Source organism: Nocardiopsis chromatogenes YIM 90109 (genome assembly GCF_000341185.1).
Taxonomy (GTDB): domain Bacteria; phylum Actinomycetota; class Actinomycetes; order Streptosporangiales; family Streptosporangiaceae; genus Nocardiopsis_A; species Nocardiopsis_A chromatogenes.
The window spans coordinates 1-40,607 of the sequence record NZ_ANBH01000098.1 but is presented as its reverse complement, the minus strand read 5'-3'; the positions used below and the strand labels follow the sequence as shown (position 1 = coordinate 40,607).

Sequence of the window (40,607 nt, the reverse complement as noted above, 5' to 3'; positions counted from 1 at the left end):
CCCCCCCCCCCCGCCGACACCGCTGCTGGACCGCGTCGACTCCCCCGCCGACCTGCGCGCCCTTCCCGACGGGCTGCTGCCCGACCTGGCCGCCCAGATCCGCGCCTTCCTCATCGACAAGGTCTGCCGGACCGGCGGCCACCTGGGGCCCAACCTCGGGGTGGTGGAGCTGACCCTGGCCCTGCACCGCGTGTTCGACGTCCGCGAAGGCGGGGACGTGCTGCTCTTCGACACCGGCCACCAGTCCTACGTGCACAAGCTGCTCACCGGGCGGCGGGAGGGGTTCGACGGGCTGCGCTCGGAGGGCGGGCTGTCCGGCTACCCCAGCCGCGCCGAGTCGGGCACCGACGTCATCGAGAACTCGCACGCCTCGACCGCGCTGTCCTACGCCGACGGGCTGGCCAAGGCGCTGGCGCTGCGCGGCGAGCGGCGCCGCCGGGTGGTGGCGCTGGTCGGCGACGGGGCGCTCACCGGCGGGATGAGCCTGGAGGCGCTGAACAACCTGGGCGCCGCCCCCGACCGGCCGGTCGTGGTGGTGCTCAACGACAACGGGCGGTCCTACTCGCCCACCGCCGGCGGGCTGGCCGCCCACCTGGCCCGGCTTCGCGGGGCGGCCGACGCCGACGGCGCGGACGGCGCCCACGGTGCGGACGCGCCGTCCGCCACCGGCGACCGGGCCGACACGGACGCCGACACCGGGAACGGAGGGGTGTTCACCGACCTCGGCCTCGCCTACCTGGGCCCGGTCGACGGGCACGACACCCGGGCGGTGGAGGACGCGCTGCGCGAGGCCGCCGCCCTGGGGCGGCCGACGGTGGTGCACTGCGTCACCGGGAAGGGGCGCGGATACCCGCCGGCCGAGCGGGACCGGGCCGACCACCTGCACACCGTGGGGGTGGTCGACCCGCGCACCGGCCGCGCCCGGGCCCCGTCCGGACCGTCCTGGACCTCGGTGTTCGGCGAGGAGATCGCGGCGATCGGCGCCGAGCGCCCGGACGTGGTGTGCGTGACCGCGGCCATGGCCGGGCCGACCGGGCTGGATGCGTTCGCGCGCCGCTTCCCCGGCCGCGTCTACGACGTGGGCATCGCCGAGCAGCACGCGGTGGCCTCCGCCGCCGGGCTGGCGCTGGGCGGGGCCCGGCCGGTGGTGGCGGTCTACTCCGCCTTCCTCGGCCGCGCCTTCGACCAGGTGCTGATGGACGCGGCCCTGCACCGGCTGCCGGTGGTGCTGGTGCTGGACCGGGCGGGGGTCACCGGGCCGGACGGGCCCAGCCACCACGGCATGTGGGACGCGGCGCTGCTGCCGGTGGTGCCGGGGCTGCGGCTGGCCGCGCCCCGGGACTGCGCCGCGCTGCGGGAGCTGCTGCGCGAGGCGGTCGCCGAGGACGGCGGGCCGACCGCGCTGCGCTACCCCAAGGCCTCGGCCGGTCCGGACGTGCCCGCGCAGGCCCGGATCGGCCACTGCGACCTGCTGCGCGAGGACCCGGCCGCCGAGGTGCTGCTGCTGGGCGCGGGGCCGATGGCGGGGGCCTGCCTGGAGGCCTCCCGGATGCTGGCCGCGCGGGGGGTGCGCACCAGCGCGGCCGACCCGCGGTGGATCGCTCCGCTGGACAACGCCCTGGTGGAGCTGGCCGCCGCGCACCCGCTGGTGCTGACCGCCGAGGACGCCACGTCCGCCAACTCCCTGGGCGCCCGGCTCGGCCAGGAGCTGGCCCGGCGCGGGTCGGCCACCCGCACGGTCACCCTGGCGCTGCCGCCGCGGTTCCTTCCGCACGGGCCGCGCGCGGGGATCCTCGACGAGCACGGCCTCGACCCGGCGGGGATCGCCGCCGCCGTCCTCGACCACCTTCCACACGGCGGGTCCCGTCCAGGAGCCCCCGGGCACCCCGGGCACTCGGGGGTCCGCCGGGAGAGGAGCACGCCATGACCGCGACCGAACTGGGCTTCCCCCGGATGCCCTCCGACCCCCGGCCGTGGACGGGGCCGCGCGCGCCCGACCGCCGCCCCACCCGCCGCCTCGACGTGGGCGGTGTGCCGGTGGGCGGCGGCGCACCGGTGTCGGTGCAGTCGATGACGACCACCGTCACCGCCGACGTCGACGCCACCCTGCAGCAGATCGCGGAGCTGACCGCGGCCGGGTGCCAGATCGTGCGGGTGGCGGTGCCCAGCGCCGACGACGCCGGGGCGCTGCCGGTGATCGCCGCGCGGTCGCAGATCCCGGTGGTGGCCGACATCCACTTCCAGCCCAAGTACGTCTTCGCCGCGATCGAGGCCGGGTGCGCGGCGGTGCGGGTGAACCCGGGCAACATCAAGAGGTTCGACGACAGGGTCGGCGAGATCGCGCGGGCCGCCGCCGACGCGCAGGTGCCGATCCGCATCGGGGTCAACGCCGGGTCGCTGGACCGGCGGCTGCTGGACAAGCACGGCGGCGCGACGCCCGAGGCGCTGGTGGAGTCGGCGCTGTGGGAGTGCTCCCTTTTCGAGGAGCACGGGTTCGGCGACATCAAGATCTCGGTGAAGCACCACGACCCGGCGGTGGTGGTGCCCGCCTACGAGCTGCTGTCCGAGCGCTGCGACTACCCGCTGCACCTGGGGGTGACCGAGGCCGGGCCGCCGCCGCAGGGCATCGTGAAGTCGGCGGCGGCGTTCGGGGCGCTGCTGAGCCGGGGGATCGGCGACACGATCCGGGTGTCGCTGTCGGCGCCGCCGGTGGAGGAGGTCAAGGTCGGCATCCAGATCCTGGAGGCGTTCGCGCTCCGGGAGCGGGGCCTGGAGATCGTCTCCTGCCCGTCGTGCGGACGGGCGCAGGTGGACGTGCACACCCTGGCCCAGGAGGTGGCCGCCGCGTTCGAGGGGTTCCCGGCGGCGCTGCGGGTGGCGGTGATGGGGTGCGTGGTCAACGGCCCCGGGGAGGCGCGGGAGGCCGACATCGGTGTGTCCTGCGGCAACGGCAAGGGGCAGATCTTCGTGAAGGGCGAGGTGGTGGCGACCGTACCGGAGTCCAGGATCGTGGAGGCCCTGATCGAGAAGGCGATGGAGATCGCGGAGGCGGACACCGCGGACGCCGCGGACACCGACGGATGACAGCCCGGCCCCGGACGGAGGAGAGGACGCCCGGGGCCCCTGTCCGGCCGGGCCGACGTGAACGCGCCGGTTTCGGGGCGTTCCCGCCTCCGCATCGGTGCCCGACCGGCGGCCGACCGCCATGGCGATGACGGCGGCCGGAGATTCCCCTCCAGCAGACGCCATCCCGTCCCGCGGTCACGTCCCCGACCGCGGGACACGTTCCGTCCTCCGGCGAGGTGCGTCCGGTAGCCGGTGCTCGGGCCCCGGGTTCCGGCCGACGGACGCACCCCGGCACCGGCGCCCCGCATGCTGATACGACATGGCTCCGGCGCGGCGTGTCGTCCCGTCCCGGCCCCCGGGGTAGCCAGGGGACCGGGCAGGCAACCGAGGAGGCGCCATGGAGGAACGGTTCGACACCGTCGTCATCGGAATGGGACCGGGCGGGGAGACGGTCGCGTCCCGCCTGGCGGCCGCGGGCAGGCGGGTCGCGGTCGTGGAACGGGAGCTGATCGGGGGCGAGTGCGGGTACTACGCCTGCATCCCGTCCAAGACGCTCCTGCGCCCGCCCGAGGTGCGGTCCGAGGCGCGGGGGGCGGCAGGGACGCCGGAACCGCATCTGGACTGGCCGGGCATCCGGAACTACCGCGACACGATGGTGCGGCACTTCGACGACTCCCGGCAGGTGCAGGGCTACGAGGACCAGGGCGTCACGGTGGTCGAAGGGGCGGCCCGCGTGACCGGCCGCGGCCCGTGGCGGGTGGAGGCGGCGGGCCGCACCCTGGTCGCGCCCGACGTGGTAATCGCGACAGGCTCGTCGCCCGCGCTGCCGCCGCTCCCCGGGCTGGACGCGGTGGAGGTGTGGACCAACCGGGAGGCGACCGCCCTGGAGCGCATCCCGGCGTCCGTGGCCGTGATCGGAGGCGGTGCCGTGGCCGTGGAGATGGGCCAGTTCCTCGCGCGCATGGGCGCCGAGGTCGAGGTGCTGGAGCGCGGGGAGCACCTGCTGGGGCGGGAGGAGCCCGAGGTCGGCGCGGAGGTCGCCGCGGCGCTGGAGCGCGACGGGGCGCGGGTGCGCACGGGGACCGGGGTGGTCAAGGTGTTCCGCGGCGACCGCGGGCTCAGCGCGTTGGAGCTGGACGACGGCTCCAAGGTGGAGGCCGAGGTGGTGCTCGCGGCCACCGGCCGCACCCCGAACACGGCGGAGCTGGGCCTGGAGGAGCAGGGGGTCGACGTCGGCCGCAGGGGGCTGGAGGTGGACGACCGCTGCCGTGTCACGGAGGGCCTGTGGGCGGTCGGCGACGTGACCGGGGTCGCGGCGCTGACGCACGTCGCCAAGTACCAGGGGCGCGTCGTCGCCGACACCCTTCTGGGCAAGGACCGCAGGGCCGACTACACGGCGGTGCCCCGGGTGCTGTTCACCGACCCGGAGACGGCGGCGGTGGGGCTGACCGCGGAGCAGGCGGCCGAGCGCGGCATCGCGACCGCGTCGGCGGAGGTCGACCTGCCGACGGAGCTGGCGCGCCCCTGGACCTACTCGACCGACCCGCGGGGCCGCCTGGGTGTCCTGGCCGACACCGGGCGCCGGGTGCTGATCGGTGCGTGGGCGGTGGCGCCGATGGCGGGCGAGTGGATCCACACCGCGGCCCTGGCGGTACGCGCGGGGGTCCCATTGGACGTCCTGGCCGACGGGATCGCCCAGTTCCCGACCTTCAGCGAGGCCTACGTGAACGCCGTGGAGAAACTGGAGCCCTGACACGGGGACCGGCGACCAGAGGTCCTCCGCAGCCGGCCGGAACAGCCCCGCCCCGGCCCGAGGGGGCCCGCCCGGGCCAGGCCCTGTTCGGAGTCGCGCCCGTAGTAGTTCTTGCCCGCGATCAGCGTCTGCCCCGGGCATCGGGCGGCCAGGCCGGGGGCGTCGGCGAGCATGCCTGCCAGGGTGGTGCGCTCGTCGGCTTTGGCGCCGGTGAGTGCGAAGGCCACGGGCAGGCCGCTCGGGGTGCACACCAGGTGCAGGCGCAGTCCCCAGAAGTAGCGGGAGTGGGAGGCGCACTACCCGTATTGGGCCCATCCGGCCAGGTCGGAGCGTTTGACGGTCTCGCGTGAGCGGGTGCACTCCACAGGGGTGGAGTCCACCACCCACACGTCACCGGTCCAGGCGCCGGTGTCGGTGGCCAGGTGGCGGATGAGGTGGCCGATCAGCTCGGAGGCTTTGCGCAGGCGCTTGTTGTAGCCGCTTTGCTGGGGCAGGTAGGGGAATCGGTCGGACAGGTGGGGCGGGCATGGCGCAGCCACCGTGCCTCGCTGGTGTGGCCGAGCAGGGCCTGCATCAGGGCCAGGGTGACCAGGTCGGCGTCGGACAGGCGGGGTCGCAAGCCGGTCTCGGGTCGCCGGGGCCAGGTCCGGGCGGTGTTCCAGGAGGTGTTCGGTCCTGGCGTAGAGTGCACGGGCGAGGGAGTTCAGGTCTTGCGTCACAACATGACCGTGCACCCCTTGGAATTACTCATCTAGGGGCGTCCTCCGCTCTGACGAACGGGGAATCCGTCCCCAGCCCGTGGGCGGGCGGGACGGAAGCCGCCCCTTCGTCTGCCGGGGCTCACCTTCGGGGAACGCCCTCGTTCTGGACCGCCCAGGCGGGGTCGAAGTCCGGGTGGCCCGCGTAGGCCGACGCCAGGTGCTCCAGTGCCTTCCGCCATGCGTGCAGCGCGCCCCACGAGTCGTCGCTCGCGGGTGCGCCCCGGCCGCCGATGGCGTTCACGCCCGCCTGGTAGGCCCGCGCGTACTCGTTCACGATGCGCCGCTTGGCCGCCACGTCCGCACGGGCGCGCCCGGGGCCGCCGGTGGCGGGGGAAGCGGCGTGCGCGGCCCTCTCGTCCTCGTCCAACCGTGCATAGAGGAACTCGACGATGGTCACGCGACCATGCTCCCTTCACCTGCGGCTGCGCCCTCACGCGTCGTGATATCACCCGTGCGGGCGCCTAGGGAGGGCCTCGGCGCGGCCGGACACGGACATGCGTCATCACCCCCCATACCCGGACGAAACTCCGCACGCCCGGAAGGCGGTGGTTGAATCCTCCTGTGAGCAACGACGACGCCGCAACCGGATCCGCCGACGAGGCGCCCGGCCCGCCCGCCGCCCTCCTTCCCGGCTCTCCTGCCGTGCGCGTCCTGCGCGTGTTCACCGGGTCCGGCGGCGGGGGCAACCCCCTGGGCGTCGTCCTCGACGGGGCCGTGCTCCCGGACCGCCGGGCGCGCCGGGCCCTGGCGGCGCGGCTCGGGTTCAGCGAGACCGTGTTCGTCGACGACCCGGACACCGGGGCCGTCGACATCTACACGCCGAGCGTCCGCCTGCCCTTCGCCGGGCACCCGCTGGTGGGCACCGCGTGGCTGCTGCGGCGGTCCGGCCACCCGGTGGAGGCGCTGCGCCCCGAGGCGGGCACCGTGCCCGTGCGCGAGGACGCCGACGGCACCGTGTGGATCCGCGCCCGTCCGGAATGGGCCGCGGGCCGCCGTACCGAGCGCTACCCCTCCGCCGAGGCGGTGGAGGCGCTTCCCGGGCCGCCCGAAGGCCGGGGCTGGCTGTACGCCTGGGCGTGGATCGACGAGGAGGGGGGACGGGTCCGCGCCCGCGGCTTCCCCCGCCGGGGCGACGTGACCGAGGACGAGGCCACCGGCGCCGCCGCCCTGGTCCTCGCCGGTGAACTGAACCGCCCCCTGGACATCCGCCAGGGCAAGGCGTCCCTCATCCGCACCCGCCCGGCCCCGGACGGCACCGTCGACATCGGCGGGGGTGTGGCCGACGAGGGCGTCCTCTGACGTCTTCGCCGGAAGGCGCGTGCAGCGGCCGGGGTTACCCCCAGAGGCCGGGGCGGGTGAGGCCTTCGCGGGGAGCCGCACGGCGGTCGGAGTTCCGCCCAGGCGGCCGGAGCGGGGCGGACGCGAGCGGCCGATGCGGCGGGCCGAGGCTCTCCGCCCCTGGCGGCGACGCGTCCGCCCGAGCCGAAGACGACGAGGTCACATCGAGAGTCCGGCCCCGGGCCGCTCCGGTGCGTCCGAGGCCGCCCCCTGCGATCGTGCCGACGAGCACGGCATTCGGTCGGAGTCGATGGCGCCGAGCCCCACCAGCGGCCGACCGGCCGACCGGTCCGGAGAACCCGCGTTCCCTCCCCCACGGGCTTTGACGGGGTTCTGAGCGCGGCCCCCTTCGGACGGCCCCGGAACAGAGGCGCCCCGGCGGTGCGCCTCCGCACCGCCGGGGCCCTCGGCGACCTCCAGGGCGGGACGTCAGCCCCAGGCCAGGGCGACGCCCTCGGGGTCCTCCAGCATGGCGCCGATGTCCCGGAGGACCTTCGAGCCCAGCTCGCCGTCGACCAGGCGGTGGTCGAAGGACAGGGACAGCGTCGTCACCTTCCGCAGCTTCAGCTTCCCCTTGTGTGCCCAGGGCATGTCGCGGATCTGGCCGAACGCCAGGATCGCCGCCTCGCCGGGGTTGAGGATGGGCGTGCCCGCGTCGACGCCGAAGACGCCGACGTTGGTGATGGTGATCGTCCCGCCGGTCATGTCCGCCGGGGACGTCTTGCCCGTCCGCGCCGTCTCGGTCAGCGCCTGCAGGTCCCGCGCCAGGTCCGGCAGCGGCTTGGCGTGCGCGTCCTTGACGTTGGGGACCACCAGGCCGCGCTCGGTCGCCGCCGCGATGCCCAGGTTCACGTACTTCTTGAGCACGATCTCCTGGGCCTGCTCATCCCAGGAGGCGTTGATCTCCGGGTGCCGCCGGACCGCCGTCAGCAGCGCCCGCGCCACGAGCAGCAGCGGCGACACCTTGGTGCCGGCGAACTCCGGCCGCTCGCGCAGCCGCCGCACCGCCTTCATCGTCTTGGTGACGTCCACCTGCAGGAACTCGGTGACGTGCGGGGCGGTGAACGCGCTGCCCACCATCGCCGCGGCGGTGCGCTTGCGCACCCCCTTGACCGGGATCCGCTCCTCCAGCGCCGACCGGTCCGCCGCCGGGGCGGCGGCCGCCGGGGCCTCGGGAGCCGCCGGGGCGGCGGCCGGTGCCTCCGCGGGAGCGGCGGAAGCGCCCTCCGCGGCGCGCCGCACGTCATCGCGGGTGACGAGGCCGCCCTCGCCGGTGGGCTCCACCGTCCGCAGGTCCACGCCCAGGTCCTTGGCCAGCTTGCGTACGGGCGGCTTGGTCAGGACGGGGCCCTGCGCCGCCTTCTCCTCTGCGGGCCGTTCGCGCACCGGCGCAGGGTCTTCCTGCACCGGCGCGGCCGCTTCGGCCTGGGCCGGTGCGGGCCCGCTCCCGTTCGCGGCGGCCGCCGGGCGGCGCCGCGGGCGCCGCTTGGTGGAGCCGGCCTTCTCGCCGTAGCCGACGAGGGGCTTCTCCTTCTTCTCCTCGGTGTCCGAGGCGGGCTCCGGGGACGCCTGCGCCCCGGCGGCCCCGGCCGACCCGTCGCCGCCGCCCGCGCCGCTGCCGTCGTCCACCCGGATGATCGGGCTTCCGACCTCGACCGTGGCCCCCGCCTCGGCCAGCAGCTCGTGCACCGTGCCCGCGTACGGGCTGGGCAGCTCCACCGCGGCCTTGGCGGTCTCGATCTCGCAGATCATCTGGTTGACCTCGACCCGGTCACCCGGCTGGACGTACCACTGCAGGATCTCGGCGTCGACCAGGCCCTCGCCGACGTCGGGCAGCCGGAACTCCTGAATGCCACTGTGCGCCATGCTCTTCTCCGACTCCCCTTAGTACGCGAACGCCCGGTCGACCCCGTCCAGCACCCGGTCCAGGTCCGGCAGGTAGTGCTCCTCCAGCCGGGACTGCGGGTAGGGGGTGTCGAAGGCGGCGACCCGGACCACCGGGGACTCCAGGTGGTAGAAGCACTCCTCGGTGACGCGCGCGGCGATCTCGGCGCCGGGGCCGAGGCTGAGCGGCGCCTCGTGCGCGATGACCAGGCGGCCGGTGCGGCGCACCGACTCGGTCACCGTCGCGTAGTCGACCGGGCTGATCGAGCGCAGGTCGATGACCTCGATGGAGCGCTCCTCGTCGGCCTCCGCCGCCTGCAGGGCGGTCTTGACCATGGGGCCGTAGGCGAGCAGGGTGGCGTCGGTCCCCGGGCGGGCGATGCGGGCCCCGCCCATCGGCGCCGCGCTCTCCAGCGCCGCACCGGTGTCGACCTCGGCCTTCTCGTAGTAGCGGCGCTTGGGCTCCAGGAAGACGACGGGGTCGTCGCTCCGGATGGCCTGCTGGATCATCCAGTAGGCGTCCACCGCGTTGGCGACGGTGACCACCCTCAGCCCCGCGGTGTGCGCGAAGTAGGCCTCGGGGGACTCGCTGTGGTGCTCCACCGCGCCGATGCCGCCGCCGTAGGGGATGCGCAGCACGACCGGGACGCTCACCTTGCCCGCCGAGCGGCGGCGCAGCTTCGCGAGCTGGGTGAAGGTCTGGTTGGCGGCGGGGAAGAAGAACCCGTCGAACTGGATCTCGCACACCGGCCGGTAGCCGCGCAGGGCCAGGCCGATGGCGGTGCCGACGATGCCGGACTCGGCCAGCGGGGTGTCGATGACCCGGTCGGCGCCGAAGTCCTTGTGCAGCTGGTCGGTGACCCGGAAGACGCCGCCCAGGCGGCCCACGTCCTCACCCATGACCAGGACCTTGGGGTCGGTCTCCATGGCGCGGCGCAGCCCCGCGTTGATGGCCTTGCCGATGGTCAGGTTGGTGCTCATCGGTCAGCGACCCCCTTCGGCCCCGGCGTCCTCGAAGGACGCGAGGTAGTCGGCGAAGTCCGCCCGCTGGCGGTCGATGTGGACGTTGGGCTCGGCGTAGACCTCGTCGAAGATCTCCAGGGGGCCGGGGTCCGGCAGGGCGCGGCACTCGGCGCGCACCTGCTCGCCGATCCGGTCGGCCTCCTCGTCGACGCCCGCGAAGAACGCCTCGTCGGCCAGGCCCTGCTTCTCCAGGTAGGTCCGCAGCCGCAGGATGGGGTCCTTGCGCTTCCACTCCTCCAGCTCGGCGGAGGCCCGGTAGCGGGTGGGGTCGTCGTTGGTGGTGTGGGCGCCCATCCGGTAGGTGAACGCCTCGATCAGGGTGGGCCCGTTGCCCTCCCGGGCGTTGTGCAGCGCGGCCCGGGTCACCGCCAGGGTGGCCAGCACGTCGTTGCCGTCGACCCGCACGCCGGGGAAGCCGAAGCCGGAGGCGCGCCTGTAGATCGGCACCCGCGACTGGCGGTCCAGCGGCTCGGAGATGGCCCACTGGTTGTTCTGGCAGAAGAACACCACCGGGGCGTTGTTGACGGCGGCGAAGTTGAACGCCTCGTTGGTGTCGCCCTGGCTGGTGGCGCCGTCGCCGAAGTAGGCGATGACCGCCTCGCCGTCGTCGCCGACGGCGCCGTCCCGCTGGACGCCCATGGCGTAGCCGGTGGCGTGCAGCGCCTGGCTGCCGATGACGATGGTGTAGAGCTGGAAGCCGTGTTCGGCGGGGTCCCACCCGCCGTTGGTGACGCCCCGGAACATGCCGAGCAGTTCCTTGGGGGCGATGCCGCGGCACCAGGCGACGCCGTGCTCGCGGTAGGAGGGGAAGGCCATGTCGCCATCGCGCAGGGCGCGGCCGGAGCCGATCTGTGCGGCCTCCTGCCCCAGCAGCGACGCCCACAGGCCCAGTTCGCCCTGGCGCTGCAGGGCCACCGCCTCGGTGTCCACGCGGCGCACCAGCACCAGGTCGCGGTAGAGCGACCGGGCCTGGTCGGCGTCGACCTCCAGCGGGTAGTCGGGGTGCGTCACCAGCTCCCCGTCGGGTGTCAGGAGCTGGACGAGCTCCGGTTCGTCGTGCGCGGTGGTGTCCGACACCTGATCGCTCCTCGGGTACGTCGGGGCCGAGCCGCGTGGGTGGACGCCGCCGGCCGGTCCTCCGCCCGCTCACCCGGGGTAACGGGTCTGTCGGGCGGCCCTGGGCATATCGTGACAGACCTCACCATGCCCAGCGCAAGCCCCGGCGCCACCTTTTCGGCTGCGGGCCCATGATCCCCGAGACCGGGAAAACCGCAACTACCAGGACTTCCTAGGAAGCACAAGGCCGTCCGAAGAAAAATTCGGACCCCCGAGCACCCGCCACCCCCTCCCCCTGCACACGCGGGCGGCCGGCCCCCGGGGAGTGGGGACCGGCCACGAACGCCGCGGGTTCGACTACTCAGGGTGACTTATCTGGGTGGCGACGGTCACGGGTGTTCACCCGAAGTGAGCGTCGCGGGAGATGCGGGGGCGCGGGAAGGGCCCGAAGGGGCGCGGGGGCACCGGGGGCGCGGCGGTGCGCGCCCGGGGCGGGGTGCGGCGGCCGCTCAGGCGGCGGCGTTCCCCCCGCGCTCGCGGGCGTACTCCCCGAGCTGCTCGCGGAGCTGGCGGCGGGCGCGGTGCAGCCGCGACATCACCGTGCCGAGCGGCGTGCCCATGCGCGCGGCGACCTCCTTGTAGGAGAAGCCCTCCACGTCGACGAGGTAGACGACCAGGCGGAACTCCTCGGGGAGCGCGGCCAGGGCCGAGCGGATCCCGGAGTCGGGCATGTGGTCGAGCACCTCGGCCTCGGCGGACCGGGCGCCGGTGGAGGTGTGCGCCTCGGCGGCGGCCAGCTGCCAGTCCTTGATCTCGTCGGTGGAGTCCTGGCGCGGCTCGCGCTGCTTCTTGCGGTATCCGTTGATGAAGGTGTTGGTGAGGATGCGGTACAGCCAGGCCCGGAGGTTGGTGCCGGCCTTGAACTGGTGGAAGTTGGCGAAGGCCTTGGCGAAGGTCTCCTGCACCAGGTCCTCGGCGTCGGCGGCGTTGCGGGTCATCCGCAGCGCCGTCGGGTAGAGCTGGTCCGCGTACGGGGCCACGGCCTCCGCGAAGTCGAGGCCCTTGTCCTGCTCCTCGGCCTGCGGGGCGGTGCGCTCCAGTTCGATGGTCGTCAAAACTCCCCCTTGGGACGACCGGGTGTCCGGTACCGATCGGTACCGAACTGTTAGACGCGCAGACTAGCGCCGAATGATGACAGCTACCCGGGTGATGCGCATCACGGAACACGTATCGGCCCGCAAATCGGGAATTTCCGGCGCAGACCTTTACCTTCCCCGCCCGCCCAGGGGGGGCGCCCGGGGTCCCGCTACCCGGCCGACGCCGCAGGTACCGTACGCTTTCCCTGCTCCCTCGACTCCACTCCCAGACCAGCCGGAGGAACCGTGGCCCGCGTCATCGTCGACGTCATGCTCAAGCCCGAGATCCTGGACCCGCAGGGGCAGGCGATCGTGGGGGCCTGCGGCCGCCTCGGCTTCCCCGGGGTCGAGCAGGTGCGCCAGGGCAAGCGCTTCGAGGTGGAGGTCGACGGCGAGGCCGACGAGGCCCGCCTGGAGGAGGTCCGCCGCCTGGCCGAGACCCTGCTCGCCAACCCCGTGATCGAGGACTTCGAGCTCCGCGTCGCCGAGTAGGGGCCGGACGGCGGAGCGGCCGCCGGGCGGGGGCGCCGTCCGCGACGACCGCGCCACCCGCAGGTAACGAACGTATACCCCTCCCTGCGAGGCCGCTTCTCCCGAGGTGGACGCGGTCGGGGCCGGGGCGCGCGCCCGGAAGGCCCCGTTTCACGGACGCAGGGCCCGAAGTGCCCGTTTCATCGCCGGAGCCACGGGCAGCGGTGGTAGTAGCGCCACCGACAGCGGGGAACCGAGGACATCCAGCATGGACGTCGACATATCCTTCGCCCTCCCCAGACAGGCCTCCTCCGTTTCCGTGATGCGCGCGTGGGTCGGGTCCGCGCTGCACGCCGCCGGGCTCGACGACGAGCGGGTCTTCCGCCTGCTCACCGCCGCCTCCGAGGCGTGCGCCAACGCCGTCGAGCACGGCGACCCCGCCCACGCGTTCCGTGTCCACGTGCACACCGACGACGACCACTGCCGCATCGCCGTCAGCCACCGGGGGCGCGGCTTCGTCCCCGCGCCGCGCCCGCCCACCCCCGACCGGGAGTCCGGGCGCGGTCTGCTGCTCATGGACGGCCTGGTCTCCGATGTGCGGGTGAGCACCCCGCCGCCGGGGCGGCGGGGCCGCACCACCGTGCTGCTCACCGAGTTGCTCCGGCCCGGGGGGCGGGACGCGCCCGGGGCCCGGCTACCGGTAACCTCGTGACCAGGTCCCGCCCGCCGCGCGGGCACCGGCCGGTCCGTTCGCCGCGCCGCGAGCCGCGGCGCCTCCACCGACCCATCGGAGAGTGCCCATGACAGCCCGTGTGGGCGTCGTCACCTTCCCCGGATCCCTCGACGACCGGGACGCCGCGCGCGCCGTCCGGATCGCCGGCGCCGAACCCGTGCCGCTCTGGCACGCCGACGCCGACCTCAAGGGGGTGGACGCGGTGGTGCTGCCCGGCGGCTTCTCCTACGGCGACTACCTCCGCTGCGGCGCCATCGCCCGGTTCGCCCCGGTGATGGGCGAGCTGGTGCCCGCCGCCCGCTCCGGCGCGCTGCCCGTCCTGGGGATCTGCAACGGCTTCCAGGTCCTGTGCGAGAGCCACCTGCTGCCCGGGGCGCTCACCCGCAACCGGTCGCTGCACTTCATCAACCGCGAGCAGCGGCTGCGCGTGGAGTCCGCCGACACCGCCTGGACGGGCCGCTACACCACGGGCGAGGAGATCACGGTGGTGCTCAAGAGCGGCGAGGGCCGCTACACCGCCGACGCGGCCACCCTGGACGCGCTGGAGAGCGCGGGACGGGTGGTGGTGCGCTACGCCGGCCAGGCGCCCAACGGGTCCGACCGGGACATCGCCGGGGTCGCCAACGAGCACGGCAACGTGGTGGGACTGATGCCCCACCCCGAGCACGCCGTCGAGGCCCTGACCGGCCCCTCCGAGGACGGGCTGGGCTTCTTCACCTCCGTCCTGTCCCACCTCGCCGGGACCGTCCCGGCCGGGGCCCACCGGTCGGGCTGAGCAGGCTGACACGCGAACGCAGGGGGGCGGTCCTTCGATGATGGCGCTGATGCGGTCCCGGCGGACGATGGCCGTCATGGTCGGGCTGGTCATCGTCGCGATGGTGGCCACCGGCGCGGCGGGCCTGTTCAACGCGCTGAACACGCCGCCGCCGGAGGAGCAGGCGCCCCCCGAGGACGCCCCCGCGGTGGAGGCGCTCGGCGGCTCGCCCTCCACCGTCGGCTACGTCGACCTGGGCCAGCAGTGCCGGTCCGGCCAGGCCGGACGGCCCGGCGAGTGCTACCGCACCGTCGGGCTGCAGCCCGCCGAGGGCGAGGACGTCGGCACCGACGACGCCCTGGAGGCCGTGCGCGGGCACCTGCTCGACAACGGGTGGGAGCCGCTGGTGCCGCAGGGCACCGACCCCGAGGACGTGGCCGCCGACGAGTTCGTGCTCTCCGACGGGTCGGTGATGGCCATGGCGAGCCCCGTCCCCTCGGACGACGCGACCCCCGCGGCGGTGGTGCTCGCCCACTACTGACCGCGCCCCGGCCGGCCCGGGACGGACCGCGCCGGAACCGGCCCCTTCTCCCCGGGCGGCCCCGCCCGCACCGCAGCAGACCACCGCGCACCACGACCGCAGCGCACCGAACGGAAGATCTCCGCATGTCCCACACCCGTGCCATGGACACCGTGGCCAACGCCGAGACCACGCCGGACAGCCCTCAGCCCTACGCCGAGCTGGGCATGGCCGACGACGAGTACGCGCGCGTCCGGGAGATCCTCGGCCGCCGCCCGACAGCGGCCGAGCTGGCGATCTACTCGGTGATGTGGAGCGAGCACTGCTCCTACAAGAGCTCCCGGGTGCACCTGAAGAGGTTCGGCGAGATGGCCCCCGAGTCCGACGCCCTGCTGGTGGGCATGGGCGAGAACGCGGGCGTGGTGGACGTGGGCGAGGGCCGCGCGGTCACCTTCAAGATCGAGTCGCACAACCACCCCTCCTACGTGGAGCCGCACCAGGGCGCGGCCACCGGCGTCGGCGGCATCGTGCGCGACATCCTCACCATGGGCGCCCGCCCGGTGGCGGTGATGGACGCGCTGCGGTTCGGCCCGGCCGACGCCCCCGACACCCGCCGCGTGCTGCCCGGGGTGGTCTCCGGCATCTCCTTCTACGGCAACTGCCTGGGGCTGCCCAACATCGGCGGCGAGCTGGGCTTCGGCCCGGGCTACGCGGCAAACCCGCTGGTCAACGCCCTGTGCGTGGGCGTGATGCGGCACGAGGACATCAAGCTCGCCCAGGCGCCCGGCCCCGGCAACAAGGTGGTGCTGTTCGGCGCCACCACCGGCCCGGACGGCATCGGCGGCGCCTCGGTGCTGGCCAGCGCCACCTTCGACGACGAGAGCCAGGCCAAGCGGCCCAGCGTGCAGGTCGGCGACCCGTTCCTGGAGAAGCTGCTCATCGAGTGCAGCCTGGAGCTGTTCGCCGAGGACCTGGTCGTCGGCATCCAGGACCTGGGCGCGGCCGGGGTCTCGTGCGCCACGACCGAGCTGGCCGCGGGCGGCACCGGGGGCATGCGCATCGAACTGGACCGGGTGCCGCTGCGCGACTCCACGCTCACGCCCGAAGAGATCCTGATGAGCGAGTCCCAGGAGCGCATGATGGCGGTCGTGGAGCCCGCCCGGCTGGAGGCGTTCCTGGCCACCTGCGGCAAGTGGAACATCGAGGCCGCGGTGATCGGCGAGGTCACCGACGTGGCGCCGGAGGAGGCCGAGCGCGGCGGGCGCCTGGTGATGACCTGGCACGGCGAGACCATCGTCGACCTGCCGCCGCGCACCGCCGCCGACGAGGGGCCGGTCTACCACCGCCCCTACGCCCGCCCCGCCGAGCAGGACGCGCTGCAGGCCGACACCCCGGACCGGCTGGACCGCCCCAAGGACGCCGAGGGGCTGCGCGAGCAGGTCGTGTCGGTGCTGGCGGCGCCGGGGGTGTGCGACCCGACGTGGGTCACTCAGCAGTACGACTCCTACGTCATGGGGAACACGGTGCTGGGGGCGCCCGCCGACGGCGGCATGATCCGCATCGCCGACGACTCCGACCGCGGGATCGCGCTGTCCACCGACGGCAACGGCCGCTTCACCCGGCTCGACCCCTACACCGGCACCCGCGCCGCCTTCGCCGAGGCCTACCGGAACGTGGCCGCCACCGGGGCGCGCCCGATCGCGGTGACCAACTGCCTGAACTACGGCTCGCCGGAGGATCCGGGGGTGATGTGGCAGTTCGCCGAGTCCACCCGCGGGCTGGCCGAGGCCTGCCGGGACATGGGCACCCCGGTCACCGGCGGCAACGTCAGCTTCTACAACCAGACCGGGGACAGCGCCATCGACCCGACGCCGGTGATCGGGGTGCTCGGGGTGATCGGGGACGTGCACGACCGGCTCACCTCGGCGTTCCGCGCCGCCGACGACGGCGCCGCGCTGTACCTGCTCGGCGAGACCCGCGACGAGCTGGGCGGGTCGGCCTGGGCGGGCACGGTCCACGGCCACCTGGGCGGGCTGCCGCCGCGGGTGGACCTGGAGGCCGAGCGCGCCCTGGGCGAGGTGCTGGCCTCGGCCGCCGAGTACGGGGTGGCGGCGGCCGCGCACGACCTGTCCGACGGCGGGCTGGCGGTGGCGCTGGCCGAATCGTCGATGCGCGGCGGCGCGGGCTGCTCGGTGCGCCTGGAGGGCGGCGTGCAGGGCGCGTTCACCGCGCTGTTCAGCGAGTCGACGGCGCGGGCCGTGGTGGCGGTGCGCCCGGACGCCGAGGACGCCTTCGGGGAGCTGTGCTCGCGGCACGGGGTTCCGGCGGCGCGGATCGGCACGGTCGGCGGGGGGGCGCTGGCGGTGTCCTTCGACGGCGGCGGGTTCGAGATCCCCGTCGAGGAGCTGCGTACGGCGCACGCCTCCACGCTTCCGGAGATCTTCGACGCCGAGTAGCGCACAGCGGTCCCGCGGGCGGCCGGACCGGCCGCCCGCTGGGCCCTCGGCGCGTCGCCGGGCCGGGCGTAGCCTGGGAGGAGGACCGGGTCCGCCGCCCGGCGGCGCACGGCTCAGCCCCCTTCCCGGCCGAGGCCGGGCTTCGCTTCGGAGGTGCACGATGACCGACGCGGGCACGGCGCCCGGCGGGTTCGGGCGGCGCGGCCGTCCCGGTCGCCTCAAGGGTGCCCTGGGCAGCCACGAGCGCCCGGCGAGCGCGCTGGCGTTCCGGCTGGTCCTGGCCTGGTTCGGGGCGGCGGTGCTGCTCACCGCGACGGCGCTCGCGGCGGTGTGGGCCCACCACACGCCGCTGGCGGTGGTGTTCGGCGCCGGGTTCCTGGGGGCCTGCCTCAACGTCTACTGGGTCCGGCAGCGCCTGCGCCACGAGCGCTGACCCCGGGCCCCGACGCCCGAGCGCGACTTCCGGTCGCCGACACCGCACGGCCGTCGGCGGCCGTTTTCACGTCCGCAGGTGCGGACACGCCGACCCCTCCGCCATTCCCTGACTTTCCGCGATTGATTGCTTACTTTAAGTAGTGACCGAAAGGAGGTTCGGGTGCCGTCCCGAACCCGACCTCGGCCGCTGATCCGACCAAGGAGAACCGACGTGAAGAAGCTTCTCGCCGTGGCGGCGATCGCGGGGGCCGCGGGGGCCCTGGCCGCCGCCGCGCCCGCCGCCGCCGACGACTACGCGCTGGTCAACGGGGACGTCCTGCCCTGCACCGCGCTGCCCTGGAACTGGGAGGGCCCGGTCAACGTGCTCTCGCCCTCGGGCGAGTACAACGCCTGCCAGAAGATCGGCGTCACGCACGGCGGCTGACCCCGGACCCCGGGGCGACGGCGAGGCAGGGCGGTCCGGCCGCCCTGCCTCTTCCCGTGCTCTCCGCGCGCTCCCGGATGCCGCCGCGCGGAGCGGCGCTCACGAGCGGGTGGCCAGGCCCTTCCTCTTGGCCAGCGGGATGACGACGGCCAGGAAGACGAGCAGCTCCACGCCCGGCCCGAGCATGATCTCCCAGGAGACGGAGCCCTGGTCCAGCGGTCCGGCGGTCTCGCCCGCGGCGGCGGCGATCAGGAAGCCGCCGACGTTGTGCACCACGTGCAGCCCGATGGCCGCCTCCAGGCCGCCGGTGCGGATGGTCACGTAGGCCAGGCCCAGGCCGAACAGGAACACCCAGACCATGCCCCAGTCCCGGTAGCCGTGCAGGGACATGAAGATCAGGGAGCTGACGACCGCGCCGGGCCAGGGGGTGCGCATGAACGCGCCGAAGGCCTGCATCAGCCAGCCGCGGAAGACGTACTCCTCGGCGGCCGCCTGGAAGGGGATGAGGACCACGATCACGGCCGCCGCCGGGAGGAAGGCCCCCCACCCGGCCCAGTCGGTCTCGAACTCGCCCAGGCCCTGGCCGGAGAGCAGGTAGTAGGTGATCGAGACCGCCCAGCCCGCCAGCATGGCTCCGAGCGCGACCGCGGCGCACAGCCCCATCCAGCCCCACCGCAGCCGGCCGGTGACCGAGGAGGCCGAGCCCACGGGGCGCCGCTGGATGAACCGGACGGCGAACAGCACCAGCGGGAGGGTCAGCGCCAGGCCCAGCGCGGTGGTCACCAAGGTGAGGAGCGGCATCTCGGTGTACAGGGCCTCGGGGTCGGACATGTCCACGCCGGACGCGTAGGCCACGATGCCCAGCACCAGTCCCAGCCCGAGGGTGAACACCGCGCCGATGCCCAGCACGAACAGCGAGCCGACGACCGGCCGCCACCACCGGTTCCGGGCGGTGCGGGCGAGCAGGTGGTAGGGCTCCCCCTCGGGGACCGGATCCACCGCGGGCGGAGGGGGCGCGACGACGGCGGAGGCACCGTAGGCGTCCGGGTGGCCCCACTGGGCACCGCCTCCGGCGCCGTACGGAGGGTACCCGCCCGGCTGCGGGGCCCCGCCCGGGGGCGGGCCTCCTGCGGAAGGAACGTCCCCACCCGAGGACGGCGCCCCTCCCGGAGGAACGGGCCCGCCCGGCGGCGGACCCCCCGCCGGGGGAACGGCCTCACCGGAGAACGCCGGACCGTCCGCAGGTGGGACGGCCTGGTCAGGGTGCGGCGGGCCGCCCGGAGGCACGGCCCCGGGGCGGCCCCCGTCCGGCGGGACCGGCCCGCCGGGCGGCGTCCCGCCCCCGCCCGCTCCCTGCTCCGTCGGCTCGTTCATGTTCCGTCCTTCCTCGTCGCTCCGCCGCATCCAGGTTCCCGCCGTGTGGGGGTCGGCAGGTAGGCGCCACTGTCACCGGCCGGACGTGACGGACCGCTGTGCGGCGGGGATGACGGATGTCATCCCCTGTCGGACATGTTCCACCCCCACAGGACATGACGGACTCGCGACCCTCCGGGTTCCGCCCCAGGTCAGACCTGTGGCCTCAAGCGAATAGGAGGAAGATCACCGCACCCCGGAGCGGAGAAGGGCACCGGCACGACCGGGCGCACCCCGGCCATACGGGCCGAACGGAGGCCTCCTCGCGGTCCGGAAGGCACGACGCCGACGGACCCGGCAGGTACGCCGCTCAGGGGCCCCGGCCGTCCGCCCGGCCGGAGCCCGTGAGTGGGATACCTGCTGTGCCGCATTCCCCGACCGCGAGAGACCCGCCGCCCGGCAGGCAGGATCGGGGAACCGCCCCGCTCACTCCGTCACCGCCCTTGTTTCGTGCCGGGTGTGAGGGAGGCTCTCCGGCACGGGAAGGATGAAGGACCTGCCAGGGCCGGGGAAGTACCCCGATGGGCTGCGTGAACGCGCCGCGGGGACGGAGACCGGGTCCCGCCGACCGGGTTCGGAGCAGACTTCTCCCCGCAGGAAGAGGCCTCAGCCGAGGGCCGGGCGCTGCTTCCGAGCCTCCGATAAACCCGAAACGGGATACCCTCTCCCTCGCACCCCGGCGGACCGCCGCCCGGACGGGGCCTAAACGGGGCACCTGATCTTCCGTCGCCGCTTGCCCCGAACCCGTCCCCTGCGCGGGCATAAGCTGGCGGCCATGACCAACGCCCCCTTCGTCCGGGAGATCCCGGCCGGACGCACGCACCTCGCCCACCCCGCGCTCCTGGAGCTGCGCCCTTCCCTACCCGACGTGGACGCGTTCACCAAGACGGTCGACGAGGACATGCGCCCCGACGGCTACCGGCTGGCCGGGGTCTTCGACGCCCCGGACGACCCGGACGGCCAAGACGGCCCCGACCGGCCCGCGCGGGCCGTCGCCGGGTTCCGCACCGGAACCTCACTCGCGTGGGGCCGCTACCTCTACGTGGACGACCTGGTCACCATGGCCGACGCCCGCGGCACCGGCCTCGGCCGCCTGCTGATGGACTGGGTGCGCGCCGAGGCCCGCGCCCACGGCTGCACACAGCTCCACCTGGACTCGGGGACCGACCGCCACCCCGCGCACCGCTTCTACCTCTCCTCGGGGATGTTCATCCCCGCCTTCCACTTCACCGAGCTCCTGGACGGCTGACGGGCCCGCTCACGGAGCCCTCTGGGATCCTTACGCCATGGCCTCCTCCCCCGCCCGGGGCTCCGCACCCCGGATCGAGATCCGTGACGGCCGCGGCGGCCTCGTCGGCTTCACGGCGCTGACGGCGGCCGTCGCCGCGATCGTCTACGGCCTGTCCTCCGGCACGGCCGCCACGCTGCGCCTGCAGGGCGTCGCCGCCCTGTGGCAGGACGGGTACCTGTTCCACCGCGTCCTGGTCCTCACGGTGACCGCCGGGCTGGTCTACGCCGCCTATCGGGTGCCGTACCGGCACACCCGCCTGGAGGTCGAGGTCCTTCCCGCCGGGATCGCCGTCACCGAGCGGCGGCGCTGGTGGGCACGCGGCGGCCACGCCGTCCTGGCCTGGGACGACATCCGGGCGATCAGCGCGCGCACGGTGAACTACCGCAAGGGCGCGGAGGGCGGCACCGTGCGGCGCCCGGTGCTGGACGTCTACGTCCGCCATGGCGTCTCCGGGCTGCCGAACGCCGCGCGGCCCAAGCGCGTCCCCGACGACGAGATCGACGTGGACGAGGTGCCCGCCCCCGCGTACCGGGTGCGCTTCGGCGGCAACGGCGCGAAGTACGAGGAGGCGGTACGGGCGCTCGCCCCGATCCTGGGCTCGGCCCGCCCCGGCCTCTTCCCTCAGGGGCTCCGCGCCGAGCAGTGGTTCGTTCCCGAAGCCGTTCCCGGTTCCGTCCCCGAGTCCACCGGCACCGACGAGCCGTCGGAGCGGGCCACGAAGCGGGCCGCAGGCCAGCCCACGGAACCCGCCCCACCCCATGGCGGCCCCGGCCGTCCGGTGACCGGTCCCCCGGTCACCGTCGACTACCGGGCCCGCGTCCTGACGATGCTGGGCGTCATCGTGCTGGCGGCGGCCGTGGTCGCCGGGAGCGTCTCCCTGATGTCCAACCCGTTCGGGTGGGGGACCCTGCCCGCCGGGCTCCTCGCGCTCGTCCTGGTCGTCCCGTGCATCGGCTGCGCCCTCCTCCTCGGGGTATCGCTGTGGACGCTCCCCAGGTCCACCGCGCCCCTCGCCATCCGCGTCGGCGAGGGCGGGCTGGAGTTCGTCCGCAAGAAGCCGATGCACCTCCGGGCCACGGTGACGACCGCCGTCGAGTGGGAACGCGTCCAGGCGGTCGTCACGCGCGACCGCGCCGACCGGACCTCGGTCCGGGAGGACCTCAAGACCGAGGTCGTCGACGTCTTCCTGCACGGCGGCGACCCGCTGCACCCCTGGGGCGTGCCCGGGACCGGCCTCAAGCTGACCTGCGGGCTGCAGGAGGAACCGGACTCGGCCGCCATGGCGGAACGGGTCTCCTTCCCCGCGTACCGGCTGCGGATCCTCTCCCCGACCGGCCCTCCGGAGACCGGCCCGCCGCTGCGCGAAGCGCTTCTGGGCAGCGGCCCCCGACCGGCCCGGGTCCCGGCGACGCAGCTTCGCGCCGCGCTGCACGCCTTCCGCCCCGATCTGTGCCACGGCTTCGACGACCTGTGGGGCGGAGAGGGGCGTTCGACCCGGTAGAGCCCCTTTGCGACCGGGGGCCCGACGTCCCGCACCGCCGCCATGCTGTGCCTTTCGACGGTGGTCGAAAACCGTTGTCCAAACCTCCGACCATTGGGAACCTTCTGAGCGGAGCGCCCGGCCCTCGGCCCGGCCCTGCCCATGCCTCTGCCCGGCCGCTCCGCAGCCGAACACGACACCCGTAGGGACCCCATGCACGGCCACATGCCCCATCCCCCTCGCCACGCGCCTCCCCAAGCCGTGCCTTTCGGACGGGCCAAGGCGAGGCGGATCGGCATCGCCGTCGTGTTCATCTGGTTCGCGGTGGGAAATTCAGGCCTGCTCCTATCCGTCACGGAAGACGACCCCGGCGCCAGGGCCGCGCTGCTTGCGCCCTGGCAGGCACCGCTCCCCGCGATACTCGCGCTCGTCTGCCTGGCCCTCGTCGGTATCGGCCTGCTCGTGGGCTTCATGGCGGCCCTTCCCAGCGTGCTCGCGCGCTGCTCGGTCTCCGTCGGCCCCTCCGGCCTGGAGATCACCGAGCACACGAAGCTGTGGCGGCGGGGCCGCACCACCCGGGTGCCGTGGGAGGCGGTCCGCCTCGCCGTGTCCCGTGAAGGGCCCTTCCGCGCGGGCCGGTACACCACCGCCATGCGCCCCGTCCTCGAACTCTTCACCGACCGGCCCTTCGAGCACCTGCCCGACTTCGCCACCTGCCGAGAGGCGGGGGCCGGCGATTCGCGCGACGCCTACGGCCGCCCCGTGGCCCCCTACCTGCTGCGGATCGGATCCACCACGGTGAACCGGGAGAAGGACGTCCGGTACGTCGCCGACCTCGCGGCCCACTACCGGCGGGACCTGTTCCACCCGGCCCCGGGGACCACCGTGGGCGCACCGGACCTGTGGCTGCTCAAGGGGTGGATGGTCGAGGCGACGGCCCTGGTCGGCGCTCTGTTCCTCGGCATGGCCGCGACCTTCGTCTTCGCAGCGGCGGCGTGACGGCATCCGCCGAGGGCACACCGCCCCGCGCCGTCGTTCCGCTGCGCCGGGCCCGGCCCTGGCACTGGAACGCTTTCGCGCTGTACGTGGCCGGTGCCCCGGCCCCTCCCGTCGCCTTCGCGATGATCCTGCCCGCCAGGACCGGGCCCGAGGGGGGAAGGGATCGGCGTCGCCGCCATCGTCCTTTCCGCACAGGGCCACCCGGCCGACGCGCTCGCCCTCGTCGCCTCCGTCCTGTTCACCGTGGGCCTTCCGGTGGCCGCCCTGCTGATGCTCCCCGGCGCGCTCGCCCGCACCGAGGCCGTCGCCGCTCCCGACGGCTTGGAGATCACCGAGCGCGGCCTGCCGTGACGGGAGGAGCGCACGGGCTTCGTCCGGTGGGAGTCGGTCGCGTTGATCGTGCACCGGGAGGCGGAGTCCGACCTCGGACACAGGCGCGTCCGGCGCGGCGTGCTCGACCTGTTCGTGCACCGGCACGTCGGCGGCCTGCCCGACTTCGCCCCCTGCCAGAAGGCCGGACGCGGGGACGCGCACGGTCCCGACGGCCGCGCCCTCGCCCCTTATCTGGTGCGTGTCGGAGGAGTGAGCGTGCCGATGGAGGACGGCGTGCGGCGGGTCGCCGCCGCGGCCGCGGCCGGGCGGCCGGACCTGCTCCGTCCGGGGCCGGGTGTCGCGGTCGGCCCGCCCCGGGCTATGGCCCCCGCTCCGGGCACGCCGCCCTCCCGCTGATCGCCCACAGCCTGGCAGGGGTGGAGGCGTTGGCGGTCGCGCGCGTCATCGTCGCCGCGACGGGCCGGTAGCAACCGGGAACCGGATCACCGGACATTCAGTCACATAAAGGAAGAATCACCGCGGGTCCGGCACACGGCCCGCCCTCACGGAGGAGAACACCCGATGGTCACGGCCGCCCGCGTCATCCTGCACATCCTGCAAGGCATCTGCCTGGGATTCGCCGTCCTCGGCACCATCTCCCTCATCGTGGTCAGCGACGACCCGGGCCCCAACGACCACCTGATGATCGGGGGGTTCACCATGTTCGGCCTCCTCGCGATCGCGTTCTCCCCCACCCTGTGGTCGATCCCGCCCGTGGAACGGAAGCGGCGGCAGGACACCCCCGCCCGGCAGGCGCCGCCCCAGCGGCACTACAGCGCCCCCGTGCCGCCGCAGGGCCCCTACGGGGGCCAGGGGTGAACTCCGTCCCCGCCCGTTCGCCCGCCCTCCGGTAGGTTCCGGTCCATGAACGACCCGACCTCCGGCGGTGCGGCGGCCCCGGCACCGCTGGGCACGACCGCCACCGGGGACGGCCCGGCGCTGCCGCTCGCCGCCGACGTGCGCGGCGACCCGGCGTCGATCGGCGTCCCGGTGCCGGTGGTCGAGGCGCTCAAGGACCGGCCGGTGCCGCCGGAGGACTCCGACGGGCCCGCGGACGGATTCCGCGGCGCCCGCACCGCCGAGCCGGCCACCGACCACCTGATCCGGGAGGCGGACGCCCGTGGCCGGGAGCCCCCGGTGACCGGGTTCCTGGACGCGCCCTGAGACCGGCGCGGGCCGGGCCGCGCGCCCCCGTGCGGCCCCGTGCGGCCCTCGACCGCCGGTCTTCCTGGGCGTTTCCATGACCGTCGAAACACCTTGCAGCACCCCACGCGCCTGCGGGCATCATGGGGACCGCACCGAGGACGCCTCCGCCGTCCATCCCCTCCTCTCCGCACGGCGGAGGCGCCCCTCGGTTCCACCGCGCCGGCGTGCCGATCGGTCCCCCCAGATCCGGTGCGCTTCCGGACGGCCGGGGGCCGCTCGCCCCCGGCCGTCCCCAGAAACCTCCGGAGCCGTACTTCTCCCCATGGCCGACGATCGGATCAAACGCCGCGCACGCGAACGGCGGGCCGAGTTCCTCGCGCGGGAGGAACCGCCCGACGACCGTCCCCTGCGCCCGTATCCCCTCCACAAACCGCACTCCAAGCGGCGGATGCTGGGCGCCGGCGTCGTGCTCGCCCTGCTCGCCGTCGTCTATGGGGGCATCACCGCCGTGGACCGGATCGTCGACCCCGTCGTACCGCTCGAAGGCGCGGCGGACGCGCCCGGCCCCGCCTGGGACCACCGGGAGGCCGCCCCCGGCCCCGGCCCGGCGGACGACGGCAGAGGGGCGCCGAACGCCTCCGCGCTCTGGTCCGGCGGTGAGACGGCGGTGTTGGCGGCCCCCTCCGGAGTGACCGCCCTCCGCATCGCGGAAGGCGAGGAGGACTGGACGTTCACCCCCGAAGGGGGGCACCTGTGCGCCGCGGCCCAGGAGGCCGCCGGAAGCGGCGGCGGCACCGGCCTGGTGGTCGTCGGGCACGAGGAGGGGGCCGACGGGGACGGGGAAGGCGACGGGGACGGCTCCGGCACCCCCCGGATCGTCTGCGACACCGTCGTCGCCCTCGACCTGGAGAGCGGCGAGGAGCGGTGGCGCCTCACCCCGTCGCAGATCGACGGGGCCGAGGACCTGGCACCCGGGGCGGCGCACCTCTGGGCGGACGGCGCCCGCGCCGTCGCCGCCTGGGGGCCGCTCACCGTCGGCATCGACACCGGGGCCGGTGAGGAGCTGTGGAGCGCCCCCGAGCTCGACGTGTCCGAGGAGGCCTGCGCCTTCACCCCGTCCGCGTTCTCCGCCGACGGCCGGGGCGGGGCGGCGCTCCTGGGCGACTGCGGCCCCGACTCCTCCCGCGTGCTCTCGGCCGTGCTGGATACCGGCACCGGGGAGACCTCCCGGATCCGCGGCCTCCCCTCCGCCTCCGCGGCGGCGGGGGCGCGGTACACCCTCGTGTCGGCCGACCCGGTGGCCGTGCTCCGCACCCCCGGCCTCGAACGCCTCCTCTCCGAGGACGACGACGGCCCACAGGGCGAACTGCTCACCGCCGACGGAGCCGACGGGGCCGACGGAGACGGCTGGAAGAGCACGCGCCCCGCGGGGGAGTCCGGGTTCGGACCGGCGAAGTCGTCGTGGTCGCTGGCCTCCTCCGACACCACGTCCGCGACCCGCGACGGGGTCCTCTACGCCACGCCGGGCGGCTTGGGGGGATGGGCCCGCCTCGTCGCCCTGGACCTGGCCACGGGACGGCCCCTGTGGGACCGCCGCCTGGCCGTCCGCGACCTGCACGTCATCGGCTTCTCCCGGGACCGGCTGCTGGCCGCCGCCGCGACGGAGGACGACGACGCCGGGGTGACCACGCGGCTGGTCGACCTGCCCACCGACGGCGACGGCCCCGCCCGGGTGCTCGCCGCCGACCTGCCCGAGCTTCCCGCCCCCGCGCGGTCGGGCGGGCCGTGGGCGGTCGCCGTCGGCGACGGGTACGCCGTCGGCACCGCGCCCAGGGACCCTGACCGCGACGGCTCGGCGTTCCTGGTCGCCGCGCACTGACCCCGCACCCTCTGCCCCTCTCCGACCGGAACCGCCCGGCGCACGGCCGCGTCAGACCCCCGCAAGGGCGCCTCCCCGGCTCCCCCTCGAACCCCAGGAAGAACCCATCCCCATGGCCGACGAGGACCGGATCAGAAGGCTCGCACGCGAGGCGCGGCGCAAGGCCCGCCAGAGCGCCCACGGCGGCAACAGCGGCAGCGGTTCGGACGTCCCCCGCGACGAGTGGGGCGTCCCCCTCGACCCCGAGCACGTCCGCTCCGGTCTCTACGCGCGCGAATCGCGCCTGGCCCGGGTGGTCGAGGGGCCCAAGCGCAAGGACTTCAAGCGCCTCTTCACCCTCAAGCGCCTCCCCTTCCTCGCCGCAGGACTCGCGGCGTCGGTGTTCGCCTCGTACTACTGGGGGAGCCAGAACGTCACGGCGATCTTCGACCCGCCCATGAAGACCGAGGGGGAGTCCGAGGCCGCGGTCCCCGTCTGGGAGGCCCCGGTGGACGACGTCTACCGGCCGGGCGAGGCGACCACCGACTTCGACGAGGTCTTCGCCCTGTGGCCGGGCGGGGGCGGTGCCGTGCGGGCCGACCGGGCGGGCGTGACCGCCTACGGCGCCGAGGACGGATCGGCCTCCTGGCGCTTCACCGGGGGCGAAGGGCTGTGCGCCGCCGCCGAGGACCCCGCCGGGAAGGACGGGGACCTGGCGCTGGTGATCGTCGAGGCCGAGGGCGGCACCGGGGACGACGGCTCCCTGTGCGACACCCTGGTGGCACTCGACCTGGACACCGGCGAGGAGCGGTGGCGGTGGGAGGTACCGGAGCTGAACGAGGCCGAAGGGCTCTCCGGGCGGGATGTGCACGTGTGGGCCGACGGGCCGCGGGCGCTGGCCTCCTGGGGGCCGCTGCTGGTCGGGGTGGACGCCGCCGACGGGGAGACGCTGTGGGCCGAGACCGAGATCCGGGGGCCCGGAGAGGACTGCGTCTCGCTCCGCAACGACGTGATGACCGAGGGCGGGAGTGCGGCGGTGTCGGGGAGCTGCGAGACCTCCGACGGCACGGACGTGCCGTTCGCCGCCGAGCTGGACACGGCGACCGGGGAGGTGTCCGGGGTGCGGGCCTTCCCCACGGACATGTCCATCGACTTCCTGAGCTCGGTCACCGTCGTCAGCACGGACCCCTTGGCCGTGGTGCACTCCTCGCTGTCGTCGCTGCTGTCGGACGGCGATGACGAGTCGGCCATCGGCTCCGAGCTGCTGATCGCCGACGGCGAGGACGGCTGGAAGCGGATCGACGCGGAACAGGAGTCCGGGTACGGGGCGGCCAGCGAGGAGTGGAAGCTGGGCGATCCCGACACCGCGCTGGCGGCGCACGACGGGGTGCTGTACGCGACCCCCGGGAACTGGTCGGCCGACGAGCGCATGGTGGCGATCGACCTGGAGGCCGGGGAGATCCTGTGGAACCGGCGCGTCGACGACCACGCGGTGCAGGTGGTCGGCGCGGACGGGGACGGTGTGCTGGCGGTGGCCGAGTACGGCGACCCCGGGGAGAGGGAGACGCGCGTGCTTCGCCTGCCCCTGGACGGGGAGGACCGCGCCCAAGTGCTCGCGGTGGGCCTGCCCGAGCAGTCGTACAGCGCCGACGGGATCGTGCGGGCGGTGGCGATCGACGGCGGGTACGCCGTCGGCGCGCCGACCGACCCCTATACGGACGGGCCGCCGGTCCCCCTCACCGCGGCCCGGTGAGGCCGGAAGGGGAGCTGCTCCGCCCGTCAGAGGAGGTCGTGCCCGTCATGTGAACGGACGGCCGGAGCGCGGCTCCAGGGGTGAGCGCATCGAGGGGTCGGCAGGCGTCGGCAGGGGCCAGGCGCCTCCGCGGCCTCCTCGGAGGGCGATAGCCGCCTTCGCCATCGGCCTCCTCGGCCGACCCCGGGACGAGGACCCGCACCGTCAGCCCTCGGTGTCTCCTGTCGTACCGGCGCCCGTCTCCTCCGCCCACCGTCGGCTCCAGTCGCTCAATGGACTGAGCGCCTCCACGAGGTCCTCACCGAGCCGGGTGAGGCGGTAGGCGTCACCGTGCAGAGCGAGGAGGCGGACGCCGGTCAGTTCGCTGAGCCGCGTGCTGAGCACGCTGGAGGACATCCGCCCGCAACGGCGCTGCAGTTCACGAAAGCCCGCCGGGCCGTGGCTCAGTTCCCACAGGATGCGCAGCGTCCAGCGCCGTCCGAGCAGATCGAGTGCCGCCATGACCGGGCGGCCCGACTCCGACCCGCGTACCGGTACGCCCGGCCGAGGCGTTCTGGCGTCCATGCCCGCTCCTTGCGCTTCGATTTCCAAAGCATCATAGTGGTCCGAAAACCGAAGCAGGAGGTGCGGCATGCCGCGCATCGAACCGCTCACCCCGCCCTACCCCGCGCCCATCGACCAGGCGCTCCGCCGGTGGATGCCGCCCGACGTGCCGCACGAGCCGCTCATGCTGTTCCGGGTGCTGCACCGCAACCCGGAACTGGCCTCACGCATGTTCGCCCTGGGGTCCGGCCTGTTGGGACACGGGCTTCTCCCCGCCGCCGACCGCGAGATCGTCATCGCCCGAGCGACCGCGCGCGCCGGTTGCGGCTACGAATGGGGCGTCCACGCCGCGACGCTCGGCCGACAGGCCGGACTCACCCCGGAACGGCTCCAGGCCACCACCGACACCGACACGACGGCCGACGCCTCGTGGCCGCCCCACCACGCGGCACTGCTCAACGCGGTCGACGAACTGCACGACACGTCGCATCTCTCGCAACCCGCCTGGGACGCCCTGCGCGCCCACTACGACGACGCCCGGCTCCTGGAATTCCTCGTACTGGCCGGCTGGTACCGGACCATCAGCTACCTGGCCAACGGACTCCTCCTGGAAGAGGAGACCTGGGGCACCCCGTTCCCGACACGGTGACCGGGCTTGCGCCAACCGGGGGCGGGGTGGGCCCGCCACGCGAGCGGACGCACAGGCGACGGACGGCGGGGATGGAACCGGGAACACCGCCCCTCGCCCGGCGGGGGTGCCGACCGGCGCAGCGGCTACGAGCCCGCCCCTCGGGTCCGGCGCCGGTACGGCGACGGGGCGGCGCCGGTCAGGCGTCCTCGGGGATCCACTCCTGCCAGACGTCCGGGTTGTCCTCGACCCACTCGGCCGCCGCCTCTTCGGGGGCCATGCCCTCACCGGCGATCTTCTCGGCGACGTCGTTCTGGTCCTCGTTGGTCCACCGCCAGTTCTTCAGCAGCCGGTAGGCCGGGGAGTCGGCGTCGGCGAACGGCTTGGCGAAGACCTTGTTCAGCTCGTACTCGGGGTAGTCGCAGGCGACGTCGTCGGCGTCGATCTCGCACAGGTCGACGTACTCGGGGAACTCGACCTTGACCAGGTCCATCTCCTCGGTCATCCACTGCGGCTCGTAGAAGTAGAAGAGCACCGGCTCCTCCTTCTCGTAGGCCGCTCGGACCTCCTCCAGCTGCTCCTCCTCGGACCCGGCGTACTCGATCTCCAGGTCCAGGTCGAAGTGGTTGATCATCCCCTGGTCCTGGGTGACGAAGGTGGGGTCGGCGGCCAGGAACCGGCCGGGCCCCTCGCCCGCGCCGGTCCGGAACAGGCCGGTGTTCTCCGCGAGCCCCTCGTAGGTCGCCACCTCGGGGTGGGCGTCCACCACGTACTTCGGCACGTACCAGCCGATGCGCCCGTCGTTGCCGTTCGGGCCGCCGTCCACGACCAGCGGGCTCTCCTCGGCGCCGTAGAGGTCCATCAGGTCCTGGTGGCCCCAGTTCTCCAGGATCACGTCGACCTCCCCCTCGGCCAGCTTGTGCCAGGAGGTCTCCTCGTCGTCCTCGACCTTCTCGACCGTGCCGCCCAGCTCCTCCTCGATGAGGTAGGCCAAGACGGCGGCGGAGGCCTCGTAGCCCACCCAACCGTTGACCGCCATGCGCACGGGGGCGTTGCCGCCGCCGCTGCCGCCGGTGTCGCCGTCCGGGGCGCCGCACGAGGCGGCGAGCCCGGCCGCGAGGGTCAGGGCGAGGGCCTGCACGGCCCTGCGGGGGGTGCTCGGCGTGCTGGGGTTACCGGACATGGGGACTACCGCCTCGGGGATCGTCTCGGTGCTGCGGGGGAAGGGCAGGGGTCCACCCGGCGGGGGAACCGGACAGAAACATGCGGCGGCGGAAACACCGCCCGCCGCCGCATATACCAGACAATTCTAGGTGCCCGCGCGGATCAGGCGTCCGCGGGGATCCAGTCCTGCCACACGTCACCGTTGTCGGTGACCCACTTCTCAGCCGCCTCCTCGGGGTCCATCCCGTCGTCGGCGATCATCTTGGCGACCTCGTTCTGGTCCTCGTTGGTCCACTCCCAGTTCTTCAGCAGCTCGTAGGCGGGCGAGCCGGCGTCCGCGAACTCCTTGCTGAAGATCTTGTTCAGGTCGTACTGGGGGTAGCCGCAGGACACGTCCTCCTCGTCGTCCGCGCAGCCCTCCTCGTACTCCGGGAACTCCACGTGGACCAGGTCGATCTCGCTCTGCAGCCACTGCGGGTCGTAGAAGTAGGCCAGGAACGGCTCCTCCTTCTCGTACCGGCCCTGCATCTCGGTGATCTGCGCGGCCTCGGACCCGGCGTGGACGATCTTCAGGTCCATGTCGAAGTGGTTGATCATGCCCTGGTCCTGGGTGACGAAGGCCGGGTCGGCCGCCAGGAACTCGCCCTTGTCACCGCTCTCGGGGGTCGTGAACAGGTCGGTGTTGTCCCTGATCCCCTCCCAGGTGGCCAGCTCGGGCTTCTCGTCCACCAGGTACTTGGGCACGTACCAGCCCAGCGTCCCCGTGTTGCCGTTGGGGCCGCCGTCGACGACGGTGCCGTTGCCGTCGGGGCCGTACTGCTCCATCAGGTCCTCGTGGCCCCAGTTCTCCAGGATCACGTCGAGGTCGCCGTCGTTGAGGCCCTGCCAGGAGGGCTGCTCGTCGATCTTCTGCTGGTCGACCTTGACGCCCATCTCCTCTTCGAGGAGGTAGGACAGCACGGCGGCGGAGGCCTCGTAGCCCACCCAGCCGTTGACGGCGATGCGGACGGTCTCGTCATCGCCGGCCACATCCTGGGAGGTCGCGCCGCCGCAGGCGGACAGCACGGCCATCGCGGAGACGGCGGCCGCCCCCTTGACGGCGATCGAAGCGTTACGGGTAGCGGTCGTTCTACGCATTGTTCTTCCTGCCTTGGGTCATACGGTCGAGGAGGAGGCCCAGGCACACGATGGCCAGGCCCGCGGTGAGTCCCATTCCGAACTCGTTCTGCTTGAGGCCGAAGACGACGTCGTATCCGAGCGCGCCTCCGCCGACCAGGGCGCCGATCACGACCATCGAGAGGATGAGCATGATCGCCTGGTTCACCGCCAGCAGCATCGAAGAGCGCGCCAGCGGCAGCTGCACCTTGGCCAGGAGCTGCGAACGGGAGGAACCCAGCGAGCGGGCGGCCTCCACGGTGTTCGCCGGAACACCCCGGATCCCGTCGTTCACCAGCCGGATGACCGGCGGGAGCGCGAACACCACCGCGGCGACGAGCGCGGGGACGCGCCCCACGCTGAACAGCGCCACGGCCGGGATCAGGTACACGAAGGGGGGAAGGGTCTGCATGGCGTCCAGCACCGGGCGGATCACGGCCGCGGCCCGGTCGCTGCGCGACATGCCGATGCCGAGCACCACGCCCAGGGCCAGCACCAGCACGGTCGCCAGCAGCACCTGGGAGAGCGTGTTCATGCCGTTGCCCCACTGGCCCATCAGGCCCATGGCCAGCAGCGACAGCACGCCCACCACGGCGGCCCGGCGCCCGGCCAGCAGCCCGCCCAGCACCGCGGCGGCGATGACGACCAGCCACCACGGGGCACCGGCGAGCATCTGGTGCAGCGGCTCCAGGACCCAGACCACGGTCCAGTCGCCGATCGCGGAGGTGACGGGGCCGATGGTGTCCTTCATGGCCTCGTAGAAGGCCTGCGCCGGGGTGGCCAGGTCCAGCTCCCAGGCGCGCGGCCAGCCGTCCACCGCGCGCAGCGGGGTGGGCAGCAGGAACACCGCCAGCGCGGCGAGCAGGCCGCCGCCGAACGCCAGCCGCCGCCACCGCGGCGGCACCGGGCGGCCGTGGCCGATCGCGCCGGTGACCCGGTCCATCGAGATGGCGAGCATGACGATGGCCAGCCCGGCCTCCAGGGCCAGGCCGATGCGGTCCTTCTGCAGCGCCTGGTAGACGGCGTCGCCCAGGCCGCCCGCGCCGATGACCGACGCGATGACGACCATGGACACGCCCAGCATGATGGTCTGGTTGACGCCGAGCATGATGGTGCGCTTGGCCAGCGGCAGCCGCACCTTCAGCAGCATCTGCAGGTTGGTCGAGCCCAGGGACTCGGCGGCCTCCGCCGCCCCCTTGTCCACGCCGCGCAGCGCCATGGAGGTGATGCGCACGGCCGGGGGGAGCGCGTAGATGGCGGTGGCCACCGCGGCCGACGGGTTGCCGATGCCGAACATCAGCAGCATCGGCATCAGGTAGGCGAAGGCCGGCATGGTCTGCATGAAGTCCAGCACCGGCCGCATCGCGCGCTCCGCGCGGTCGCTGCGCCCGGACCAGATGCCCAGCGGCAGCCCGACGACCAGGGCCAGCAGCACCGCCGCGGTGATCAGCGCCAGCGTCTCCATGGCCTCTTCCCAGAGGCCGAACAGCCCGAAGACGGCGAAGGCCGCCAGGACGACGAGCATGACCCGCCACCCGGCCAGCCGCCAGGCGGCCAGAACGCCCAGCACCGTGACGCCGGTCCAGGTCAGGGTGGTCAGCAGGTCGTTGATGAGGACGACGGCCGAGCCCAGGTAGACCGACACGTAGTTGAAGCCGTACACGAACAGCGGGCTGGTGTCGCGGTTGGACACCACCCAGGAGAAGAGCTCCTTGAGGCGGCCGTCCAGCCACTCCCCCGGCCCGGCCGGGAAGGCGGGGACGCCGCCGGGCAGCGGCAGGGCCGCGGCCAGCGCCAGCACGGCCAGCACCGCGGCGGCCTGCACCCACGTGCGGGACAGCAGTGAGCGCAGCGCGCCGGAGCCGGTACCGGCCTGCTCGGCGCCGTCGGCCGTGGCCGGCACCTTCTCGGGGGTCGCGGGGGTCTCGGGGGTCGCGGTTGTCGCGGTTGTCGCGGTTGTCGCGGGCATGCTCACACCCCCGCGATGGCGGCGGGCGCCTGCGCGCGGTCCTCGGCGATGACGCGCAGCAGGTCCTCACGGCCGACGACGCCGAGCAGGCGCCCGTCCTCGGTGACGCGCACCGGCGCCTCGGCCCCGGCGGCCACCGCCACGGCCTCCCCCGCCAGGGTGGAGGGGGCGGCCTCGGGGCCGTCCAGCGGCTCGCCGTCGCGGGCCGGGCGCATCAGCGAGCGCAGCGTCAGCACCTCGATGCGCGAGACGTCGGAGACGAAGTCGCGCACGTAGTCGTCGGCGGGGCTGCCGACGACCTCCTCGGCGGTGCCGACCTGCACCAGCGCGCCGTCGCGCATGATCGCGATGCGGTCGCCGAGCTTGAGCGCCTCGTCCAGGTCGTGGGTGATGAAGACCGAGGTCTTGCGCAGCTCCTTCTGCAGCCGCAGCACCTCGTTCTGCATGTCCCGGCGGATCAGCGGGTCGAGCGCGCTGAACGGCTCGTCGAACAGCAGCACCTCGGGGTCGACCGCCAGGGCGCGGGCGAGGCCGACGCGCTGCTGCATGCCGCCGCTGAGCTGGCCGGGGCGGGAGGTCTCGTACCCGCCCAGGCCGACCATCGCGATCATCTCGGCGGCGCGGGCGTGGCGCTCGGCCCTGCTCGCGCCGCGCACCTCCAGCCCGTAGGCGACGTTGTCGATGATCGTGCGGTTGGGCAGCAGGCCGAAGTGCTGGAAGACCATGGCCGCCTTGCGGCGGCGCAGCTCGCGCAGCGCGGCCGGGGACATCTGCCGGATGTCCTCGCCGTCGAGCAGCACGGACCCCGCGGTGGGCTCGATGAGCCGGGTCAGGCAGCGGATGAGCGTGGACTTGCCCGAGCCGGACAGGCCCATCACCACGAACGTCTCGCCGGGGCGGACGTCGAAGGAGACGTCGCGCACCGCGATGGTGCAGCCGGTCGCCTCGCGGACCTCGTCGCGGGTGCCGTGCTCGTGCTCGCTGCCGATGATGCGCTCGGCGCGCTTGCCGAAGACCTTCCACAGGTTCTGGACGGAGAACTTGGCCTCGGCGTCCGGAGGGGGTGCGGAGGGGCTATTCGTTTGTCCGGTGTTGAGTTGTGGGTCGTTCACTGCGGAACTCATAGAAGAAGTCCACCTCTGATGGCCGCAGTGCGCACAGAACGGCCGTGCGCACGGCGGCGCTCGTCGGGTACAGGGCACCGGAGGGGCCGGTGCCGTTCGGGGGGACGGATGGGAAGGGGTCGGGGTGCGGCGGACGCCCTCCGGTCGGCGAACGCGGTCCAGGCCCCCGCTGCGCAGGGGCGGTGCCGCGCCCTTCGGGCAGATGGGCACGGGCGGGCGCGGCCGCCGACCGGGGGCGGCCTCTCCCAGGGGGTGTTGCGTGGATCACAACCTACTGCGCGGTGCCCGGGTAGGGCCCCCGCCAGGGCCATGATCCACGCAACGCCCCCTAGATCCGCTCGGCGCGGATCAGGTCCGCCGCGCGCTCACCGACGGTCAGGACCGTGACCATCGGGTTGGGCGAGGGCATGGTCGGGAACACCGACGCGTCGGCGATCCGCAGGCCGCGCAGGCCCCGGACCCTGAGCTTCGGGTCGACCACGGCGGCCGCGTCGTCGGCGGCGCCCATCTTGCAGGTCCCGGCCGGGTGGTACACGGTGTGCGCCGCGCGCCGCCCGTACTCGGAGAGCTGCTCGTCGGTGACGACCTCCGGTCCGGGGGCCACCTCGCGGGCGATCCAGGACTTGAACGGCTCGGTCTCGGCGATCTTCCGCGCGATCTTCAGCCCGTCCACGATGGTCTGCTCGTCGTAGCCGTCGGGGTCGGTGAAGTACCGGAAGTCCAGCGCCGGCTTCTCCCGGGGGTCGGAGCTCTTGAGCCAGAGCTTGCCCCGCGAACGCGAGCGCGGGATGTTCGGCGTCATGCACATGGCGCGCCTCCACCCCGGCGACTCGTAGCCCAGCCGCTTCGTGTTGTCGTCGAAGGGGATCTGGTACGTGTGGAACATCAGGTCCGGGCGCGGGTCGGACTCGTCGCGGCGGATGAACAGCGCGCCGTCGGAGTGCATGACCGTCTCGTCCGGGACGTCCCTGTTGGTCTCCCACATGATGATGGACTCCGGGTGGTCCATCAGGTTCTCCCCGACGCCCGGCAGGTCGTGCCGCACGTCGATGCCGACCCGCTCCAGGTCGCCCTTGGGGCCGACGCCGGAGAGCAGCATCAGGCGCGGGGTGTCGATCGCCCCGGCGCTCAGGATGACCTCGCTGCCCGCCGAGACGGTGACCCGCTCGCCGTCGGCGGTGACGACCTCGACGCCGGTGGCACGGTCGCCGTCGAAGACGATCCGGTCGGCCCACGTCTCCAGCATCAGGGTCAGGTTCTCCCGCACGTCCATGATCGGGTGCAGGTAGGCGACCGACGCCGAGGAGCGCTGACCGGTGTAGGGGTCGTAGGAGATCGACAGGAACCCGACGCCGTCGCGGAAGCCGCCGCCGTGCGAGGTCCGGGCGTTGAAGTCCTCCACCACGGGGACGCCGGTGGCCTTGGCCGAGGCCTGGACCCAGTCCTTGACCAGGTCGTTGCGGTCCTTCTCGGCGATGGGGACGATGTTGTTCTTGAGCCGGTCGGCGTAGGACTGCACGGTGGCGTTGTCCCAGCCCTCGGCTCCGGCCGCCACCCACTCGTCGAGGTCCTCGGCGAACGGGCGGAAGCTGATCAGGGTGTTGTGCGAGGAGCACCCGCCGAGCACGCGGGCGCGCGAGTGCACGATGTGCGAGTTGCCGCGCGGCTGCTCGGTCGTGGTGTACCCGTAGTCCAGGTCGCTCTCCAGCAGGCCCAGCCACTCGCGCAGGTTCAGCACGCGGTCCAGGCCGCGGTCGGAGGGGCCGCCCTCGATCACGCAGACGCTGACCGAGGGGTCTTCGGTGAGCCGGTTGGCGATCACCGAGCCGGCGGTGCCGCCGCCGACGATCACGTAGTCAAAGGTGCGGGCGTTCCCGCTCATGGGCGCTCCAGATGGTTCCGGGGACGGGGGTCGGTAGGCGTGCGCGGCCGCTCAGACCTCGCCGAACCAGCGCTGCGGTTCGGGGGCCAGGTTGCGGTAGATGTGCTTGGCCTCGCGGTACTCGTCGAGCCCCGCCTGGCCCAGCTCGCGCCCGACGCCGGAGCGTTTGAACCCGCCCCACTCGGCGCCCGCGAAGTAGGGCCCGTAGTCGTTGATCCACACGGTCCCGTGCCGCAGGGCGGCGGCGACGCGCTCGCCGCGCCCGGCGTCGTTCGTCCACACCGCGCCGGACAGGCCGTAGTCGGTGTCGTTGCCCAGCTCGATGGCCTCGTCCTCGGTGCGGAACGTCTCGACCGTGACGACCGGGCCGAACACCTCGGTCTGCACGATGTCCATCCCGCGCGAGCAGCCGGTGAACACCGTGGGCCGGTAGAAGTAGCCGTCCTGCAGCTCCGGGTCGTCGGGGCGCTTGCCCCCGGCGATGACCCTGGCCCCCTCCTCGATGCCGCGGGCGACCGCGGCCTCGACCTTGGCGCGGTGCTCGGCGGAGACCAGCGGGCCGCAGCGCACGCCCTCCTCGTCCTTCTGGCCGCAGCCGATCACGATGGCCTCGGCGCGGCGGGCGAGTTCGGCGGTGAAGGCGTCGTGGACGTCCTCGTGCACGATCAGCCGCGCCCCGGCCGAGCAGACCTGCCCGGAGTGGAAGAAGGCGGCGTTGAGCGCGTAGTCGACCGCGGTGTCCAGGTCGACGTCGGGGAAGATGATGTTGGGGTTCTTCCCGCCCAGCTCCAGGGCGATCTTCTTGACCGTCTCGGCGGCCGAGGCCATGATCCGCTTGCCGGTGGCCAGGCCGCCGGTGAAGGAGACCAGGTCGACGCCGGGGTGCTCGACCATGGCCGAGCCGACCTCGGCGCCGGTGCCCAGCACCAGGTTGACCACGCCGTCGGCGGGCACGCCCGCCTCCACCGTCAGCTCGACCAGCTTGCAGGTGGTGACCGGGGTGATCTCGCTCGGCTTGATCACCATGGTGTTGCCCGCGGCGATGGCCGGGGCCATCTTCCAGGCGAGCTGGAGCAGCGGGTAGTTCCACGGGGTGATCATCGCGCAGACGCCCACGGGCTCGTAGACGACGCGGCTGAAGATCCCCTCCGGCGTGGAGACGATCCGCCCGGCGTCCTTGTCGGCCAGCCCGGCGTAGTAGCGGAAGACGCCGGTGACGTCGTCGACGTCGATCCGGCCCTCCTCCACCGTCTTCCCGGTGTCCAGGGACTCCATGAGCGCGATCTCCTCGCGGTCGCGCTGCAGGAGGTCGGCGATGCGGCCGAGGATCTCCCCGCGCTCGCCCGCGGGCGTGCGGCGCCAGGCGCCCTCGTCGAAGGCGCGCCGGGCCGCGGCCACGGCCGCGTCGGCGTCGGCCCGCGTCCCCTCGCTGACCACGGTGAGCACCGAGGCGTCGTAGGGGTTGAGGACCTCGCGCGTGCCGCCTTCGGCGGCCGCGCGCCACCGGCCGCCGACGAACATGCTCGTGGCGGAGGTCGCTTCCGGTTCCGACAGGTACTGCTTACTCGGAAGGGTTACGTAGGGTTGCATCACGGAACCGTGGTGCCCAGCACAAACACCTCGAAACACTTTAAACCTGACGTTACTTTATCGTGACTTTCTAAAATCACGCGTCTGACCTGCGAAAACATGCGCAAGAACGACACGCAACCGTGGTTCACATCACGCAACAAGATGCGAGTTCGTAACACACCGTGACCGTTTCTTGGTGTCGACGCGCGTCCGCACCGCCACCGCGCCGCCCCCGCCGCACGGACGCCGCACGCACGGAGGGTGACCGGCACCGGAGCCCGCCGGTGGTTCGGGCCACCCCGGCGCATCGGCGTCCGCCCTGGACAACACCGCCCCAAGGGGAGGTAACGTAGATAAGGCATGCCTAAGGCGGACCCCGGACACCCGGGCCCGCCCGGTACGCCCGAAGTCCCCCACGCACCCCGCCACCGCCGGCCGCACCGAACCGGCCCGACCACGCGAGCGACCATGCTTCTAGAGCAAGAGCGCAGGGACGCCTCCCGGACCGCACGCCGCCTGGCCGCCGAGGGCCTCGCCCACGGCGGCTCCGGAACCGTCAGCGTCCGCTCCGGCGACCTGATCGCCGTCACCCCCGCCGGGGTCCCGCTGGACCGCGTCGAGCCGGCCGACTGCCCGGTGCTCTCCCTGGAGGGCGGCGTCCTGGACGGGCGCCGGTCCCCCGCCGCCGACACCACCCTGCACATCGCCGTGCACCGGTGCACCCCGGTCGGCGCGCTGGTGCAGGCGCCCGGCGAGCACGCCGCCGCGGTCTCGGCCGTGCTGTCCGAGCTGCCTCCGGTCCACCAGGCCGCGGCCCGCCTCGGCGGCGCGGTGCCGGTCGCCGGGTACGCGCCCTACGGCTCGGGCGACCTGGCCGACCAGGCCGTCAAGGCGTTCAAGGGCCGCAGCGCCGCGCTGCTGGCGTGCCTGGGCGGCGCCGCCACCGGCGAGGACGCCGACCGCGCCTACGAGAACATGCGGCTGCTGGAGTGGCTGTGCGGGGTCTACACGCGCAGCCGCGCGCTCGGCGCCCCGCGCGTGCTCTCCGAGGACGAGCTCGCCGAGGTGCGCCGCCGCGACGAGCAGGGCTGGGCCGGGCCGGACCCGTTCCTGCCCTGCTGAGCACGCCCCGCCTGACCTGCGGTTCCGGTCGGCCACAGGGGAGCCGGACAGCCGAGTTTCCGACATAATTCGCATAGCGGATATTCGGTGCTTGAATTCCATAATTCACAATTTAAACGACTGACGACTGGCACGATCCGGCCGAAGATCACTAGACTTCTCGCGCATCTCATCGATGAAACAGACAAATAACTCACGAAGGGGCACCGTTCGGGCCCGCCGGGGGGCGTGACACGACCCGACGGAGGCCCAGGCTCCCGGAGCGCCCGCGCACCGCCCCGCCTTCGAGAGGACCCCCCACGCGATGCGCAACCCCCTTGCTCTGGCCGCGTTCCCCGCCGCCGCGCTCCTGCTCGCCTCCTGCGCCCAGCCCGCCCAGCAGGGCGGCGACGGCGGCGACGACTACGGCGACATCACCATCGGCACCGGCAGCACCTCCGGCGTGTACTACCCGCTGGGCGGCGCCCTGGCCGAGGTGATCTCCTCCGAGGTCGAGGGCACCACCGCCTCGGCCACCTCCACCGAGGCCTCGGTGGCGAACATGAAGCAGATCGGCAGCGGCCAGCTCCAGATGGGCATCGCCCAGGCCGACGCCACCTCCCAGGCGGTCAACGGGGAGCGGGACTTCGAGAACGCCGCCGTCGACGCGCAGGTGCTGACCGCCCTGTACCCGAACGTGTACCACGCGGTCACGCTCGAATCCATCAACGAGGAGCAGGACTTCGAGTGCTTCTCCGACGTGGACGGCGAGCGCTTCTCCGCCGGTCCGGCCGGCAGCGGCAACGCACTGGCCTCCGAGCTCATCTTCAACGCCCTGGAGCTCGGCTTCACCAGCACCGACGTGCAGCACCTCGACTACGCCGACACCTCCACCGCGCTGCGCGACGGCACCATCGACGCCGGCTCGTGGGTGGTCGGCGAGGGCCACAACACGCTGCTGGAGCTGGAGGCCACCGACCCGATCCACCTGGTGCCCTTCTGCGACGACGAGCGCGAGCAGATCACCGACAGCTACCCCTACTACAGCGAGCACGTCATCTCCGGCGGGACCTACTCCACCGTCGAGGACGACGTGGACACCATCGCGCTGTGGAACCTGCTGGTGGTCCCCTCGGACTTCCCCGAGGACAAGGCCTACGACGTGCTGGAGGCGCTGTACGGCAACACCGACCAGCTCACGTCGGTCTACGCCGCCGGGGAGGACTACTTCGTCCCCGAGACCATGGCCGAGTCCTCCGTGACCATGCACCCCGGCGCCGTGAGGTGGGCCGAGGACAACGGCGTGGAACTGCCCGAATCGGTCCTGCCCGAGCAGTCCTGAGGGCC

At 73.6% G+C, this 40,607-nt stretch carries 35 protein-coding genes and 1 pseudogene; 22 read left to right on the top strand and 14 right to left on the bottom strand.

Features of this window, described 5'->3' with window-relative positions; all coding sequences use genetic code 11:
• The 3 genes from dxs to D476_RS0109765 form a co-directional block, all read left to right on the top strand.
• The coding region (dxs, locus tag D476_RS32725) for a 1-deoxy-D-xylulose-5-phosphate synthase (RefSeq protein WP_017623767.1) at positions 1-1,927 on the top strand (1,927 nt) is incomplete at its 5' end.
• Entirely contained in the window at positions 1,924-3,084 is a 1,161-nt protein-coding gene (ispG, locus tag D476_RS0109770) for a flavodoxin-dependent (E)-4-hydroxy-3-methylbut-2-enyl-diphosphate synthase (RefSeq protein WP_017623766.1), read from the top strand. The genes dxs and ispG, both read left to right, overlap by 4 nt.
• A 379-nt stretch (positions 3,085-3,463) precedes the next feature.
• Positions 3,464-4,819, top strand: coding sequence for a dihydrolipoyl dehydrogenase family protein (locus tag D476_RS0109765; protein WP_017623765.1), 1,356 nt, complete (start codon positions 3,464-3,466; stop codon positions 4,817-4,819).
• Between the two features lie 12 nt (positions 4,820-4,831).
• On the opposite strand, the pseudogene D476_RS40240 reads toward D476_RS0109765, so the two are convergent.
• Positions 4,832-5,538, bottom strand: a pseudogene (locus D476_RS40240) (transposase); the annotation flags it as partial.
• Between the two features lie 121 nt (positions 5,539-5,659).
• A complete protein-coding gene (locus D476_RS0109750) occupies positions 5,660-5,977 on the bottom strand; it encodes a DUF6221 family protein (RefSeq protein WP_017623763.1) in 318 nt (105 codons plus the stop codon).
• A 164-nt stretch (positions 5,978-6,141) separates the two neighbouring features.
• Here D476_RS0109750 and D476_RS0109745 point away from each other — a divergent pair, with 164 nt between their 5' ends.
• Complete coding sequence (locus D476_RS0109745; RefSeq protein WP_017623762.1) at positions 6,142-6,879, top strand: PhzF family phenazine biosynthesis protein; 738 nt, start codon at positions 6,142-6,144, stop codon at positions 6,877-6,879.
• Positions 6,880-7,347: 468 nt separating this feature from the next.
• Here D476_RS0109745 and D476_RS0109740 read toward each other — a convergent pair whose 3' ends face one another.
• From D476_RS0109740 to D476_RS0109720, 4 genes are all read right to left on the bottom strand, one after another.
• Positions 7,348-8,784 carry a dihydrolipoamide acetyltransferase family protein gene (locus D476_RS0109740; protein WP_017623761.1) on the bottom strand — a complete coding sequence of 479 codons (1,437 nt, stop codon included), beginning with the start codon at positions 8,782-8,784 and terminating at the stop codon, positions 7,348-7,350.
• Positions 8,785-8,802: 18 nt separating this feature from the next.
• Complete coding sequence (locus D476_RS0109735) at positions 8,803-9,783, bottom strand: alpha-ketoacid dehydrogenase subunit beta (RefSeq protein WP_017623760.1); 981 nt, start codon at positions 9,781-9,783, stop codon at positions 8,803-8,805.
• Positions 9,784-9,786: 3 nt separating this feature from the next.
• The gene (pdhA, locus tag D476_RS0109730) at positions 9,787-10,902 is read right to left on the bottom strand and encodes a pyruvate dehydrogenase (acetyl-transferring) E1 component subunit alpha (protein WP_017623759.1); all 1,116 of its coding nucleotides are present in this window, start codon (positions 10,900-10,902) and stop codon (positions 9,787-9,789) included.
• Positions 10,903-11,390: 488 nt separating this feature from the next.
• Entirely contained in the window at positions 11,391-11,996 is a 606-nt protein-coding gene (locus D476_RS0109720; RefSeq protein WP_017623758.1) for a sigma-70 family RNA polymerase sigma factor, read from the bottom strand.
• 267 nt (positions 11,997-12,263) lie between these two features.
• Between D476_RS0109720 and purS the strand changes: the two genes are divergently transcribed.
• The 7 genes from purS (at position 12,264) to D476_RS0109685 (ending at position 17,810) form a co-directional block, all read left to right on the top strand.
• Positions 12,264-12,509, top strand: coding sequence for a phosphoribosylformylglycinamidine synthase subunit PurS (purS, locus tag D476_RS0109715; RefSeq protein ID WP_017623757.1), 246 nt, complete (start codon positions 12,264-12,266; stop codon positions 12,507-12,509).
• Between the two features lie 247 nt (positions 12,510-12,756).
• Positions 12,757-13,200 (top strand): ATP-binding protein, encoded by a 444-nt coding sequence (locus D476_RS0109710; protein ID WP_017623756.1) that lies wholly within the window; start codon positions 12,757-12,759, stop codon positions 13,198-13,200.
• 88 nt (positions 13,201-13,288) lie between these two features.
• On the top strand, positions 13,289-13,996 hold the full coding sequence (gene purQ, locus D476_RS0109705) for a phosphoribosylformylglycinamidine synthase subunit PurQ (RefSeq protein WP_026123378.1): 708 nt from the start codon (positions 13,289-13,291) through the stop codon (positions 13,994-13,996).
• A gap of 49 nt (positions 13,997-14,045) precedes the next feature.
• The gene (locus D476_RS0109700; RefSeq protein WP_239648652.1) at positions 14,046-14,516 is read left to right on the top strand and encodes a hypothetical protein; all 471 of its coding nucleotides are present in this window, start codon (positions 14,046-14,048) and stop codon (positions 14,514-14,516) included.
• Positions 14,517-14,641: 125 nt separating this feature from the next.
• Positions 14,642-16,951, top strand: coding sequence for a phosphoribosylformylglycinamidine synthase subunit PurL (gene purL, locus D476_RS0109695; protein WP_017623753.1), 2,310 nt, complete (start codon positions 14,642-14,644; stop codon positions 16,949-16,951).
• 160 nt (positions 16,952-17,111) lie between these two features.
• Entirely contained in the window at positions 17,112-17,384 is a 273-nt protein-coding gene (locus tag D476_RS32715) for a hypothetical protein (RefSeq protein ID WP_017623752.1), read from the top strand.
• A 213-nt stretch (positions 17,385-17,597) separates the two neighbouring features.
• Entirely contained in the window at positions 17,598-17,810 is a 213-nt protein-coding gene (locus tag D476_RS0109685) for a hypothetical protein (protein ID WP_017623751.1), read from the top strand.
• 99 nt (positions 17,811-17,909) lie between these two features.
• Here the strand turns inward: D476_RS0109685 and D476_RS32710 are convergent, their stop codons facing one another.
• Positions 17,910-18,809: a CPBP family intramembrane glutamic endopeptidase gene (locus D476_RS32710; RefSeq protein WP_017623750.1), complete on the bottom strand. Its 900-nt coding sequence runs from the start codon at positions 18,807-18,809 to the stop codon at positions 17,910-17,912.
• Positions 18,810-19,998: 1,189 nt separating this feature from the next.
• Between D476_RS32710 and D476_RS0109675 the strand changes: the two genes are divergently transcribed.
• The 8 genes from D476_RS0109675 to D476_RS0109640 all read left to right on the top strand — a co-directional run bounded on the left by D476_RS0109675 (position 19,999) and on the right by D476_RS0109640 (position 28,122).
• The gene (locus D476_RS0109675; protein WP_017623749.1) at positions 19,999-20,472 is read left to right on the top strand and encodes a GNAT family N-acetyltransferase; all 474 of its coding nucleotides are present in this window, start codon (positions 19,999-20,001) and stop codon (positions 20,470-20,472) included.
• 37 nt (positions 20,473-20,509) lie between these two features.
• Entirely contained in the window at positions 20,510-22,015 is a 1,506-nt protein-coding gene (locus tag D476_RS32705) for a hypothetical protein (RefSeq protein WP_017623748.1), read from the top strand.
• Between the two features lie 240 nt (positions 22,016-22,255).
• Entirely contained in the window at positions 22,256-22,993 is a 738-nt protein-coding gene (locus D476_RS0109665) for a hypothetical protein (RefSeq protein WP_152529296.1), read from the top strand.
• 393 nt (positions 22,994-23,386) lie between these two features.
• Positions 23,387-23,722, top strand: coding sequence for a hypothetical protein (locus D476_RS32700; RefSeq protein WP_017623745.1), 336 nt, complete (start codon positions 23,387-23,389; stop codon positions 23,720-23,722).
• Between the two features lie 165 nt (positions 23,723-23,887).
• On the top strand, positions 23,888-24,184 hold the full coding sequence (locus D476_RS0109655; protein WP_017623744.1) for a hypothetical protein: 297 nt from the start codon (positions 23,888-23,890) through the stop codon (positions 24,182-24,184).
• A 45-nt stretch (positions 24,185-24,229) separates the two neighbouring features.
• Entirely contained in the window at positions 24,230-24,529 is a 300-nt protein-coding gene (locus tag D476_RS0109650; RefSeq protein ID WP_017623743.1) for a hypothetical protein, read from the top strand.
• Positions 24,530-24,833: 304 nt separating this feature from the next.
• A complete protein-coding gene (locus tag D476_RS37890) occupies positions 24,834-26,390 on the top strand; it encodes a hypothetical protein (RefSeq protein WP_020380447.1) in 1,557 nt (518 codons plus the stop codon).
• A gap of 112 nt (positions 26,391-26,502) precedes the next feature.
• Complete coding sequence (locus D476_RS0109640) at positions 26,503-28,122, top strand: outer membrane protein assembly factor BamB family protein (RefSeq protein ID WP_020380446.1); 1,620 nt, start codon at positions 26,503-26,505, stop codon at positions 28,120-28,122.
• Between the two features lie 204 nt (positions 28,123-28,326).
• On the opposite strand, the gene D476_RS0109635 is transcribed toward D476_RS0109640, so the two are convergent.
• On the bottom strand, positions 28,327-28,686 hold the full coding sequence (locus D476_RS0109635) for a winged helix-turn-helix transcriptional regulator (protein WP_017623742.1): 360 nt from the start codon (positions 28,684-28,686) through the stop codon (positions 28,327-28,329).
• Positions 28,687-28,753: 67 nt separating this feature from the next.
• Here D476_RS0109635 and D476_RS0109630 point away from each other — a divergent pair, with 67 nt between their 5' ends.
• Positions 28,754-29,314: a carboxymuconolactone decarboxylase family protein gene (locus D476_RS0109630; RefSeq protein ID WP_017623741.1), complete on the top strand. Its 561-nt coding sequence runs from the start codon at positions 28,754-28,756 to the stop codon at positions 29,312-29,314.
• Between the two features lie 178 nt (positions 29,315-29,492).
• On the opposite strand, the gene D476_RS0109625 is transcribed toward D476_RS0109630, so the two are convergent.
• From D476_RS0109625 to D476_RS0109600, 6 genes are all read right to left on the bottom strand, one after another.
• Positions 29,493-30,476 carry a glycine betaine ABC transporter substrate-binding protein gene (locus tag D476_RS0109625; RefSeq protein ID WP_192826371.1) on the bottom strand — a complete coding sequence of 328 codons (984 nt, stop codon included), beginning with the start codon at positions 30,474-30,476 and terminating at the stop codon, positions 29,493-29,495.
• 143 nt (positions 30,477-30,619) lie between these two features.
• Entirely contained in the window at positions 30,620-31,594 is a 975-nt protein-coding gene (locus D476_RS0109620) for an ABC transporter substrate-binding protein (protein ID WP_040725833.1), read from the bottom strand.
• A complete protein-coding gene (locus D476_RS0109615) occupies positions 31,587-33,587 on the bottom strand; it encodes an ABC transporter permease (RefSeq protein WP_017623738.1) in 2,001 nt (666 codons plus the stop codon). The genes D476_RS0109620 and D476_RS0109615 overlap by 8 nt, the downstream gene beginning before the upstream one ends.
• The gene (locus D476_RS0109610; protein ID WP_040725830.1) at positions 33,584-34,705 is read right to left on the bottom strand and encodes a quaternary amine ABC transporter ATP-binding protein; all 1,122 of its coding nucleotides are present in this window, start codon (positions 34,703-34,705) and stop codon (positions 33,584-33,586) included. The genes D476_RS0109615 and D476_RS0109610 overlap by 4 nt, the downstream gene beginning before the upstream one ends.
• A 328-nt stretch (positions 34,706-35,033) precedes the next feature.
• The gene (locus D476_RS0109605; protein WP_017623736.1) at positions 35,034-36,587 is read right to left on the bottom strand and encodes a GMC family oxidoreductase; all 1,554 of its coding nucleotides are present in this window, start codon (positions 36,585-36,587) and stop codon (positions 35,034-35,036) included.
• A 51-nt stretch (positions 36,588-36,638) separates the two neighbouring features.
• Positions 36,639-38,177 (bottom strand): aldehyde dehydrogenase family protein, encoded by a 1,539-nt coding sequence (locus tag D476_RS0109600; protein WP_026123375.1) that lies wholly within the window; start codon positions 38,175-38,177, stop codon positions 36,639-36,641.
• A 450-nt stretch (positions 38,178-38,627) separates the two neighbouring features.
• On the opposite strand from D476_RS0109600, the gene D476_RS0109595 reads away from it, so the two are divergent.
• Positions 38,628-39,281, top strand: coding sequence for a class II aldolase/adducin family protein (locus D476_RS0109595; protein ID WP_017623734.1), 654 nt, complete (start codon positions 38,628-38,630; stop codon positions 39,279-39,281).
• Between the two features lie 304 nt (positions 39,282-39,585).
• A complete protein-coding gene (locus D476_RS0109590; protein ID WP_017623733.1) occupies positions 39,586-40,602 on the top strand; it encodes a TAXI family TRAP transporter solute-binding subunit in 1,017 nt (338 codons plus the stop codon).
• The last annotated feature ends 5 nt before the right edge of the window (positions 40,603-40,607 follow it).

Coding starts and splice junctions, on each gene's coding strand:
- ispG (WP_017623766.1), top strand. CDS start 1,924: ATGACCGCGACCGAACTGGGCTTCCCCCGGATGCCCTCCGACCCCCGG.
- D476_RS0109765 (WP_017623765.1), top strand. CDS start 3,464: ATGGAGGAACGGTTCGACACCGTCGTCATCGGAATGGGACCGGGCGGG.
- D476_RS0109740 (WP_017623761.1), bottom strand. CDS start 8,784: ATGGCGCACAGTGGCATTCAGGAGTTCCGGCTGCCCGACGTCGGCGAG.
- D476_RS0109735 (WP_017623760.1), bottom strand. CDS start 9,783: ATGAGCACCAACCTGACCATCGGCAAGGCCATCAACGCGGGGCTGCGC.
- D476_RS0109710 (WP_017623756.1), top strand. CDS start 12,757: ATGGACGTCGACATATCCTTCGCCCTCCCCAGACAGGCCTCCTCCGTT.
- purQ (WP_026123378.1), top strand. CDS start 13,289: ATGACAGCCCGTGTGGGCGTCGTCACCTTCCCCGGATCCCTCGACGAC.
- D476_RS0109700 (WP_239648652.1), top strand. CDS start 14,046: ATGCGGTCCCGGCGGACGATGGCCGTCATGGTCGGGCTGGTCATCGTC.
- purL (WP_017623753.1), top strand. CDS start 14,642: ATGTCCCACACCCGTGCCATGGACACCGTGGCCAACGCCGAGACCACG.
- D476_RS32715 (WP_017623752.1), top strand. CDS start 17,112: ATGACCGACGCGGGCACGGCGCCCGGCGGGTTCGGGCGGCGCGGCCGT.
- D476_RS0109675 (WP_017623749.1), top strand. CDS start 19,999: ATGACCAACGCCCCCTTCGTCCGGGAGATCCCGGCCGGACGCACGCAC.
- D476_RS32705 (WP_017623748.1), top strand. CDS start 20,510: ATGGCCTCCTCCCCCGCCCGGGGCTCCGCACCCCGGATCGAGATCCGT.
- D476_RS0109655 (WP_017623744.1), top strand. CDS start 23,888: ATGGTCACGGCCGCCCGCGTCATCCTGCACATCCTGCAAGGCATCTGC.
- D476_RS0109650 (WP_017623743.1), top strand. CDS start 24,230: ATGAACGACCCGACCTCCGGCGGTGCGGCGGCCCCGGCACCGCTGGGC.
- D476_RS37890 (WP_020380447.1), top strand. CDS start 24,834: ATGGCCGACGATCGGATCAAACGCCGCGCACGCGAACGGCGGGCCGAG.
- D476_RS0109640 (WP_020380446.1), top strand. CDS start 26,503: ATGGCCGACGAGGACCGGATCAGAAGGCTCGCACGCGAGGCGCGGCGC.
- D476_RS0109635 (WP_017623742.1), bottom strand. CDS start 28,686: ATGGACGCCAGAACGCCTCGGCCGGGCGTACCGGTACGCGGGTCGGAG.
- D476_RS0109630 (WP_017623741.1), top strand. CDS start 28,754: ATGCCGCGCATCGAACCGCTCACCCCGCCCTACCCCGCGCCCATCGAC.
- D476_RS0109625 (WP_192826371.1), bottom strand. CDS start 30,476: ATGTCCGGTAACCCCAGCACGCCGAGCACCCCCCGCAGGGCCGTGCAG.
- D476_RS0109620 (WP_040725833.1), bottom strand. CDS start 31,594: ATGCGTAGAACGACCGCTACCCGTAACGCTTCGATCGCCGTCAAGGGG.
- D476_RS0109610 (WP_040725830.1), bottom strand. CDS start 34,705: ATGAGTTCCGCAGTGAACGACCCACAACTCAACACCGGACAAACGAAT.
- D476_RS0109605 (WP_017623736.1), bottom strand. CDS start 36,587: ATGAGCGGGAACGCCCGCACCTTTGACTACGTGATCGTCGGCGGCGGC.
- D476_RS0109600 (WP_026123375.1), bottom strand. CDS start 38,177: ATGCAACCCTACGTAACCCTTCCGAGTAAGCAGTACCTGTCGGAACCG.
- D476_RS0109595 (WP_017623734.1), top strand. CDS start 38,628: ATGCTTCTAGAGCAAGAGCGCAGGGACGCCTCCCGGACCGCACGCCGC.
- D476_RS0109590 (WP_017623733.1), top strand. CDS start 39,586: ATGCGCAACCCCCTTGCTCTGGCCGCGTTCCCCGCCGCCGCGCTCCTG.